Origin of the sequence: Nocardia sp. NPDC050697, assembly GCF_040654395.1 — a bacterium.
Classification (GTDB): Bacteria; Actinomycetota; Actinomycetes; order Mycobacteriales; family Mycobacteriaceae; genus Nocardia.
The window spans coordinates 169,700-223,916 of the sequence record NZ_JBFAHY010000001.1 but is presented as its reverse complement, the minus strand read 5'-3'; the positions used below and the strand labels follow the sequence as shown (position 1 = coordinate 223,916).

The following is a 54,217-nucleotide window of genomic DNA, read 5'->3' as shown; positions in this document are numbered from 1 at the left end:
CACCCAGACCGCGCTCGAGCAGGCGTACCGCACCGCGGGGATCACCGACTACCCGGTGAACGACCAGGAGATCCTGGTGCGGCACTTCCACAAGGCCGTCGCGGACTGGGTCGGCGCGTTCCACGGCGCGGGGGCCACGCGATGACCATGCTGCCCCCGGCCTTCGCCGAGTTCGAGCGCTTCGCCCCGACCTGGTGCCTGGCCACCGAGTCCGAGCGCTGGAACCGGCGCCTGGCCAGCTCGATGGCCGAGCTCACCGACTTCTACGACGCGTTCTTCCCGCGGCTGGACGACGCCATCGTCTACTGCGACAAGTTCCCGCTCGACGACCTCCCCGACGACGCGCTGAACCTGCTGCACCTGATCTATTCGCTGGTCCAGGCCGCGATGGCAGTCGAAATCTTCCAGCAACCCGCCCCGGTGGACAGCGCCGACGCCTATCTCGACCGGGTCGGCGAGCCGACCCCCTGAACGGAGACGACCATGACGACACTCACCGTCGAGAAACTGGGCCGCGAGGTCGGCGCCGAGATCATCGGGCTCACCCCGGAGCGGCTGATCGGCGACCCCGGCGTGCCCGCCGCCATCCGGCAGGCGCTGGAGGACAACGGCGTGCTGGTCTTCCGCGGCCTGCACCTGGACCCGGAGACCCAGGTGGCCTTCTGCCGCACGCTCGGCCCGATCGACACCTCCCCCGGCCACCACCCGGTGGACGGGATCTACCGGGTCAGCCTGGACACCGCGAAGAACTCCTCGGCGAGCTACCTGCGCGCGACCTTCGACTGGCACATCGACGGCTGCACCCCCGAGGACGACGCCTACCCGCAGATGGCGACCATGCTCTCGGCGAAGGCGGTGGCCGAGTCCGGCGGCGAGACCGAATTCGCCAGCACCTACTCGGCCTACGACGATCTCGACCCCGCCGAGCAGCAGCAGCTGGCCGGGTTGCGGGTGGTGCACTCGCTGGAGGCCTCGCAGCGCCGCATCACCCCGGATCCGACCCCGGAGCAGCTGGCGGCCTGGCGGCGGCGCCCGGTGCGCGAGCACCCGATCGTCTGGACGCACCGCTCCGGGCGCCGCTCGCTGGTGCTCGGCGCCTCGGCCGGCGAGGTGGTAGGGCTGGACGCCGAGCAGAGCCGCACCCTGCTCGACAGCCTGCTGGCCCGGAGCACCGCGCCCGAGCGGGTGTACCGGCACGAGTGGACCGTGGGCGACACGGTGATCTGGGACAACCGCGGCGTCATCCACCGGGCCGCCCCCTACGACCCCGGGTCGCCGCGCGAGATGTTGCGCACCACCGTGCTCGGCGACGAACCCATCCAGTAGAGGAGAACGACCATGCCGCGTTGGCCCAAGCCCCCCGAGGGCAGCTGGACCGAGCACTACCCCGACCTCGGCACCGACCCCATGTCCTACGAGGACTCCATCTCGCCCGAGTTCTACGAACTCGAGCGCAAGGCCATCTTCGAGCGCGCCTGGCTCAATGTCGGCCGGGTGGAGCAGCTGCCGAAGGTGGGCAGTTATTACACCAAGGAGATCGACGCCGCCCGCTCCTCGGTGATCATCGTGCGCGACCGCGACAAGCAGGTCCGCGCCTTCCACAATGTGTGCCGCCATCGCGGGAACAAGCTGGTGTGGAACGAGTTCCCGCGCGCGGAGACCGCGGGCACCTGCCGCCAATTCACCTGCAAGTACCACGGCTGGCGCTACGGCCTGGACGGCGGGCTGAACTTCGTGCAGCAGGAGGGCGAGTTCTTCGACCTGGACAAGAGCGCCTACGGGCTGGCCCCGGTGCACTGCGAGGTGTGGTCCGGGTTCATCTTCGTCAATCTCGCCGCCGAACCGAGCCAGACGCTGCGCGAATTCCTCGGCCCCATGGTGACCGACCTGGAGGGCTACCCCTTCGACCGGATGACCGACCGCTTCAGCTACCGGGCCGAGGTGGGCGCCAACTGGAAGCTCTACATGGACGCCTTCCAGGAGTTCTACCACGCGCCGGTACTGCACGCGAGCCAGTCGCCGGACAACTACGCCACCGCCGCCCAGTCGGCCGGTTTCGAGGCGCCGCACTATCAGCTCGAGGGCCCGCACCGGCTGGTCAGCACCTCCGGGGTGGTGACCTGGGAGCTCGACCCGAGCATGCGCAAACCCATGGAGGACATCACCCGCAGCGGGCTCTTCGGTCCGTGGGACCAGCCGGAGCTCGGCGAGATGCCCAGCGGGCTGAACCCGGCGAAATGTGATCCGTGGGGGCTGGATTCGTTCCAGCTCTTCCCGAACTTCACCATCCTGATCTGGTCGGCCGGCTGGTACCTGACCTACCACTACTGGCCGACCGCCTACAACCGGCACATCTTCGAGGGCAACCTGTACTTCGTCCCGGCGAAGACCCCGCGCGAGCGGGTGGCGCTGGAGATGGCGGCGGTGACCTTCAAGGAGTACGCGCTGCAGGACTCCAACACCCTCGAGGCCACCCAGATCTCGCTGGAATCCCGTGCCGTGCGGCGCTTCCCGCTGAACGACCAGGAGATCCTGCTGCGGCACCTGCACAAGGTCGCGGGCGAGTGGGTCGGCGAGTACCGGAGCGAGGCGGTCCGATGAGCGCGCTGCTGCCCGCCGACTTCGCCGACCTGGAGCAGTGGGCCGAGACCTGGTCGCTGCCGACCGAGCCCGAGCGCTACGACCGCCGGATGGCCAGCTCGATGCCGGAGATGCAGGCGTTCTACGACGCGATCACCCCGCGCGCCGAGGCCGCCCTGACCTACCTGGACCGGTACACCCTGGACGACCTGCCCGACGACGGCCGCAGGCTGATGTGGCTGCTGCACTCGATGATCATGGTCTCCTTCCCGGTGGAGGTGTGGAGCCAGCCCCGGGTGCCGGATTCCGGCGCGGCCGCGCTGCACTGCGTGATCGAGCCGCGGCCGTGACCGTCGTCCTGCGCGCCGCCCGGTGGGTGGATGTCGCCACCGGCGAGGTGCACTCCCCCGCCGTGCTCGTGGTGCGCGGCGAGCACATCGCGGCGGTGGATCCGGAGGTCGTCCCGGACGACGCGGTGCTGCACGACCTGGGCGACGTCACCCTGCTGCCGGGGTTGATGGACATGGAGATCAACCTGCTCATCGGCGGCCCGGAGACCCCGACCGGGCTGCCGCTGCCGATGCACGGCGTGCAGGACGACCCGGTCTACCGCACGCTGCGCGCCACCGTGAACGCGCGCATCACCCTGGAGGCCGGGTTCACCACCGTCCGCAATCTGGGGCTGATGGTGAAGACCGGCGGCTACCTGCTCGATGTCGACCTGCACCGGGCCATCGAGCAGGGCTGGTTCCCCGGGCCGCGCATCCACTCCGCCGGCCACGCCATCACCCCGACCGGCGGGCACCTGGATCCCACCATGTTCCAGCGCCTCGCCCCGCACATCATGCCGCTGGCGGTCGAGGAGGGCATCGCCAACGGGGTGGACCAGGTGCGGCATGCCGTGCGCTACCAGATCAAGTACGGCGCCCAGCTCATCAAGGTCAGCGCCTCCGGCGGGGTGATGTCGCACAGCACCGCCCCCGGTATCCAGCAGTACTCCGACGACGAACTCGCCGCCATCGTGGACGAGGCGCACCGGGCCGGGCTGCACGTGGCCGCGCACGCGCACGGCGACGCCGGAATCCGGGCCTGCATCCGCGCCGGGGTGGACTGCATCGAACACGGCTCGCTGGCCAGCGACGACACCATCGCCATGATGGTCGAGCACGGCACCTTCCTGGTGCCGACCAGCTACCTCTCCGAGGGGCTGGACGTGTCGAAGGCGCCGCCCGCGCTGCGGGCCAAGGCCGCCGAGGTCTTCCCGCAGGCGCGGCGCATGCTCGGCAAGGCCATCGAGGCCGGGGTGAAGATCGCCTGCGGCACCGACGCCCCGGCCGTCCCGCACGGCGACAACGCCAAGGAGCTGTGGGCGCTGGTCGACCGCGGCATGACCCCGGCGCAGGCGCTGCGCGCGGCCACCGTGGTGAGCGCCGAACTGCTCGGCGTCACCGACCGCGGCCGGCTCGAACCCGGGCTGCTCGCCGACATCATCGCCGTGCCCGGCGATCCCACCCTCGACATCACCCGCACCCAGCACGTCAGCTTCGTCATGAAGGGCGGTGTGGTGCACAAGGACACCACCGCCGACCTGCTCGTGCACTGACCAAGGAGTCACCATGCCGACCGGAATCCTCCTCGTCGAATCCAGCCCGGCCTCGGCGGACGACGCCGCCGCCTACCACGACTGGTACGAGAACACGCACCTGGCCGAGATGTGCGAACTGGAGGGCGTGGTCGCGGCCCGCCGCCTCGCCGTGGTCGGCGCGGACAGCTACATCGCGCTCTACGAGATCGAGGCCGACGATCTGGACGCCGTGCGCGCCGGGCTCGGCGCGGCGTCGCGCTCCGGGCGGATGTCGCCGCCGGTGGGGCTGCGGACCGACCCGCCGCCGACCGTCCGGCTGCTCCGCGACATCGCCGCGTTCCGGCCCTGACGTGGCCACGCGGTCGCCGCACACCGATCAGCGGCAGTACCACGACCGGCTGTACCTCGGCGGGCGCTGGCAGCCGCCCACCGGTGACGGCGTCATCGAGGTGGTGTCGCCGCACACCGAGGCGGTGATCGCCCGGCTCGCCGCGCCCGCCACCGCCGATGTCGACGCCGCGGTGCTGGCCGCCCGCGAAGCCTTCGACCACGGCCCGTGGCAGCGCACCCCGGTCACCGAGCGGGTCGCCGCGATCCGCGACCTGGCGGAGCGCTACACCGCCCGCGAGCCCGAGATCGCCGCCCTGGTGACCGCGGAAATGGGGGCGCCCGTGCGCTTCTCCCGCTCCGCGCACGCCCGGCTTCCCGGGGTGATGATGCGCGCGCTCGCCGATGTCGCGGCCGGTTTCCCCTGGGAGGAGACCCGGCCCGGCTACCTCGGCGCCGACGTGCTGGTCACCCACGAACCGGTCGGCGTGGTCGCGGCGATCGTGCCGTGGAACATGCCGGTCTTCCTCACCGTGGCCAAGCTGATTCCGGCGCTGCTCGCGGGGTGCAGCGTCGTGCTCAAGCCCTCCCCGGAGACCCCGCTGGACGCCTACGTCATGGCGGAGCTGCTGTCCGAGAGCGGGATTCCGCCCGGCGTTGTCTCCATCCTGCCCGGTGACGGCGCGCTCGGCGCGCACCTGGTCGCGCATCCCGGCGTGGACAAGGTCTCCTTCACCGGCTCGACCGCGGCGGGCAGGCAGGTCGCCGCGGCCTGCGCGCCCGCGCTGCGCAGGGTGAGCCTGGAGCTGGGCGGCAAGTCGGCGGCGGTCGTGCTCGACGACGCCGACCCGGAGAAGGTCGCGGCAGGCGCCCAGGTGTCCGCGCTGATGAACGGCGGCCAGGCGTGCGTGGCGCAGACCCGGATCCTGGTGCCGCGCAGCCGCTACCGCGAGCACGTCGAGGCGCTGAGCGAGATGGTCTGGACGTTGCGGGTCGGCGACCCGGCCGACGAGGCCACCGATATCGGCCCGCTGGTCTCCGCCCGCCAGCGCGACCGGGTGCACGGGTACCTCGAGATCGGGCTCCGCGAGGGGGCGAAGGCGGTGGTCGGCGGCCCCGGTGCCCCGCCCGGCTGCGAGCGCGGCTGGTACGTCCGGCCCACCCTGTTCACCGAGGTCACGCCGGATATGCGGATCGCGCGCGAAGAGATCTTCGGCCCGGTCATCACCGTGCTGGGGTACGACGGTGACGACGAAGCGGTCGCCCTGGCCGATTCCACCGAGTACGGCCTCTCCGGCTCGGTCTGGTCCGCCGATCCCGGCCGCGCCCTCGCGGTGGCCCGCCGGCTGCACAGCGGCACGATCGGGATCAACGCCGCGTACAGCATGGACCCGGTCGCCCCCTTCGGCGGCGTGAAAGCCAGCGGCATCGGCCGCGAGTTCGGCCGCGAGGGGCTGGCCGGCTACCTCACCACCAAATCCGTGTCCGGAATGTAGAGGAGACGCCGTGCAGCTGTCGTTCGGCCCCGAGGTCGAGTCGTTTCGCGCCGAGTTCGCCGCGTTTCTGGACGAGCACCTGCCCGAGCCGGGTGCGCCGTCCCGTTCCAGCGCGGACGTGCCGGCGTGGGCGCGGCGCTGGCAGCGGCTGCTCTTCGACAGCGGCTGGCTGCTGCCCGCCAACCCGCCCGAGTTCGGCGGGCGCAACGCCAGCGTGTTGCAGCAGTACGTGCACCTGGAGGAGCTCTCCAAGCGGCGGATCTACCACTCGTTCAATCCGCAGGGCGTCGGCATCATCGCGGCCTCGCTGCTCTCCTTCGGCACCGAGGAGCAGAAGCGGGAGTGGGCGGTGCCGATCCTGCGCGCTCAGATGACCGCGTCACTGGGCATGAGCGAGCCTGGTGCGGGCTCGGACCTGGCGGGGTTGCGGACCCGCGCGGTCCGGGACGGCGATGTGTACGTGGTGGACGGGCAGAAGGTGTGGACCTCCGGCGCGCACGACGCCGATGTCCTGCTCACCTTCGTCCGCACCGACCCGGCCGCGCCGAAGCACAAGGGCATCAGCGTGCTGCTGATCCCCACCGACACCCCCGGCGTCACCCGCCGCCCCTTCCCCTCGATCTGCGCCCGCGACGACCTCGACTTCAACGAGGTGTACTTCGAGGGCGTCCGGGTGCCGGTCGCCAACCGGGTCGGCCCGGAGAACGGCGGCTGGACCGTCGCCAACGGCTCGCTCGGCCACGAGCGCACCCTGCTGTGGCTCAGCCACGCCGACCGGCTCTCCGACCTGCTCCGCGACTTCACGCCGATCTCGGCACACGACCACGACGCCTACGCCACCAGCGTCATGGACCTGTTCGCCCTGAAGCTGCTCGGCTCCGCGGCCCTGTCCCGCGCCGCCCGCGGCGAACCGGACGTCGCCGCGCTCTCGGTGCTCAAGGTGCTCGGCTCCGAAGCGGTGCAGGCCGGCACCGAACAGGCCCTGACCAGCCAGGCCGCCGGCGGCCTCCGGCACCCCGCCCTCAGCGCCCCGCCCGGCCCGCACACCATCGGCCACTTCGCCAGCGGCTGGTTCGAGCGCTACACCAGGACCTTCGCGCACACCATCGCCGGTGGGACCTCGGAGATCCAGCGCAGCATCATCGCCCAGCGCGTCCTCGGCCTACCGCGGGCCTAGCTTCTCCCTGAGCGCCCGCAGCGCGGGCAGGTAGTCCTTGTTCAATGCCTGGATCGCCACGTGATCCGCGCCCGCGTCCAGGTGCGCCAGCACCCCGTCCGCGACCTCGGCGGGCGAGCCGTGCACCGCCAGCGTGTCGATCAGCTTGTCGCTCCCCGGCTCGGCCAGATCCTCCTCGGTGAACCCCAGCCGGCGCAGGTTGTTCACGTAGTTCACCAGCCCCAGGTACATCGGCACCATCCCCCTGGCGATCTCCCGCGCCCGCTCCGCGTCCTCCTCGAGCACCACCTTCTGCTCCGCCACCAGCAGGGAGCCCGCGCCGAGCGTCGCCCTGGCATTCCGGGTGTGCTCCGGCGGGGTCAGGTAGGGCAGGGCGCCCGCCGTCCGGTCGCGGGCCAGCTCCAGCACCCGCGGCCCCAGCGCCGCCAGCGCCCGCCGCTCCTTCGGCACCCCGGCGTCGTCGAGTTCGTCCAGGTACTGCACCAGCGCGTCGTACGGCTTGATCGCCTCCGTCCCGTTCGCCTCCCGATGCCCGGCGCCGACACCGAGCAGGAAGCGGCCCGGGAACCGCTGATCGATCCGGTGGAAGGACTCCGCCGTCCGCTTCGCGGCCGCCGTCCAGATATTGACGATGCTCGTCCCCACGACCAGCGAATCCGTCGCCTCCAGCAGCGACTCCACCACCGGGAGCTCCGCCGGGGGCGATCCGCCCAGCCACAGCGCTCCGAACCCGAGTTTCTCCAGTTCGCGGGCATCCTCGGGGGTGAACCCCTGGTACCCGCGCCACACACCGAACTTGCCGAGATCGTATGAGGACATATCCGGGCCAACCCGGCCGGGCGCCGCATCTATTCCGCTCACGGCTCCAGGAAGAGAGTCTCGTTCGGCAGTCGTGGCGTCCGGACATCGCCGTGCACCGCGATTCGCACGGTTTCTGCCAGACGGTGCCGTTCGAGGTCACAAACAAAGATCAGTGCTGCCGTGAGGCAGGCGACGAATTCGAACTCGATGCCGTCGAGGGTGAGCGTGAGCCAGATGTCCGGCTCCCCGGGGTGAGGAGACCGCCCAGCCCACTGAGCCAGTGCCCGGGCGGTACGGGCGATCAATTCGGGCGCAGGCCGAGGGTGAGTCGCAAACGGAGGTGGAATCGACTTGGCCTGCCGCTGTGGGAGCGCCCTCGCCGCGGAGCCTCGAGGACCGGGATCTGTCACCGAACTCCCCCCGACTCGTGAAGCCGATGTTCCCGGCACCAGCGCACCGCACGCACGATCTGGTCCCTGGAGGGCAGATAGCTATCGGTAGGTGCCACGATCCACCTGCGAAGCCCTTCAGGACTGGGAAGGGGGATGGTTGCCGCGTCGACGATCCCGGCATTCGCCTGATCGAGATCGCAACGGGGACGAATATCAGGCAGATCAGGCTGCGCAAGGAACATCCACCGCCCACCGCTCGGGTATGCCGAGACCGGCCCGCACCTCCCCGGCACTTCATGCATTCGGACTCGTACAGTGGCACCGAGCCGTGGCGGCATGGTCACCGCGCAGAGTTCGTGGTTGCGAACTCGGATCGGTCCGTCTCCGTCGATGCCGACGCATGCCTGCATCCCGCAGACCTCGCGGTAGTGCCGCAGCAGCTCTTCCACCGTCGTCCCCCTTGAGAGTCTCTGGACTCGCACTCGTTCCCCCTTCGGTTGCCAGCGGCACCCGGATGCCCCGCTCAGTCGTATGTCACGAACAGCAGACGACGCCGCCCCTTGGCACCGGCACGATTTTGGGTTATTCATTCGAGGTAGCTCGAATCCTCAGCGCAGCAACCGGACTCACCCTCGAATCGACCCGAAGCAAGCCGTCTGCCAACCAGGAAGAAGACCCGCATTGCCCAAGAACCAGGGACCGGATACCCAAGATCGTGGAACCGCGAGCGGGGTACCTGCTCGCACCATCCAGGCAGGTTCGACGCTCCCGCGACGCCAGCTCGCGCGCCATCTACGGGAGTTGCGGCAGGGCACCGGTATGACGATCGCCGAGGTCGCCAAGCGCATCGAGCGGGGCTACAGCACTCTGCAACGACTCGAGTCCGGCACCGCGGACCGAATCCGGCTATGGGACATCGAGGCCCTGTGCCAGGTATTGGGCGCGGACAGCACCACCACCGAAGCGTTGAAGGGGTTGGCACAACAGGGGAATCAGTCGAACTGGTGGCACGAGTACGGCGACCTCATCCCACCCGAATTCGACGTCTTCATCGGACTGGAGGCGGCTGCCGCCCGGCTCACCTCCCACCACGAACTCGTCCCCGGCCTGCTCCAAACGCCGTCCTATGCCGAAGCTCTCTTCCGCGCGGCGTACCCCCACGACGCATCGTCCGAGATCGCCCGCCGCGTCGAGATGCGACTGCACCGTCAGAGGCTGGTGACTCGCGACCGCTCACCGGCCGCCGTCGACACCGTTCTCGGCGAATCAGCCCTCTACCGCCTCGTCGGCAGCCACGCCGTGATGTCGCAGCAGCTCAGACACCTCGCCGACATCAGCACCCGCCCGAATGTCACGCTCCGAGTTCTCCCCTTCAGCGCAGGCATCCCCCTCGGTGAGGTGCCGGGCCCCTTCACCATTCTCGACTTCGAGGCCCACCCGAAGAGCCCGGCGGAGCCCTCGGTGGTGTACGCCGAGAACCTGTCCGGCGATATGTACCTCGAGCGGCCGGAGAGCGTCACCCGATATCGGTTGGCCTTCGAGACGGTCGTCCGCGTAGCGTTGAACCCGCAGGACAGCCGTGACCTGCTCCGGCAGGTGGCAAGGAGATAGGTGCAGTGACCGCAGACTTCTCGAATGCCCGCTGGTTCACCTCGAGCAAGAGCGGTAGCAGGGAGTGCGTCGAGGTCGCGTTCGTCGGCCAGCTTGTCGGGATTCGTGACTCGAAAAACCGAGCGGCAGGGTACATCACTCTACCCACCGATGCCTGGCACGCGTTCGTCTCCGCGCTGTGCTGCGGAGAATACCGATAACGAGTTCCGCTGCACCCTCGAACGTTTCGTGGAGATTCCCGCAGACGTCGAAGTTCCCCTTCCGCGCCACCACAGAGTTGAAGCCCATCGGGCTCAGGTGCTGTTCCGCGCTCGCAGTCGGCGCCCCGTAGGTTCCGAGTTCGAACTCGCAGACTCTGTATCGGGAGTCGAATGAAGAGGTCACACACAGTACCGCGCCCTTGCGCTACGCACAGTCCTCCGAACTGCCGACATTGCCAAGTCTCAGTCCGCCGAATTTGTGGTACAAGATGCATGCATGATTCTGACGTCCAGCATCTTCTAGAAAGACAGCCCGAGAGCGAACTAACCAGAGGGGAAATATATTGCAGTAGCGGCACTGGCGACCTTTGACGATCCGCCATAACACGGCCCGACGCGCGCACCGACGGCGCTCGCGAAATACTGATACCGAAAGAGGGACCGATGAAATCTGTAGCGATAGCAGTGACCATTGGGGCCTGCGTCGCGCTCAGCGCATGCGGTAATGTCGAAACATCCACTACAGCGACGACTACCGCAAAGGCACCGGCGGCCACCCGCAGCGCTGCGGCCAGTTCGACGTCTAATGCGAACGCCCCATTTTCCTTCGGCGAGGAAGCCGTGATGGGTGGTGGCAGTGGCGCGGTGTCGATTCGGGTCACCGTCATCGGGGTGGCGCAAGACGCCGCCCCCTCCGCCCCCGAGCCATCGGGGGGTGGGCATTGGGCGGGTGCCGAAGTGCAAACGTGCGTCGATAAATCCGACAGCCCTCTCTCTGTCGGGTGGAGCGAATGGTCCGTATCGGATTCAGAATTCGGTAACTACCCCGCCTCGAATCTGAGCTACAGCCAGTTCCCTAGACCTATATACCCGTTCGGCTCGCAAATGGTATCCGTCGGCGACTGCGTGCGCGGTTCGATCATGTTCCCGGTGCCAGACGGAGTTGAAGTGACAAAGGTGAAGTACTCGCCGAATCCCCGAGTTCAAGCAACTTGGACATCCTGATCACGTCGCTGGCCCTCTCACCGACTCCCAGCTGGGATGGCCTGCGAACATCCGATATATTGCTCGGTGCAGGATCTGGCCTCTCTCGAGTGCGCCGGTACCGAGCGTCGCTGATTCAGGCAACGCCGATGAGCGCGGGTCTTGTCTTCACAGTGCAAGGGAGGCGTCATGGCGGAGACTTTTACTACGCAGGTCGAGCTCGACGGTAAGACGGCTACCGGTCTTCCGGTGCCGGACGAGGTGGTCGAGGCGCTGGGCGGCGGGAAGCGGCCGAAGGTCGCGGTGACCATCGGGGCTCACACCTATGCGAGCAGCATCGCCGTGCGGGGCGGCGGGCACAAGATTCCGCTGAGCTCGGCCAATCGGGCGGCGGCGGGGGTAGCGGCCGGGGATAGCGTCGAGGTGACGGTCGAGCTGGATGCCGCCGAGCGGACGGTGGAGATTCCGGCGGAGCTGGCGGCGGCATTCGCGGAGAACCCCGCCGCGCGCGCCGCTTTCGACGCGCTGTCGTTCAGCAAACAGCGGCAGCGGGCGGAACCGGTGGCGGCGGCGAAGCAGCGGGAGACGCGGGACCGGCGGGTGGCGGCGATCATCGCGGAGCTGACCGGCGGCTGATCAGTTCTGGCGCGGCGCGAGTTCGGTGACGAAGCGGTCGAGGAAGGCGTCGACCGGCTTGCCGCTCGCGGGCACGATGACGAACTTGGTGAGCCCGGCCTCCAGGTACCCGTCGACCAGGCGGTGCAGGTCGGGCCAGCTGCCCGCGATGACGTCGGCGGGGTCGGTGCCGGGGCGCCGGCTGCGGATGCGGGAGGCCAGCGGGCCGGGGATGCCGTCTTCAGCGAGGAGCAGGGTGATGCCGAAGTGGTCGGCTTCGATCTCCCGGGAGGCTTCGGTGGCCTCGCGGTTGATGGCGACGACGCCCGCGGCGGCTTCGGCGGGGGTGAGGAAGCTGCCGAGCCAGCCGTCGCCGTAGCGGCCGATGCGGCGGAGAGCGGCGGGGGCGCGGCCGCCGAGCCAGATGTCGAGGGGGCGGGCGGGGCGATTGCCGACGCCCGCGCCCCGGACGGTGAAGTACTCGCCGTCGAAATCGACGTCGTCCGAACGTAATACAGCACGCAGCAGGGCCAGGGACTCGTCGAAGACGTCGCCGCGGCGACCACTCACCGGGAACAGGTCACGCTCCCCGGGACCCGCCGGTTGCAGACCGAACACCGGCAGCACCCGCTTGGGCGCCAGAGCGGCCAGCGAGGCCAGCTGTTTCGCCACCAGAACCGGGTGACGCCCGGGCAGAATCGCCACCGAGGTGCCGACCTTCAGATTCCGGGTCCGGGACAGCGCGAAGGCCATGCCGACCACCGGGTCCACCGCCGGTGAGTAGACGAGCTCGGAGAACCACAGCGAGTCGACGCCGGCCTGCTCGAGCCCGTCCACCAGCCCGGCCAGCTCGCCGGGGTCGGTGTTCGCGCCGATCCCGACGCCGAATCGAATCTTCACCCCTGCGACAACGCTCGGTCAGCGCCCGGCATTTCCGGGGCGGGTGGCGCGGTAGTAGGTGACGCGGCCGAGGGTGCGGTGCGGGTGGGAGAGCACCTGCTCGGTGTCGAAGCCCGCCGCGCGGAGGAGCGTCGGCAGCGCGTCGCCGAGGTTGCCCCGCAGGTATTCGCTGCGCAGGTAGCGGCGGGCGGCGGGCCCGTCGGCGGGGGTCATGGGGCCGCCGATGTCGGCGATGTGCAGGCGGCCGCCGGGGCGCAGGACGCGGAAGGTCTCGGCGGCGACCGCGGCTTTGGTCTCGGCGTCGAGGTGGTGCAGCATGAGCGCGGAGAGCACGCGGTCGGCGCTGCCGTCCGGGTGCGGCAGGTCCTGGGCGTAGGCGCGTTCGAAGCGGATGCCGGGGGCCTTGCGCTCGGCGCGGGCGAGGGCGCGCGGGTCGGGATCGGTGCCGATCACGTCGGCGCCGGGCACGGCGCGCTGCGCGAGTACGGTGAGATTGCCGGTTCCGCAGCCGATTTCGAGAACGGTGTGGCCGGTCTCGATCCCGGCCTGGGCGAGCAGGGTGTGGTGCACGGCGGTGCTGCCGAGCGCTCGGCTGAGCAGGTCGTAGAACGGCAGGAACAGGTCGTTGCCCGCGGCGGGGAGGTAGTCGTGCCGGTTCGCGAGGGAGGTCATGGATTCATGGTCGAGCGAATACGGCGCGGGAAGTCGGGGGATATTCGGTGGAAGTAGGACTATCTTCGGTTCGGTGTCCGATCCGCGACCGCTCAGTACCCGGCTGGTCCGGCAGCATCGGGGGGTGCCGGTCTACGGGTACCGCTCGGATCCGGCCACTCCCCCGGTGTCGGTGCTGCGGCTCGGCCCGCTGCACCCGCCCGACCTGACCCCGCACATCCACGACTTCCCGGTGCTGGTGCACCTGCCCGCCGAGCACGAGGTCTGGGTGGTCACGCCGGGCCGGGTTGTCGATATCGGCCACCTGCCGCTGCCGGAGGCGAGCACGGCGGTGTTCTTCGACCCGGGCGCGCTCGGCGCGGGCAGTGGCTCGCCGTGGCCGACCTGGCACCGGCATCCGCTGCTCTCCGCCTTCCTGCCCGGCCATGCGAGCGGGCTGCTGCGGGTGCCGCTGCCGCCCGGCCACCCGCTGTGGACGGAGGCCATGGCGGCGATCGACGGGGAGCTCGAGGCCCGGCGCGAGGGATTCCAGCAGGCGGCGCTGGCGCACCTGACGCTGCTGTTGATCGACCTCGCCCGGCTCACCACCGATATCCCCGGCGAGTTCCGGCTGCTCGGCGAACCGCTGCTCGCCGAGGTCTTCGAGGTGATCGACCGCGGTTTCGGCGAGCCGCTCTCGCTGCGTGATGTGGCCGCGGCGGTCGGCGTCACCCCGGGCCACCTGACCACGCTGGTGCGCCGCCGCACCGGGCGCACGGTGCAGGACTGGATCACCGAGCGGCGCATGGCGCACGCGCGGGAACTGCTCGGCGGCAGCGATCTGCCGATCGCGATGATCGCGAGCCGGGTCGGGCTGCCGGACCCCTCGTACTTCAGCCGGGTGTTCCGGCAGGCGCACGAGCTCTCGCCGCGCGCCTGGCGCAATCAGTTGCACGGCGATAGCCACCGCTGAGCCGCGCCCGTACCCTTGGACTCGGTGCACCGCCCGCACCCCCGACCGGGCGGTGCGCCGCCTACCGCCGCGCGCGGGCCTCGCGCTCCAGGAAGATCTCGGCCATGGGGGTGGGGGTGAGCCGCCGCTTGCGGCGCAACCGCAGGATGCCGCCGGTCGCGCGGACGCCGCCGCCGAGCGCGGCGGGGAGCGAGCCGTGCCGGTTGTTCAGCACGATCACGCGGTGCAGCGGGGAGAGCCGGCCCCACCAGCCGCGCACCCGGTCGCGGGCGCTCACCAGCTCCACGGCGGCGCGCGGCGCCAGGTAGTAGCGGGTGCTGCGCTCGTGCGCGGTGTAGACGCGGCCGACCACGTTCTCCGCGTCCGGGCCGAGCGCGGTGACGAGCGGTTCGGTGAGTTCGCGGTAGGGGTCGTCCAGCAGCGCCAGTTGCGCGTCCGGGCCGAGGCGGGTGAACCACTGCGGTGCCTTGCCGCGCCGCGCCGGCCGCTTCTTCGTTCCCATCACGCCCTCACACCCTGTCGCCGTCGTGCACCCCGCCTACCCGCATCGCGGAATTCGACACGACTTCTCCCGGGACGTGGAAACCGCGGAAGGTGACCGGGGTGCGGGTGCGGAAACCGAGGCGTTCGTAGAGCCCGATGGCGGCGGTATTGGCCGCGGCGACATGCAGGAAGGGGCGGTCGCCGAGCGCGGTGATCCGGTCGACCAGCCCACCGATCAGCTGCGCGGCGTACCCGCGGCCGCGCGCCTCCGGCGCGGTGCAGACGGCGCTGATCTCCGACCAGCCGGGCGGGCGCAGCCGCACACCCGCCATCGCGACCAGCAGCCCCTCGGCGTCGCGGATGCCGAGGTAGGGGCCGAGTTCGTGGGTGCGCGGCCAGAACGGGCCGGGGCGGGTTCGTTCGACGAGGTCGAGCATCTCGGCCACATCGGCGGCGCCGAGCTCCACCACGTCGGCGGCGGTCGGTGTCGCGGCGAGCGCGCCGGGGAGGATCAGCTGCCTGCCCTCCAGCCGGAAGAACTCCGGCCAGTGCGGGGGCGGCGGGGCCGGGCAGCTGAACAGGTCGGCGGATGCGCCGGGGCCGAGCAGCCGCGCCAGATCGTCCCATTCGCGGCCGTCGCCGGGGTCGACCGCGGCGAAGGTGGTGACGTCCGGGAGGTAGGTGGCTGCCCGGTCGATGCGGCGGGCCAGGTGGGCGTGGTTGCCGTGCAGCGACCCGCCCACCGGGTCGTCGAGTGCGGTGGTGTCCACGGTGTCGTGCCTTCCGGTCGCGCGGGTGCGACCGTCAGTTCAGCATGCCGAGGCCGAGTCACCGCACCCGCCCTCAGTCGTCCACGACCTGCGTCCCACCGCCGAACTTGTCATCCGCAAGGGCGGAGCTCAGCCCGCGTCGGTCTCCCGGAACCGGTCGGGCTGACCGAGCCGCAGGTGCTCGCTGTGGTAGACGGCCTCGTCCAGCAACTGCGCCACGTGCGCGTCGTAGAGGCTGTAGACGATGGAGCGGCCGCTGCGGTTGCCGACCACCAGGCCGAGGTTGCGGAGCAGCCGCAGCTGGTGCGAGACCGCGGACTGCTCCATGCCGACCGCATCGGCGAGCTCGGACACCGGGCGGGGGCCGTGGCGCAGCTCGGTGAGGATGAGCAGGCGGCTCGGGGTGGCCAGAGCCTGCAGGGTGGTGGCGACGTGGGCGGCCGCGGCGGCGTCGAGGCGCGCGGCCGGACGGCTGCGGCCCTCGACTCCGTGTCCCATGAGCGCGGATTCTACTCCGGGCAGCATGTATGAATAAGTCTTCATCTCTTCTGTTAGTCTCGGATCGGTCCGCACTACTTTCGCTCCGGAGGTTCGCTCGTGGTCGTCCTGACCCGCCCATCCCCCGCCCCGGCCGTGCCCGTGCGGCGCACGCGGCTCTTCGCGCTGGCCGAGGTGCGCTGGGCCGCAACGGCTCTGGTGCTGTTCCTGATCGGGCTGGCGGCCCAGCTCACCGGGGCGCCGGAGTGGCTGTGGTGGGGGCTCTACCTGGCCTGTTACGCCGCGGGCGGGTGGGAGCCGGGGCTCGCCGGATTGCGGGCGCTGCGGGCGAAGACGCTGGATGTGGATCTGCTCATGGTGGTGGCCGCGCTCGGGGCGGCGGCGATCGGGCAGATCACCGAGGGGGCGCTGCTCATCGTCATCTTCGCGACCTCGGGGGCGATGGAGGCGCTGGCCACCGCGCGGACCGAGGATTCGGTGCGCGGGCTGGTCGACCTGGCGCCGGAGACCGCCACCCGGCTCACCGACGGCGGCGAGGAGACGGTGCGCGCCACCGAGCTGGCCGTCGGGGACGTGCTGCTGGTGCGGCCCGGTGAGCGCATCGCCGCCGACGCGACGGTGCTCGCCGGGGGCAGCGAGGTCGATCAGGCGACCATTACCGGCGAGCCGCTGCCGGTGGACAAGACCGCCGGAGACGAGGTGTTCGCCGGGACCTCGAACGGGACCGGTGCGCTGCGCATCCGGGTGGATCGGCGGGCGGCCGATTCGGTGGTGGCGCGGATCGCGGTGCTGGTCGAGGAGGCGAGCCGGACCAAGGCGACGACGCAGCTCTTCATCGAGAAGATCGAGCAGCGGTACTCGGTGGGGATGGTCGCGGTGACGGTGGCGGTCTTCGCGGTCCCGCTGCTGCTCGGGGAGACGGTGCAGCGGGCGCTGCTGCGGGCCATGACCTTCATGATCGTGGCCTCGCCGTGCGCGGTGGTGCTGGCGACCATGCCGCCGCTGCTCGCCGCCATCGCCACCGCGGGGCGGCACGGGGTGCTGGTGAAGTCGGCGGTGGTGATGGAGCGGCTCGGGACCACCACCCGGGTGGCGTTCGACAAGACCGGGACCCTGACCCGCGGGACGCCGGAGCTGGTCGAGATCCGCTGCCTCTCCGTCTATTTCGGCGCCGACGAGGTCTTGCGGCTGGCGGCTTCGGTGGAGGTGCCGAGCGAGCATCCGCTCGCCGCGGCCGTGGTGCGGGCGGCCCGGGCGCGCGGGGTGGCGCCGGGTGCGGTGCGGGACTTCGTGGCGCGGCCGGGGCGCGGGGTCGAGGGGGTGGTCGGGGGTCACTCGGTCACCGTCGTCTCCCCCGCCGCCTTTCCCGGGCTGGCCGAGGTGACGGCACTGCAGGAGCTGGGGCACACCGCGGTCGTGGTGACCGTGGACGCGGAGCCGGTCGGGGTGCTCGGCATCGCCGATCGGACGCGGGCCGAGGCGGCGGCGGCCGTCGCCGCGGTGACCGCCGTGACCGGGCAGCCGCCGGTGCTGCTGACCGGGGACAATCGGGTGACGGCGGAGCGGCTCGCCGCCGAGGTCGGGATCGGCGACGTCAGGGCCGAGCTGCTGCCGGACGACAAGGTCGCGGCGGTGCGGGAGCTGGAGGCGGCCGGGGAGCGCGTCACCGTGGTCGGGGACGGAATCAACGACGCGCCCGCGCTCGCCGCCGCGCACACCGGGATCGCGCTCGGGGGCGCGGGGTCGGATCTCACGCTGCGGACCGCCGATGCCGTCGTGGTCCGGGACGATCTCGGCACGGTCGCCGCCGTCATCGCCCTGTCCCGGCGGGCCCGGCGGGTGGTGATCGCCAACCTCGCCATCGCCGCGACCTTCATCGTGGTGCTGGTGACCTGGGATCTGGCGGGGACGCTGCCGCTGCCGCTCGGGGTGGCGGGGCACGAGGGGTCGACGATCCTCGTCGGGTTGAACGGGTTGCGGCTGCTGCGCTCGTCGGCGTTCCTGTCGGAGCCCCGTGCGAGAGTGCGGGGGTGACCGAAGCCGTTGCGACGCTCCTCTCTTCGATCTCCCCCGCCGACGAACTCGAACGCGCGCAGCTCCGCGAAGCCGCGAGCTGGGTCGCGCGCACGCCGGACCTCTACCGGCGGGTGAAACCGGCGACGCCGCCGCGCCACCTGGTGTCGTACGTCGTGGTGACCACCCCGGCCCGGGACGCGGTGTTCCTCGTCGACCACCGGAAGGCCGGGAAGTGGCTGCCGCCGGGCGGGCACGTGGAGCCGGGTGAGGATCCGGGGATCACCGCCCGCCGGGAGGCGGAGGAGGAACTCGGGCTGCGCTCCGGGCTCGGGGCGGGGAGCGTGCCGCTGTTCCTCACCATCACCACGACGGTGAACGTGGACAGCGGGCACGAGGATGTCAGCCTCTGGTACGTCACCACCGCCGAGCCCGGGACCGAGTTCACGCTGGACGAGGGCGAGTTCCGCGGCGGGCGGTGGTGGAGCCGGGACGAGATCGCCGCCACCGACCCGGCCCGCTTCGACCCGCACCTCGCGCGGTTCCTCGCCAAGCTCGACCGCTGATTTCTGGAAGACCCTCCAGAAATGGAATGGGTTATAGTCCACCCATGACCGCCACCCCCTCGCGGATGACCCGCAAGACCGCGGCGACGCGGGAGGCGATCATCGGTGCGGCCAGGGAACTCCTGGACGAGGGTGGCCCGGAGGCCCTCACCCTCCTCGCGGTCTCCGAGCGGGCCGATGTGGCGGTACAGACCATCTACAACCGGGTCGGCGGCCGCGAGGCCCTGCTCATGACAGTGGCCGAGCGGGCCATGGAGGCCAACCGGGTCTACATGGACGCCGCCTACGCGCAGCCGGGGAGCGCGGTGCAGCGGGTGCTCGGCGCCGCCGAGGCGTATGTGCGGTTCGCGAAGGAGCGGCCGCACGAGTTCCGGCTGCTGACCCAGACCTCCTCCGGCAGCCCGGCCTTCGAGCGGATCGCCGACCTGCTGGACGAGCAGACCGGCAGGCTCGCCGGCGCCATCGCCGATGGCATCGCCGACGGCGATGTCCGCCCCGATATCGACCCGCGCGCGACCGCGACGGTCCTGTGGGCCGCCATGAGCGGCGTCATCGCGCTCTCCTGGCGCGCCGACCGGCACCGCGCCGACCCGGACGCCCTGCTCCCGCTGCTGGCGAAAGCGGTCGGCGAGGGGCTGCTGAACCCGAACCCCGACGAACAGAAATGCAGGTGACGGCAGATGCCGAAGATCGTGTTGTTCGGCGCCACCGGTTACACCGGGCGGCTGACCGCGCAGGCCCTGGTGGCGCGGGGCGCGACCCCGGTGCTGGCCGCGCGCAACCCGGACGCGCTGGCGAAGCTCGCGGCCGATATCGGTGGCGCGGAGACCGCGGTCGCCGACGTGACGAACCCGGACTCGGTGCGGGCCCTGCTCGGCCGGGGCGATGTGCTGATCACCACCGTCGGCCCGTTCCTGCGGTTCGGCGAGCCCGCGCTGGCCGCGGCGCTGGCGGCGGGGGCGCACTACTTCGACTCCACCGGTGAGGGGCCGTTCATCCGCACCGTCTTCGACCGCGACGCGCAGGCCAGAAAGGCCGGGGTCGGGTTGCTCAGCGCCTTCGGGTTCGACTACGTGCCGGGCAATCTCGTCGCCGCGCTGGCGCTGAACGAAGCGCCCGAGGCGACGAAGGTCGATGTCGGCTACTTCGTGGAGGCGCCCGGTACCAGCGGCGGCACCAGGGCCTCCATCGCCGGAATGCTCTTCGAGCACGGCTTCGCGCTGCGCGGCGGCCGGGTGGTGCCGGAGCGCTCCGGGGCCAAGATCCGGAGCTTCGACGTGGTGGGCAAGCAGCGCACCGGCGTCTCCATCCCGGGCTCCGAACATCTCGCGCTGAGCCGGATCCACCCGGGGCTGCGCGAGGCCGACGTCTTCCTCGGCCTGCCGCCGCTGGCGGCGCGCGGGCTGCAGGGCGGCTCGCTGGTCGCGGGGCTGCTCGGCCGGGTGGCCCCGGCGCGGGCGCTGGCCGAGGGCGCGCTGGCGAAGGTCGTCAAGGGCTCGACCGGCGGGCCGGGGCCGGAGTCGCGGGCGCGCACCCGCTCCTGGGCGGTGGGGGAGGCCGCCGACGCGAACGGGAAGGTCCTGGCCACGGTCACGCTGAACGGCAACGACCCCTACGACTACACCTCGGCCATCCTGGCCTGGGGCGCCACCACGGTCCTCGACGGCGGACTGCAGGCCACCGGTGCGCTCGGCCCGGTGGACGCCTTCGGGCTGGAGGCGCTCACCGCGGGGTCGGCGGCGGCGGGGTTCCGGCGCTGACCGGCACCGCCATTCGAGTAGCCACGGGTTTGCCTTCGCCGGTTCCGGTCACTACGTCCCCGCAGGGGTCGGGTGGATGGAGCTGGTGGTGGTCGAGGAGCGGTTGTCGGCGTGGCTGACCGAGCGCGTCGGCTCCCGGGTGCGGGTCGAGTGCGGCGCCGGTGAGCTGCGGCTGAGCTGGGTGGACGGGCCGACGGTCGCCCGGATGCGGGAGATGGCCGAGGATTTCGAGAAGCACGCCGGGACCGCGCTGCCCGGCACCGCCTGCGAGCGCAGGCTGAGCGGGCTCGGGCAGACGGTCGCGGTCCTGCTGTGGCTGGACCGCGACCCGGAGCGCACCGGGTTACCCGAGCCGGTAATCCTCGATCGGGCGGACACCGATATCGGCTACCCGGAGCGGGCGCACCCGCGCTGGCAGCGCCGGGCACGGAACCTGCGCTCGCTCACCGAGGCCGAGGGGGACGACCTCCGCGCCGGGCTCCGGCTGCTGCTGCACCGCAGCGCCGCCACCGGCTGGGAGGACACTCTCGTCTGGCTGGACGATCTCGGGCACCGCCCGCCCCGGCACCTGCAGGCGGTGCCCTGACTCACCAGCTGTCGACGTGCACGATCGCGTCGAGGTCGGTGCGGGCGGCGGGCTTGAAATCGGTGCCCTTCGTGTAGGCGACGGGCAGCAGCGCGCCCTGCGACACCTTCTCGTAGGGAATGCCGAGCACCTCGGCGGCCTCCCGCTCGTAGCCGAGATGCAGCGTGGTCCAGGTGGTTCCGAGCCCGCGCGAGCGCGCCGCGAGGCAGAAGTTCCAGACGGCGGGGAAGAGGGAGCCCCAGTAGGAGGCGCTGGCCGCGCTCGGCGCATTGTCCACCCGGCCGGAGAGGCAGGGCACCAGCAGCACCGGCACCTCGCCCATCTTCTCGGCCAGGTACTCCGCCGAGCTCGCCACCCGGCGGCGGGAAGCGTCCACCTCGGGGTCGCCGCTGACCTTCTTGCCCAGGTACCCCGGGTCCGCCTGGTACGCCTCGAAGCCGCGCCGGTACAGCTCCCCCAGCGCCTTCCGCTTCGCCGGGTCGGTGACCACGACCCAGTGCCAGCCCTGCCGGTTCGACCCGCTCGGCGCCTGCACCGCCAGCTCCAGACACTCCCGCACGACCGCCAGCGGGACCTCGCGCTCCAGGTCGAGCCGCTTGCGCACGGCCCTGGTGGTGGTGAGCAGTTCGTCCGGGGAGAGGTCCAGTTCGATCGGCATGGTTCCGACCGTACCGGTCCGGCTCAGCGGCGGAAGTGGCCCGGCCAGCGGTCGTACGGGATGCGGCCGATATCGAGCACCCGCCCGATGGTGGACCACTCGTTCCGGCCGAGCCGGGCCAGCGGGCGCAGCCGCTCGACGGCGGGCAGGCTGACGCCGTGCTCGTCGGTCACGAAGACCTCGGGGTCGATGGCGGCGTGCAGCACCCGGCCGATCACCACGGTGGAATCGCCCAGCTCCACGGTCTGCTCCAGGCGGCACTCCAGCGCGACCGGCGACTCCGCGACGCGCGGCGGGGCGACGGTGGCGCTCGGCTCCGGGGTGAGCCCGACCTCGGTGAACTCCGAGAGCTCGGCCGGGAAGTCGGTGCCGGTGGCGTTCACCCGCTCGAAGGCGGGCTCGGTGGCGAGGCAGACCACGAACTCGCACGTATCGAGGACATTGCGCAGCGAATCCTTGGCCCCGACCGAGGTGAACTGCACCATGGGCGGGCGCACGCAGGAGACGGTGAAGAACGAGTGCGGCGCCAGATTGTCGATGCCGTCCGCCGAGCGGGTCGAGACCCAGGCGATCGGCCGCGGGACGACGACGCTGGTCAGGATGCGGTAGAAGCCGCCGAAGCCGAGTTCGCCGGGGTCGATGTCGGTGCGCACGGCTCCACCGTAGCCGGGTTGCGCTGTACCTATCGGTATGTACACTTCGAGCGATGAGCACCAGGGACCGTCTCGTCGAGACCACCAGGGAGCTGCTCTGGGAGCGCGGCTACGTGGGCACCAGCCCCAGGGCCATCCAGCAGCGCTCCGGCGCGGGGCAGGGCAGCATGTACCACCACTTCGCGGGGAAGGGGGAGCTGGCGCGCGCGGCCATCGAGCGCGGCGCGGCCGAGCTGCGGGCCGCGGCGGAGGCGCAGTTGTCCGGTGCCGGAACGGCTTCCGAGCGGATCACCGGCTACCTGCGCCGGGAACGCGATGTGCTGCGCGGCTGCCCGATGGGGCGGCTCACCCAGGACCCCGAGGTGGTGGCCTCGGCCGAGCTCGGCGCGCCGGTGCGGGAGACCTTCGCCTGGCTGCGGGAGCGGCTCGCGGCGCTGATCGCCGAAGGGGTGGCGGGCGGTGAGTTCGCGGCCGGGCTCGATCCGGACGCCACCGCCGCCGCCGTGGTCGCCACGGTGCAGGGCGGGTACGTACTGGCCCGCGCCGCGGGCGATCCCGCACCGTTCGGGCAGGCGATCGACGGCATCCTCGGGCTGCTCGAGCGGAAGGACGCGCGATGATCGTCCGAGACGTGCTGCTGGAGCAGCCGATTCCGGGGCGGGCGGTGCACCGGGTGGAGATCAGGCGGATCACCCTCGACCCCGGCGACACCGCGCCGCACCGGCACAACACCCCGGTCTTCGGCAGCGTCGAGCGCGGGACGATCCTGTTCCAGGTGAGCGGCGGGCCCGAAGTGCTGCTCGGCCCCGGCGACACCTTCTACGAACCGGCCGACGTGCTGATCGACCACTTCGACGCCACCGGCGGGCCCGCCACCTTCCTCGGCTACTTCCTGCTCGACGCCGATCAGGAGGTCGAGCTGGCCTTCCCGTAGCGCCGGGCGATGAGCGCGGAGACCGCGCGCGGGTGCTGCAGGGTCGGCAGGTGCCCGGCGTCGTCGAGCACCACGAACTCGGCGCCCGGAATGCCCGCCGCCACCTCGGCGACCACCGCGGGCGGGGTGCCCGGGTCCCGCGCGCCCGCGACGACCAGGGTGGGGGCGGTGATGCGGGCCAGGTCGGCGCGGCCGTCCCACTCCCCCAGCGCCGCGCAGCAGCCGGCGTAGGCCTCGTCGTCGGTGCCCGCGATCATGGCGGTGCAGCGGGCGGCGATCGCCGGGTGCGCGGCGGTGAAGCCGGGGGTGAACCAGCGGGTGAGGGCGGATTCGGCGAGGCTCGCGGTGCCGTCGCGGCGGACCAGCTCGGCGCGCTCGGCCCACATCTCCGGGGTGCCGAAGCGGGCGGCGGTGCAGAAGAGGGTCAGGGCGGTGACCCGGCCCGGATGGTGCGCCGCGATCCACTGCGCGACCGCGCCGCCCAGCGAGAGCCCGATCAGGTGGGCGGCGCCGATCCCCCGGCGGTCGAGCAGCGCGAGCACGTCCCCGGCCAGCTCGGCGACGGTGTACGGCCCGGCGGGGCTGGGCGAGCCGCCGTGCCCGCGCAGGTCGACGGCGAGCGCGGGGCCGCCGAGCTCGTCCAGCTGGGGCTGCCACATGGTGCGGTCCGAGGCGATCGAGCCGAGGAACACCAGCGGGGTGCCGGTGCCGGGCAGGGCGGTGTACGCGAGCACCGGGCCATGGTAATCGCGAACTTCTGGGTATACAGCGACCGGAAGCGGAGGAGGCGGTCGGTGGACCCTGCGGTATTGCTGGTGGCGGGCTGGGCGGCAGCGGTGTTCGGCGCGGTGCGGCTACGCCGGGAGCCGCGCCGCCTCTCCACCGGATTCCTGCTGCTGGTCGCGCTCTCGCTGGTGCTCGTCGGCGCGGCGACCGCGGCGGCGCGGCTGGCGGCGCCCGCCGTGCTGGACACCGCCTCGCTGGTGGTGCGCGGGCTGTTCCTGCTCGCGGTGCTCGCCACCGGATTCGGGCTGCTCGGCAATGGCATCGCGGTCATGCTGCGCGAGGGGGTGCGGCCGATCACGCTGACCCCGGTGCTCGCCGGGCTCGGGCTGCTCGTCCTTCCGGTGGCCGCCGCGCTGGCGCTGCGGCGCGGCCCCGAGTTGCCGCCCTGGCTGCTCGTCCTCGCCACCGCGACCACGCTCGCCGGGGTGTACCTGCTGGCGCACCTGCTCGCCTTCGCCGGGCACGCGGTGGTCTACGACCGGCTCCCGGACGAGACCGGCGCCGACGCCATCGTGGTGCTCGGCTGCGGGCTCAACCGCAACCGGGTGACTCCCCTGCTGGCCTCGCGGCTGCGGCGGGCACTGCGGGTCTACCGCGCCGAGACGGCGGCCGGGCGCGGCCCGCTGCTCGTCACCTCCGGCGGCAAGGGCAGCGACGAGGCGCTGAGCGAGGCCGACGCCATGGCGACCTACCTCATCCGGGCCGGAGTCGCGGACGAGTCCATCGTGCGCGAGCGCGAATCCCGCAATACCGAGGAGAACCTGCGCAACAGCCTCGCGCTGCTGCGGGACGGCGGCATGGACCTCGAGAGCGCGCGAATCACGGTGGTCACCAGCAACTTCCACGTCCTGCGGGCGGCCGCGCTGACCCGGCGGCTCGGGGTGGAGGCACACGTGGCGGGGGCGCGCACCGCGCTGTACTTCATCCCGGCGGCGTTCCTGCGCGAGTTCGCGGCGGTGCTCACCACGCACTACCGCCGCGCCCACGTCGCGGTGGCGGCGATCGCCGTCACCGCGGTCTCGGCATCGGCGACGCACGCCTACCTGATCACCTGAGGCCGAGGGTTGCGCGCAGTCCGCGCCGAACGATTGCCGGTGCGGCGGCGGTGCGGAACAGTTCACCGCGACACAGCGCAACCGGACCCGAGGACGGTGCCATGGCCCCCACTGACCAGACGCGCACCGGCTCCCAGGCGGTCGAGCGCGCCATCCACCTGCTGAACTGCTTCGAAGGAGACGACCCCGAGCTGTCCGTGAGCGAGCTGGCCAGGCTGGCCGGGGTGCCGGTGAGCACCGCGCACCGGCTGGCCCGGGCGCTGGTGCGCGGGCGGCTGCTGGAGCAGGACCCGCTCACCGACCGCTACCGGGTCGGGCACGGGCTGGCCACGCTGGCCCGGCCCGCGCTGACCCGGCTCGGGCTGGACTCGGCGGCGCCGCACCTCTACGCGCTCTCCGCCGGGATCAAGATCACGACCAGTTTGAGCGTGCTCGACGACGACGCGGCGCTCACCGTGCTCGAGGCCCGCCCGCCGGTGCTGTTCTGCGCGCACCAGGTGCCGCGGCAGCGCAGGCACCTGCGGCACAGCGCGCCGGGGCAGGCGCTGCTCGCCTGGTCCGGCGCGGGCGACGGGCTGCGCACCGATCTCGACGCGGTCCGGCGCAAGGGCTTCGCCTCGGAGGAGTTCGAGTTCTCCGAGCTCGACGACGCCGACCCCATCCGCTCGGTCGCGGTCCCGGTGTTCGACCGGGACCGCAGGGTGTGGGGCGCGCTCGGGGTGCAGGCGCGCTCCGCCCGGCTGGACGATGCCCTGGTCAGGGAGATTCTCCCGGCCATGCGGCAGGTCGCGGCGCGCATCGGGACGGTCGTCCGGCAGAGCGGCTGTCCCGCAACGTAATTCGGCTCACCGTGATTTCCACATTGTGGAAAGGCTGTTGTCGGCGGGATCGCTCCGCGCCCACGATGAGAGCCAAGCCACCCCGCTCACCTCGACGAAAGTTGCCGACGTGCCGTCTCGCAGCACGCTGATCCGCCGCCGCGCGATCGACCTGATGCGCACCCCGCACGGGATCTGTCGCCGCTGATCCAGCGCCCCCCTTTTTCCATCCCCGGGAATTCTCCCGTTCTCCCCGCATGCCCGGCCGGGCCTGCCCCCGAAGGAACAGCCATGTTCTCCACCGCAAGACAACGAATCGCGGCCGCCGCGCTCGCCGCCCTGGCCGGGCTCTCGGTGCTGACCGCCTGCGGCGACTCCGGCACCACGACCACCGCCGACGGCAAGACGGTGCTGCGCTACCAGGGCCAGACCGGCCAGGTCACCCCGGTCGAGCTGGCCCAGGATCTCGGCTACTTCAGCAAGATCCAGCTGCAGTGGGAGGGCGACACCACCAGCGGCCCCGCCAATATCCAGGCGGCGGTGACCAACCAGGTCGAGTTCGGCAGCGCCTTCAACGGCGCGGTGGTCAAGCTGATCTCCGGCGGCGCCAAGGTGACCTCGGTGCTCAGCTCCTACGGGGCCGACGAGAAGTCGTTCAGCGGCTACTACGTGCTGGACAACTCCCCCATCACCAGCGCGCGGGACCTGATCGGCAAGAAGGTCGCGGTCAATACGCTCGGCGCGCACCACGAGTTCATCACCAGGGAGTGGCTGCACCAGCAGGGGCTCTCCGAGGCGGAGATCAAGCAGGTGCAGCTGGTGGTGGTGCCGCCGGCCAATACCGAGGACGCGCTGCGCAAGGGCCAGGTCGACGTCGGCACGCTCGGCTCGGTCTTCCGGGACACCGCGCTGGAGCGCGGCGGGCTGCGGCCGCTCTACACCGACAAGGCCATCTTCGGCGAGTTCGACTACGGCACCTACGTGTTCCGCGACGACTTCATCGACAAGAACCGCGATGCCGTCGCCGACTTCGTGCAGGGCACCGCCCGCGCCACCCGCTGGCTGCAGGTGACCCCGCGCGACGAGGTGGTGGCCAGGTTCGCCGCGATTATCGAGAAACGCGGGCGTCAGGAGAACACCGAGCTGCTGAAGTACTGGAAGAGCTCCGGGCTGCCGGTGCCGGGCGCGGTGGTCGCGGAGAAGGAGCTGCAGATCTGGATCGACTGGCTGGTGCGCAACGGCGAGCTGAAGGACGGCCAGCTGAAGGCGACCGACCTGTTCACCAATGAGTTCAACCCCTACGCCAACGGCACCTACCAGCCCGCGAGCGGCCCGGCCGGGGAGGTGCTGGCCAAGTGAGCACCGCGGCCAAACTCGCGCTGAGCGGGGTGAGCAGGCAGTTCTCGGTGCGCGGGTCGGCGGAGAAGTTCACCGCGCTCGACGACATCACGCTCGACGTCCGGGCGGGCGAGTTCCTGGTGCTGGTCGGGCCGAGCGGGTCGGGTAAGTCGACGCTGCTCGACCTGCTCGGCGGGTTGAGCAAACCGACCTCGGGGCAGATCCTGCTCGACGGCGCCCCGGTGACCGGGCCGGGGTTGGACCGCGGCATCGTCTTCCAGCAGTACGCGCTGCTGCCGTGGCGCACCGCGCGCGCCAATATCGAGTTCGGGCTGGAGGCCAAGGGGCTCCGGAGGAGAGAGCGGCGCGAGATCGCCGACCGCTACCTGGAGCTGGTCGGGCTCACCGGGTTCGCCGAGCGCTACCCGCACGAGCTCTCCGGCGGGATGAAACAGCGCGTCGCGATCGCCCGCAGCCTGGCCTTCGACCCGGAGGTGCTGCTGATGGACGAGCCCTTCGCCGCGCTCGACGCCCAGACCAGGGAGGCACTGCAGGACGAGCTGCTGCGCATCTGGCGCGCCACCGGCAAGACCATTCTCTTCATCACGCACGGCATCGACGAGGCCGTCTACCTGGGCCAGCGGGTGGCGGTGCTGACCTCGCGGCCCGGCCGGATCAAGGCCGTCGTCGAGGTCGAGATCGATCGGGACAGCGGCGAGGACATCCGCTCCACCGAGAACTTCCGCGCCTACCGGCACGAGATCTGGTCGCTGCTGCGCAGCGAGGTGGAGCGCGCCCAGGGCCAGGAACTCCAGCAGACCGAGAGGCCGAAGCCATGACCACCGCAGCCGAACTCGTCCGCGCGGCGGTGTCCGCACCCGATACCGCACCGGCGCCCGGCACCACGGCCACGACGGCGCCCGATACCGCGGCCGCAACAGCGCCCGGCACCACGGCTACGGTTACGGCCGGCACCGCGACGGCGGGCGCGCCGCGCGCCGCCCGCGCTCGGATCGCTGGGCCGGTGCTCCGCGCGCTGTGGCGGGTGCTGAAGCCGCTCATCGCCATCGTCGCCTTCCTGGCGCTCTGGGAGGTCGCGCCGCGCGCCGGGCTGGTGGACGAGGTGTTCCTGCCGCCGTTCAGCACGGTCGCACAGGCCTTCGCCGATCTCCTCACCAGCGGCGAGCTGTGGATCCACGTCGAGGCCAGCCTCGGCCGCTCGCTGAGCGGCTTCGCGCTGGCGCTCGCCATCGCGGTGCCGCTCGGGATCGCCATCGCCTGGTACAAGCCGGTGGCCGAGCTGCTCAACCCGATCCTGGAGCTCTTCCGCAATACCGCGGCGCTGGCGCTGCTCCCGGTCTTCGTGCTGATCCTCGGCATCGGCGAGACCTCGAAGGTGGCGCTGGTGGTGTATGCCAGCGTCTTCCCGATCCTGCTGAACACCATCACCGGCGTGCGCACCGTCGACCCGCTGCTGATCAAGTCGGCGGCCTCGCTCGGGCTGAGCCCGCTGCGGTTGTTCCAGAAGGTGATCCTGCCCGCGGCGATCCCCTCCATCTTCACCGGGCTGCGGATGGCCGCGGCCAGCTCGATCCTGGTGCTGCTCGCCGCCGAGATGGTCGGCGCGCGGGCCGGGCTCGGCTACCTGATCACCGCCGCGCAGCAGAACTTCCAGATCCCGAACATGTACGCGGGCATCCTGGCCATCTCGCTGCTCGGGCTGACCTTCAACGGCCTGCTGGTCGCGCTGGAGCGCCGCTTCTCGCGGTGGCGCGTGCAGAGCGACCGCTGACCCAACGGGAGCTGAAACCCCATGTCCACGAGACAGTTCCATCTGAACGCCTTCCTGATGGGCGTCGGCCACCACGAGGCGGCCTGGCGGCACCCGCGCACCGAGGAGCACCGGGTGCTCGACGTCGCGCACTTCCAGGAGCTCGGCCGGATCGCCGAGCGCGGTAGGCTCGACTCGGTGTTCTTCGCCGACGGGCTGACCGTCGGGCCGCGCATCGAGCGCAATATCCAGGCGGTGTTCGAGCCGATCACGCTGCTCTCGGCGATCGCCGCGGTCACCGAGCGGATCGGGCTCATCGCCACCGCCTCCACCGGCTACAACGAGCCGTACAACCTGGCGCGCAAGTTCACCTCGCTGGACCACATCAGCCACGGCCGCGCGGGCTGGAACATCGTCACCTCCGCGGGCGCGGACGAGGCCGCCAACTTCGGGCTGGACGGCACCCCGCAGCACGCGGGGCGCTACGAGCGCGCGGCCGAGTTCGTCGATGTGGCGCTGCGGCTCTGGGACAGCTGGGAGTCCTCGGCGCTGGTGCTGGACGCCGAGAGCGGGGTCTTCGCCGACCCGGCGAAGGTGCACACCATCGACTACGAGGGCCCCCGCTTCCGGGTGCGCGGCCCGCTGAACTCGCCGCGCAGCCCGCAGGGCAGGCCGCTGCTGGTGCAGGCGGGGTCGTCGGAGAGCGGGAAGGAGTTCGCCGCCCGCTACGCGGAGGCGGTCTTCACCGCGCAGCGCACGCTCCCCGAGGGGCAGGCGTTCTACCGGGACCTGAAGTCCCGGCTGGTGAAGTACGGCCGCTCCGCCGACGAGCTCAAGGTGCTGCCCGGGCTCGTCCCCTACATCGCGGGCACCGAGGCGGAGGCGCGGGCGCTGGAGCGGGAGTTCACCGAGCTGATCTCGCCGGACTACGCGCTCGGCCAGCTCTCCCGGCTGCTCGGGGTCGACCTCACCGCGCACGCGCTGGATGCCCCGCTGCCCCCGCTGCCCGAGGTCACCGAGTTCGAGGGGAACAAGAGCCGCTACGTGCTGGTCAAGGAGCTGGCCGAGAACGAGCGGCTGACCGTGCGCGAGCTCATCGGCAAGCTCGGCGGCGGGCGCGGGCACCGCTCCTTCGCCGGGACACCCGAGCAGATCGCCGACGAGCTGCAGAGCTGGTTCGAGAACGGCGCCGCCGACGGCTTCAACATCATGCCGCCCTACCTGCCCGGCGGGCTCGAGGACTTCGTCGAGCAGGTGGTGCCGATCCTGCAGCGGCGCGGGCTCTTCCGCACCGAGTACACCGCAGGTACCCTGCGCGGCCACTACGGGCTCGAGCCGGTGGAGAGCCGCTTCGCCGAAGACCGCGCCGAAGCGAGCGCATGAGCCCGTACGCCGTTCCGCTCGATTCCCGCCCGTTGCGGCCGAGACCTTCGAGGAAAGGGTGATCCGATGACCGACCCGATCGATGTGCCCCGGCGCGGCTGTCGCCCGGCCCGCCCCGCGACCCGAATTCCTACTCCCCGAGTGAGCCTCCCATGACCGCAGTACACGAGAACCCCACCACCACCGCCGTCCGGGTCGACCCGGTCGCCGGGCACATCGGCGCCGACATCTCCGGCGTCGACCTGCGCGAGCCGCTGACCGACGAGCAGGTGCGGGCCGTCACCGACGCCCTGCACTCCTATAAGGTGCTGTTCTTCCGCGACCAGCACATCGGCCACGCCGAGCAGATCGCCTTCTCCCGCCGGTTCGGCGCGGTGACCCCGTCGCACCCCTACGACACCGACGCCCCCACCGAGCACCCGGAGATCCTGGCGGTCGACAGCAGGCTCTACGAGAAGCGCTTCGGGGTGCGGAAGTTCAGCTACACCAACCACTGGCACACCGACGTCTCGGCGCTGATCAACCCGCCCGCCGCCTCCATCCTGCGCGCCGAGATCGCCCCCGAGCGCGGCGGCGACACCCGCTGGACCAACCTGGTCGCCGCCTACGAGCACCTGCCGGAGGCGCTGCGTACCTTCGCCGACGGGCTGCGCGCCGAGCACCGCTTCGGCGGCAGCAAACCCGCCTGGTCCGACGACAGCGACTACGCGCGCAAGGTGGCGGCGGCGCCGCTCGTCACCGAGCACCCCGTGGTCCGGGTGCACCCGGTGACCGGGGAGCGGGCGCTCTTCGTGAACCCCGGCTTCACCACGCGCATCTTCGGGCTGAGCCCCGCCCAGTCCGACGCCGTGCTGAAGCTGCTCTTCGACCAGATCGCCGAGCCCGCCTTCACCGTCGCGCTGCGCTGGAAGCCGGGCACCATCGCGTTCTGGGACAACCGGGCGACCGCGCACCTCGCACCCAGCGACCTCGACCACCTCGACGTCACCCGGGTGCTCTACCGGACGACGCTGGAGGGCGACATCCCGGTGGGGGTCGACGGGGAGCCGTCGATCTCCCTCTCGGGCGAGCGCTTCACCGGCGCTTGACCCCCGACAGCGCGGACGGCCGGCGATCGGGTGATCGCCGGCCGTGCGCGCGGGGATGGTTCAGCGGGAGAGCGCGTTCCGCAGCTCGGCCACGGTGCCGCGGCGCTCGTAGGCGATCCAGGCGAAGACCGCGGCCAGCACCAGCGGGAAGATCGCCATGCCCGGCTTGTCGGCGAGAAAGGCCTGGGTGCCCGCGGCGAGCACGGTGAGCACCGAGAGCCCGGCGGCGGCCAGCGCGCTGAGCTTGCGCACCATGAGCCCGATACCGCCCGCGACCTCGGCGATCCCGATGAAGATGAGCAGCCCGACGGGGATGGCGACGCTGTCGACGGAGTTCTCCGCGATCGTGCCGGGCATGATCAGCTTGGGGGCGCCGGAGGCGATGACGAAGAAGAGCCCGAGCAGGATCTGCAGGGTCCAGAGCACGCGGTTGCGGACGGTGCCGGGACGGGCGGTGGTGGCGGTGGAAGCGGTGGCGGTGGTCATCTCGGGTCCTTCGGGTCGGGGTGGGAGTCACTGGATAGGACGGGGCACCGCCGGAGAACTCATCGCCGCCACGGAAGATTTTTTCCCGGGCCGAAACCCGTTTGCCGCGGCGGGGATTGGCTATCCACCAGGCGAACCAGGGAGGTAGCCATGCCCATCAAGTACCGTCAGCGGAAGTCCTTCGGGCCGCTGAAGTTCAATTTCACCCAGAACGGGATGTCCTCGTGGGGGATCAAGATCGGCCGCTGGTCGTGGAATTCCCGCACGAAGAAGAACAGCGTCGACCTGCCCGGTCCGCTGAGCTGGCGCCAGCGCTGACCCGCATCCTCGCGCACCGGCCCGGAGGCAGCTGCCTCCGGGCCGGTGCCGCATCCGCTCACGCCGTCGACCGCAGCGCCGCGCCGAACCAGGCGAAGACCGGGGCGAAGTCCGGCGTAGGCGGCTCGCCGTTGACGATCGCCACCAGCTGCCAGTACCGCGTGACGCGCGGCTCGTCGGCGACCGCCAGCCGCTCCAGGATCCAGCGGCGCAGCGCCGCGTCGTCGGCCCGGCCGAAGGTGGCGGCGTAGCGGGCGACCAGATCGCCGACAACGGCGGCCGCCTCCGGCGAGTCCGGCGCCACCCCGGCGGCCAGGGCCGATTCGACCCGCTCGACCACCGCGGCGCTGAGTTCGCCGTGCAGCCCGGTGTCGTCCCCAGCCGCGCGCTCGGCGGCCTGGTACTCGGCCATCCGGCGCACCGCGGCCCGGAAATCGGCATCGCGCACCAGCTCCACCAGCTCGACCCAGCCGCGGAGCTGCTCCGGCGCGGCGTCGTCGGGCAGCTCGGGCATGGTGGCGCGGAGCAGCTCGACCAGCGCCGGGTTGGCGTCGACACCGCCGAAGACGGTGTCGAGGAAGTCGTCCAGGTGGCGGCGGCGTTCGGCCTGCGAGCCGCGGGCGAGTTCGTGCATGATCTCCATCTCCTCGGTAGTCGATCCGTGCTCGGCCACCGCGCGCAGCACCGCGCGGTCCAGCCGCAGCGCCCGGATCCGGATGTCCAGCGCGGCGGCGTGCGCGGCGGCGACCTCGGCCACCGACAGCTCCCTGGCCAGCACCGCGCGCACCGTCGCCAGATCGATGCCGAGGGCGCGCAGGGTGCGCACCAGGCGGAGGCGGGCGGCGGCCTCGGCGTCGTAGAGCCGGTGCCCGGCGGGGCTGTGCGCGCTCGCCGGGACGATGCCGCGGTCGGCGTAGAACCGAATGGCCTTGACCGTGAGCCCGGTTCGGCGGGCGAGCTCGCCGATCGGGAGCAGTGCTGCGTCCTCCATGGGCTCCAGCCTGCGGCCTCCCCTCGGGGGAGGTGCAAGGCCATTCCCTCCGACCAGGGATAATCGAGGTGATGACTCGGCGTGTGCCGAACCCCAACCCGATCAGGGAGGTGCCGTGAGCACACGCCAGGAGCCACCGGCGATCACCGGCGCCGCGCCCGCGCCCCCGGAGCGCAGGGCCGGGTACCGGGAGGATCTGGACGGGCTGCGCGGCGTCGCGATCGCGCTGGTCGTGGTGTTCCACGTCTGGTTCGGCCGGGTCTCCGGCGGCGTGGACGTGTTCCTCGTGCTCTCCGGGTTCTTCTTCACCGGGCTGCTGCTGCGCCGCGCCGAGCGCCCGGAGCCGCTCGCGCCGGGTGCGATCCTGCGCCGCACCGCGTGGCGGCTGCTGCCCGCGCTGGTGACGGTGCTGGCGGCGGTGGTGGTGGCCACCGCGGCGCTGCGGCCGTATACGCAGTGGTCGACGCTGGCGCGGCAGACGCTGGCCTCGCTCTTCTACTACCAGAACTGGCAGCTGGCCTGGTCCTGGTCGGACTACCTGGCCGCGGACCCCTCGGTGAGCCCGCTGCAGCACCTGTGGTCGATGGCGGTGCAGGGCCAGTTCTACCTGGCCGCGCTGCTCGTGGTGCTCGCGGTGACCTGGGTGGCGCGCCGCCGCGGCGGGGCCACCCCCGTGCGCGGCGCGCTGCTGGCGATCGTCACGGTGCTGCTGCTCGCCTCGCTGCTGCACGCCACCCGCGGCGCGGCGACCGCGCAGGGCTGGAACTACTACGACAGCCTGGCCCGCGGCTGGGAGCTGTGCGCGGGCGCCGCGCTCATCCTGCTCGCCCCGGTGCTGGCGCCGCCGCGGCTGCTGCGCGCGGCGCTCTCGGTGGCCGGGGTGCTCGGCGTGGTCGGCTGCGGCTGGCTCATCCTGGACGGCGCGAACCGCTTCCCCGGCCCGGCCGCGCTGCTCCCGGTGGGCGCGGCGGCGGCGGTGATCGTCGCGGGCAACGGGCTCGCCGCGCCGGACCGGCCGTGGCCGAACCGGCTGCTGGCCTCGCGCACCGCGCGGTGGCTCGGCGACATCGCCTACCCGCTGTACCTGTGGCACTGGCCGATCCTCATCTTCTACCTGGCCGATCGCGGGCAGCCGCGGGCCGGGTTCGCCGACGGGCTGGTGATCATCGGCGTCTCGCTGGTGCTGGCCTGGATCACGCACCGCTGGATCGAGGAGCCGCTGCGCGAGCGCGCGGCCCCGGCCCCGGCGGCGCCCGCGCGCGGGCGCGGCGGCGTGCTGGTGCTGGCGGGGGCGGTGCTGGTGGCCAGCGGCAGCTGGCTGGTGATCACCGACCGGCTGCACCCGGGGTCGGCGGTCGAGGCGCTGGACGCGCGGCTCTACCCGGGCGCCGAGGCGCTGGTGGCGGGGGCGGCGGTGCCGGAGATGCGGATGCGCCCGACCCTGCTGGAGGCGCCGGCCGACGGCCCGCCGTCCACGCACGACGGCTGCATCGCGGACTGGGACACCCGCGAGGTGGTCAGCTGCACCTACGGCGACCCGGAGGCCGGACGCACCCTGGCGGTGGTCGGCAGCTCGCACGCCGAGCACTGGCTGCCCGCGCTTCAGGTGCTGGCCGCGGAGCACTCCTTCCGGATCCAGGTGTACCTGAAGATGGGGTGCCCGCTCACCCTCGACGACAATGTCACCTACAAGGGCGAGCCCATCCCGGACTGCCGCGACTGGTCCCGCGAGGTCATCGACCGGCTCGGCGCCGACGCCCCGGACTGGGTCTTCACCACCGGCACCCGCCCGCGCCCCGACCTCGGCGACGAGACCCCGGCCGAGTACCTGGACGTCTGGTCGGCGCTCTCCGACCGCGGGCTGCGCACCATCACCATCCGCGACACCCCGTGGCTGCGCCGCGACGCCGTCCGCTACAAGGCGGTGGACTGCCTCGCCGCCGGCGGCACCCGGCTGAGCTGCGGCATTCCGCGCGGCGCCGCCCTGGACGAGGTGAACCCGCTGCTGGAGCCGGCCTCGCACTACCCGGCGGTCTTCCCCATCGACCTCACCGATGCCGTCTGCGAGCCCGAGGTGTGCGCGGTGGTGGAGGGCAATGTGCTCGTCTACCACGACGAGCACCACCTCACCGCGAGCTACTCCCGCTCGCTGGCCGGGCCGCTCGGCCGCGAGCTGCAGCCCGTGCTCAACTGGTGGTGAGCGTGCGCCACCGGAGGCTGCGGCGGGTGCTGGTCGCCGGGCTGCTCACGCTCGCCGCGCTGGTCGTCGGGTACGGGCCGAGCGAGCCGGAGGCGCCGGCGGCGACCGGGCCGGGGCTGCCGACCGGGGGCGCGCCGATGCGCATCGACTACGGCCCCGCGCCCGACACCTTCGGGCAGCTCTACCTGCCCGCGGCGGGGCGCGGGCCGTTCCCTGTGGTGGTGCTGGTGCACGGCGGCGGCTGGTCGCAGTACCGCAACCTCAGCGAGGCGGCGCCGCAGGCGGTGGCGCTGGCCGCGCACGGCGTCGCGGTGTGGAACGTGGAGTACCGGCGGGTGCACGGCGGCGGCGGCTGGCCCGCCACGCTGCACGATGTGCGGGACGCGGTGAACGCGCTGGCCGGCCCGGTCCGCGACCGGGTCGGCGCCGCGCTCGACCTGGGCCGGGTGCACCTGGCCGGGCACTCGGCCGGCGGGCACCTGGCGGCGTGGGTGGCGGCGCAGCCGCTCGACCCCGCGCTCCGGGTGCGCAGCGCGACCCTGATGGCCGCCGTGCTCGACCTCGACTTCGCGGTGCGCAACGGCCGCGACCGCTTCGTGCGCGGGCTGCTCGGCGGCGCGCCGGAGGAGGTGCCCGGCCGCTACCACTTCGCCTCCCCCATCGAGCACCTGCCCGAGGGCGTCGCGGTCACCGCGGTGCACGGCGACGCCGACCGGGTGGTCTCGCCGGACCAGAGCCGCCGCTACATCGCCGCGGCGGAGCGCGCGGGCGAGCGCGCCGAGCTGCGCATCCTGCGCGGCTCCGGGCACGCCGACTTCATCGACACCACCTCGCTCGCCTGGCAGACCGCGCAGGCGGTCATCCTCGGCTACGCCGCTACCCTGCGCTGACGGTCCCGCACACCGGGTTGTGGTCGGAGAGTCCACCGCCGTCGAGCACCCGCGCCCCGCGCGCGACCGCGCCGCGCGTGACGATGTGATCGATGAACTGCGATTTCTCCGCACCGTCGCGGCGCGGGCGGGTCGGGAGCCCCGGCGGCAGCTCGGCGACGTCGAACTCGGGGCCGAGCTCGACGGCGACCGTGGTGCGGTCGGCATTGAAGTCGCCGAGCAGCACGGCCGGGCCCGTCCCGGCGAGCCGGGCGAGGTCGCGGAGCTGGCCTGGACCGCGCACGTCACCGCTGACATGGGTCGCGACCGCGGTGAACTCCCCCACCCCGACCACCAGCGCGCCCTTCCCCGGGTCGTCGGTGAACGCCTCCCCCGCCACCCGGACACTGCCCGGATCGGCCAGGATCACCAGGTACTCGTCGCGGTCCCGCAGCACCGTCGGAATGCGCTTGGGCCGCGGCACCCGCGGATAGCGCAGCACGTGCACCACCCGGGCACCGGCGACGTCGCGCAGCGCGGCCAGCTGGTCACCGCTCACCTCCTGCAGCGCGATCACCGCGGCATCCAGCCCCGCCACCCGCTCGGCGACGGCGGCGATCCGCGCGGACTCGTCCGGCCAGCGCGCCGCGACCTCCTCGTACCAGTTCTCGGCGTGCACGCGGTGCAGGACGTTCCAGGAGGCCACGGAGATCACAGGCCACCCTAGCCCGCGAGGTGCCTGCTGATCACCAGCCGCTGGATCTGGTTGGTGCCCTCGAAGATCTGCGTGATCTTGGCCTCGCGCATGTACCGCTCGACCCGGAAGTCGCGGGTGTAGCCGTAGCCGCCGAGCACCTGCACCGCGTCGGTGGTGACCTTCATGGCGGCGTCGGTGGCGACCAGCTTGGCCACCGAGGCGTGCCGGGAGTAGGCGAGCCCGGCGTCGCGGCGGCGGGCGGCGTCGAGGTAGGTGGCGCGGGCGGAGTCCACCGCGGCGGCCATGTCGGCGAGCAGGAAGCCGAGCCCCTGGTGGTCGATGATCCTGCGGCCGAACGCCGTTCGCTCCCGCGCGTAGGCCACCGCCTCGTCCAGCGCGGCCTGGGCCAGCCCGACCGCCACCGCGGCGATCCCGAGCCGCCCGGAATCCAGTGCGCTGAAGGCGATCTGCAGCCCCTGCCCCTCGGCGCCGATCCGCCGCTCGGCCGGGAGGAAGGCGCCGTCGTAGTGCGCGGAGGTGGTGGGGACGGCGTGCAGCCCCATCTTCTCCTCCGGCTTGCCGAAGCTCAGCCCGTCGAGCTCGCGCGGCACCAGGAAGCAGGAGATGCCCTTGGAGCCCTCGCCGGTGCGGGCGAAGAGGTTGTAGAAGTCGGCGATGCCGCCGTGCGTGATCCACGCCTTGGCGCCGGTGACCCGGTAGCCGCCGTCCTCCGGAACCGCCCTGCAGGTGAGCGCCGCCGCGTCCGATCCGGCCTGCGGCTCGGAGAGGCTGTAGGCGCCGATGGTGGCGCCGCCGAGCATCTCCGGCAGCCAGCGCTGCTTCTGCTCCTCGGTGCCGAAGGCGAGCAGCGGGTGGCAGGCGAGGCTGTGCACGCTCACCGCGACCGCCACCGCGGCCCAGCGCGCCGCCAGCTCCTCCAGCACCTGCAGGTAGACCTCGTACGGCTGGCCGCCGCCGCCCCACTCCTCCGGGTACGGCAGGCTCAGCAGCCCGGCCTCGCCGAGCGTGCCGAAGACGCCGTCGGGGTAGGTCTCGGCCTTCTCGTGCGCGTCGGCGATCGGGGCGAGCACCTTGTCCGCGAGATCGCGGGTGAGCCCGATCAGGGCGCGCGCCTCGTCGGTGGGCAGGAGTCGGTCGACGGCCACGGGCTCTCCTCGAACTCGATACGGGTAGCAGTACTCGATGCCACCTCAGAGTACTGTCGGCGCGGACAGTACTACAAGACGCCACGCAGTACCATTTCCGGTATGGAGCACGCATCGGCCTTCGCGACGGCCCGCCGCACCGAACTCTTCGACGAGCTGCTCGGGCTGTTCCTCGCCGAGGGCTTCGCGCACCTGACCCTCGACGCCATCGCGGCCAGGCTGCGCTGCTCCAAGTCGACGCTCTACACCCTGGCGGGCAGCAAGGAGCAGCTGGTCACCGCCGCGACGGTGCACTTCTTCAAGCGCGCCACCGACGCCGTCGAGGCGAGCGTAGCCGGGAGCGAGGGGCCGCGCGAGCGGATCGCCGCCTACCTGACCGCAGTCGGCGCGGCGCTGGCGGTGGCCTCGGAGCGCTTCATGGCCGATCTGGACGCCTTCGCCCCGGCCCGCGCGGTGTACGAGCGCAATACCGGGATCGCCGCCCGCCGGGTGCAGGAGCTGATCGACGACGGCGTCGCCACCGGCGAATTCCGCGGCGTGCACGCCGCGTTCGCCGCCGAGCTGGCCACCACCATGATGGTGCATATCCAGCAGGGCGGCGTCCGCGCGGGCACCGGCCTGGACGACGCCGCCGCCTACCGCGAGCTCGCCTCGATCCTCACCCACGGCATCAGCGCGCGCTGATCAGGGCTTGTTCGGGTCCAGGGTGTCCTTGATCTTGCCGACCAGCCCGCCCTCGGTGCCGAAGGCGGTCTTGCGCGGCTCCCCCATCGCGCCGTCGTAGGTGTTGTAGAGCAACGGATCCGGCGCGGGCGCGGAGCCCTTCTCGCCCAGCGGCTGCGGGTCCGCGAGGAAGCGATTCGTGTGCTTGCCGTCCGGCGCGGCGCCGAAGGCCCAGCGGCCCTGGTCGGAGGCGGTGCCGTCGGAGAGGTGCCAGAGCGTCTCGGCATGCTCGGTGTACTCCTCGTCCTGCAGCGCGGCCGGGGTGACGACCTCCTCGACGCCGTCGGCCTTCAGCTCCTCGATGGCGGCCAGCCACATGTTCTGGTGGTAGGTGTCGCGGGCCAGGTTGAACCGGAGCATGTCCTTCACGCCCGGGTCGTCGGTCATGTTGTACAGCCGCGCGGTCTGCAACCGGCCGTGCGACTCCGCCGAGACGTTCGCCCGGAAGTCGGCGAGCAGGTTGCCGCTGGCCACGATGAACCGGCCGTTCCACGGCACCCCGTTGGAGTCGGCCAGCGTGGGCCCGCCGCCGGAGACGATGGCCTGCTGCGGATCCATCCCGGCCAGCACCGCCGCCACCACCGGGTCCGCCGCCGCGGCCTCGGTGGAGTGCGTGGCCGGGGCGCCCTCCAGCAGCCGGGCGACCATGGTCGCGATCATCTCGACGTGCCCGATCTCCTCGGTGGCGATGTCCATGATCAGATCCTTGTACTTGCCGGGCATTCGGCAGTTCCAGCCCTGGAACAGGTACTGCATCGTCACCGTCATCTCGCCGTAGGCACCCCCGATCAGCTCCTGGAGCTTGCGGGCGTAAACCGGGTCCGGCTTCTCGGGCTTGGCATCGAACTGCAGATGGTCGGTATGACGGAACACGGGGACCTTCCCTTCGATGATCTGGTCGTTTCGAAGGCGCGGCTACCTCCGGGGCGGGCCGGGAAACAGCGAAAATCCTTGGTGTAGCGCTGCCGATGCGGGGCACTCGCACGGCGCGACCCGAACCGGAGGAGAAGCGATGTGCGGTAGGAAACTGAGTGCCAGCGCGGGAGCGCGGATCCGCTCCACCGAGCCGGAGGTGCCGGCGCCGGCGCGCGCCGAGCCGCCCGCGGGCACACCGCCCGCCGAATCCCGCCCGGCCGCCGAACGCGTCGAGTAGCGGCGGGCACGCACCGTCCGCGAATCGGCGCGCCGGTACGGGATTCCCCGTGTTCGAGCGGGGTACCGTCAGCACGTCCGCGCTCGCAATCGGGGGTAGGAGAACGGCCGTGGCCACACCCGCAGCGCTGCCGATCCGGCGCGAGGAGTTCCGCTCCGCGGACGCCGACGCGGCGACCGCGGTCTTCGCGCACCTGTACGTGGGCAACCGGACCCGCTTCCACGACGTCGGCGCGGATGCCGCGCTCGCGGTGTCCGCGGCGAGCACCTCCCTGCTCGCCACCGACCGGATCAGCTCCACCATGGGATATCAGGTGGATGCCGAGCCGTTCGACTACCTGTTCGTCACCAGCCTCATCACCGGCCGCGTCACCATCACCGGCGCCGGCCGGGAGATCCGGCAGGTCGCGGGCGGCCCCGCCACGCTGTTCCCGCTCGGCCGCGCGCTGCACTTCGACGCCGACCGGATCGACATGCCGGGGCTGCGGCTACCGCTGGCCCCGGTGCTGAACGCGGCCGCCGAACTCGGCACCGCCGCCGGCGACCTCCGCTTCCTCGGTTTCCAGCCGGTCTCGGAGGCCGCGTCGCGCTGGTGGAACGGGCTCTTCCACTCCGCGCGCCGGGAACTCACCGCCGAGGACTCCATCCTGGGCCACCCGCTGGTGGCGGGCGAGTTCACCGCGGCGCTCGCCGCCTCCGCGCTGGCCGTCTTCCCGAACACCACCATGACCGCGGCCGCGACCGACACCCGCCCCGCCTCCGGCACCGCGCTCGGCCGGGCCACGGCGTTCCTCTACGACCACGCAGGGGAGCCGGTCACCGTCGCCGATATCGCGGTGGCGGCCGGCGTCACGCCGCGCGCGCTGCAGTACGCCTTCCGCACCCACCACGACACCACCCCGCTCGGCTACCTGCGCGAGATCCGGCTGGAGCGCGCGCATTCCGATCTGCTCGCCGCGATCGCCGGCGACGGCCAGACCGTCGCCGGGATCGCGCTGCGCTGGGGTTTCTCCAGCCCCGGCCGGTTCGCCGCCGCCTACCGGCGGCGCTACGGCCGGCGTCCGGCGCGCACGCTGCGCGGCTGACGGGGCAATAGCCGGACGGTTGCGGACCATACCGATAGCGAACAGATCGGCACCCGGCGACGACGCGGAACGAAGGCGTCGGCGTGCCTGGCGCGCGCGGGCCCACGGTGGCGGTAGGCAGAGCACACCGCTCTCACCTCCGCGCACGGCAGCGCACGGCACCGAAAGCGAGTTCGCCCATGACGCTCCCGACCGACCCCGCCCCGGCCACCGGAGCCCGCAGGGCGAACCGCGGGCAGGACAGCTACGACGGCATCGAACCGCTGCTGGCCGAGCTGGCCGGGCTCGCCGCGCAGGACCCGCGCCGCCCGGCCCTGCGCGAGCAGATCCTGCGCCGCTGCCTGCCGCTGGCCGACCACATCGCCCGCCGCTTCACCGGCCGCGGCGAAACCTACGACGACCTGCACCAGAGCGCCTCACTCGGGCTGGTCCTCGCGGTCGACCGCTACGACCCCGCCCGCGGCACCAGCTTCCTGGCCTTCGCCGTGCCGACCATCATGGGTGAGGTGCGCAGGCACTTCCGCGACCGCACCTGGGCGCTGCGGGTGCCCCGGCGGATCAAGGAGATCCAGCTGGCGATCGGGCCGACGGTGGAGAAGCTGAGCCAGCGCTCGGGCCGGATGCCGACCGCGGTGGAGATCGCGGTGGAGCTGGAGCTGGACCTGATCGAGGTCACCCAGGCGCTGCTGGCGAGCAACGCCTACCGCACCAACCCGATCGACGCCGCGGTCGACGAGGCGGACGGCGCCGTCTCCGCGCAGGTCACCGCGGCGCTCGGCGCGACCGACCCGGCCTTCCAGTTCTGCGACGACGCGCTCGCCGTTGCCCCGCTGCTGCGCCGGCTCTGCGAGCGCGACCGGCGCGTGCTCTACCTGCGGTTCTTCGAGAACCGGACGCAGGCGCAGATCGCCGCGGAGTTCGGCGTCTCGCAGATGCACATCTCCCGGATCCTGTCCCGCACCCTGGCCACGCTGCGCGCCCGCGCCCTGCGCGACTGAGGCCACCGGGACCGCACCTCCCCTCAGCGCTGCCTGCGGAAGAGCCGCAGCCCGGTGGCGTTCCAGTCGTCGAAGACGTCGACCCGGCCCACCCAGTCCAGCCCGGCGCGCCCGGCGGCGTCGACCACCACGAGCGGGTCGAGGTGGCCGGGGCGGTCCACCTTCGGGGTGAGCACCCAGAGCCGGGAGCGCGGGGTCATCGCCTCGGCGCAGCCGAGCAGCAGCTCGACCGGGTCGGTGCCGTCCGCGCGCAGCCAGACCAGCAGCCCGTCCGGGCAGCGGGTGCCGCCGGGGCCGATCAGGCAGCGGCCGGTGATCACCTCCACCCGCCTGCGCAGGTCGCGGTCGGCGTCGGCCGCGTACCCGATCTCGCGCACCAGCTGTCCGTGGCCGAACTCGAATCGCTCCACCGCCGACACCACCCAGTCCACCGGCACCGCTCCTCCATTCGTCGCCCGATCAGCGATCTCGCAGCTACCCTCGGCCGGAGCGGTTCAAACCGGTGGAATCGAGGCCGCCGGTTCAGTCGCGCAGGGCGCGCTGGCGGAGCCTGGCGAGCGTGCGGGAGAGGATGCGGGAGATGTGCATCTGCGAGACACCGAGCTCGGCGGCGATCTGCGACTGGGTGTAGTTCTCGAAGAAGCGCAGCCGCAGCACCAGCCGGTCCCGCTCGCTCAGCTCGCGCAGCAGCGGGGCGACGGCGAGCGCGTCGTCGCAGATGTCGTAGTGCGGGTCGGTCTCGCCGAGCCGCTCGCCGAGCTGGGCCGCAATCCCGCCGCCCTCGTCGTCCTCGGCGGCGGCGTCCAGCGAGTTGGTGCGGTAGGCATTGCCCGCCAGCAGCGCCTGGGTGACCTCGACCAGGTCCAGGTTCAGCGCCACCGCGATCTCGATGGCGGTCGGCATCCGGCCGTTCTCCTGGCTGAGCCGCTCCACCGTCGGCCCGATGGCCAGCTGGGTCTCCTTCACCCGGCGCGGTACCCGCACGGCCCAGGTGCGGTCGCGGAAGTGCCTGCGCACCTCGCCCATGACGGTCGGCACGGCGAAGGCGACGAAGCTGGTACCGCGGGCGGGGTCGTAGCGGTCGACCGCCAGGACCAGCCCGAGCGAGGCGCTCTGGTGCAGGTCGTCGTAGGTTTCGCCGCGGCCGGTGAAGCGGCGGGCGATGTGGTCGGCCAGCGGCAGGCAGCGGCGCATGACCTCCTCGCGCAGCCGGACGCGAGCGGGGTCGCCGGCATCCATGGCGGCGAGCCGTTCCAGCAGCGGCTCGATGCCGTCGTAGCTGTCGCTGCCGCGGTTGGTGCGGCGCGCGGTGGTGCTGTCGTGCGGAACTGTCGAAATCATCGCGACCTCGCTTTCCGGAACCCCACCGGACCAGCGCACAGCGGGGGGAGGCGATGATCAGCGGCTACCGCCCGGCCGGAGCGGCAAGCGGATCCGGCACGGGTACTTCGCTACCGGAGCGCGCGGCGGCGCGGCCGCTTCGTATTCGGTACTACCGCTCCCCGGCCGGGCGGTCCATGATCTCCGGCTGCCGCCTGCGCAGCGCGGCGAGCAGCCCGGGGGTGTACTCCGGCGGGGCCGCGTGCACGGAGAGCTGGTTGGCCACGGCGAGGTAGGCGTCCACGTCGGCGCGCTTGTCCAGGTAGAGCGCGCTGGTGAGCTGTTGCAGGTAGACGATGTCGGGCAGGTCGGGCTCGGCGAAGCGGAGCACGGTGAAGCCGCCGTCGGCCACCGCGGGGCCGCCCACGTGGTCGGCGATCACCTGCACGGTGACGTTCGGCCGCGCCGCCGCCTGCTCCAGGTGGTCGAGCTGTGCCTGCCAGATCATGGAGCCGCCGATCGGGCGGCGCAGCGCGGCCTCCTCGACCACCAGCCAGAGCTGCGGCGGGTCGGGGCGGTCCAGGATCTCCTGGCGGCGCATGCGCAGCGCGACCCGGCGCTCGATCACATCCTCGGTCTCCCCCGGATGCGCGAGCGCGATGAGCGCGCGGGCGTACTCGGGGGTCTGCAGCAGATCGGGCACGACGCGCGGCTCGAAGCCGCGGATCAACCGGGCCGCGTTCTCCAGCCCGAGGTAGGTGTCGAACCATTTGGGCAGCCAGTCGTTGTCCCGGTGCCACCAGCCGGAGGCATTCGCCTGCCTGGCGAGCTCCAGGTACTCGGCGCACTCCTCGGGGTCGATGACGCCGTACAGCGCGAGCAGGTCGTTCAGGTCGCGCTCGCGGAAACCGGTGCGGCCCAGCTCCAACCGGCTGATCTTGGAGTGCGAGCCGCGGATCGCCTCGCCCGCGCCCTCCCTGGTGATGCCGCGGGCCTCCCGGAGCCTGCGGAGCCGGGCGCCGAGCACCATCCGCAGCGCGGTCGGCCCGCCCTCGCCACCGCGGGCGGGAACCGGATCGGGCGATTCGTCCGAAGATTGCACTTCTGAGTACCGCATTTCGCTGTTCCGCACGGGGGAGAGTCGTCCTTGCGAGGCTCGCATGGACTGATACTGCCATGTGGGTCCGACATGATTCCACGATCACCGACGCCGGTTTACCGCGAAGCGCACATCTGTGCTTACATCTGTACGCACAGCGAAATCCGAACCGCCGCAAGGCAATCGCCCATCCTAGCGGAAATCGCCCCGGCCTGGCCTTTGTGACCGATCGGCACCGCGGCCGGGCCCGCACTGGGTTTCGTCCAGACCCCGCCGAACCCCGGCCGGCACCGTTCCGCCCGGCACTACTCTCGGCCCGGTTCCCCTCCCCCGGCAGTCAGGTTGCCCGTGCGCCGTCCCACCCGCCCCCTCGCCGCCGCGGCGCTCGCCGCCGCCGCCCTCGCGCTGACCGCCTGCGGCGGCGACGATTCCGCCACCACCCCGGCCGCCGCGACCACCTCGGCGCGCGCGGTGGTGGCCTGGGATCCGTGCCTGCGGCTCCCCGCCGAGCTGATCCGCGCGGCCGGATTCGACCCGGCCAGCAGGCGGGCCGACACCGCGCAGTCACCGGAGGGCGGCTGGGCGGGCTGCGGCTGGAGCGACGGCACCACCGCGCTCCGGGTGCACGCCTCCGACGAGCCGGCCCCGGCCGCGCGGGACATCCCCGGCGCCCACGACGGCGGCACCGACACCGTGGCGGGCCGCTCCGCCCTGCGCTTCATCGAGGGCGACTTCGACTGCACCCTGCAGCTGCCCGCGGCGAGCGGCGGCGCGGTCCGGCTGCGCGTCGACACCCGCCCCTCCGGCCCCGAGCTCGCCGCGCCCTGCGACCTCGCGCACCGCGCCGCCGAGGCACTGGCCCCCGCGCTGCCCTGAGGCTCAGCGCAGCAGCACCTCGGCGCTCGCCTTGCCGAAGAGCTTGTTGCCGCCGCAGGTGGCGCCGATGCTCAGGGTGGCCGAGCGGCGCACCGGATCGAGCGCCCTGACCCGGCCGGTGAAGTGCACCGACGCGGCGCGCGCGGCGGCCACCGGCGCGAAACCGCTGAACCGGACGCCGTACTCGACGACCGCGGCCGGATCACCGAGCCAGCCGGTGACATACCCCGCGCCGAGCCCCATGGTGAGCAGCCCGTGCGCGACCACGTCCGGCAGCCCGATGGCCGCGGCGATCTCGTCGCTGAAGTGGATCGGGTTGGTGTCCCCGGAGACCCCGGCGTAGTTCACCAGGTCGCCGCGGGAGAGCGGGAAGGAGCGGGCGGGCAGCTCGTCGCCGACCCGCAGCTCCTCGAAGGCGGGGCGGGTGCGCGGGATGCGCACCGCCGACTCGTGCACCCCGGGCGCTTCGTCCGGCTCGCCGGTGACCGGCACGATCCCCGGCTCGGCCACGCTCGCCGCCGCGCCGGTGCGGGCGCTCAGCGAGGTGCCGGTCATGATCACGCCGTCCACCGCGTCGGCGAAGCCGGTGACCCGGGCCGGGCCGGTCTGCGCGACCACCGTGGTGTGCGCGGTCTGCAGCACCTGCCCCTCGGCATCGGTCAGCACGTTCCGGCTGACCAGGAAGTCCTTGTCGCCGAACTGCCGGAACGACTCGAACCAGGCGTCGCAGCCGAGCACATCGCCCGCGACCAGCGGCCGGTGCATGCGGATGCGCTGCTCGGTCTGCAGCATCTGGCTGATGTCGTAGCCGGTGAGCACCGAGTCGAAGAGCGCGCGCTGCATGAGCATCCACACGATGGAGGGGAAGGTCAGCGGGGCGATGACGCCTTTGTACCCCAGCTCGGCGGCGGCGTCCTCGTGCCAGTGCGCCGGGTGGTGGTCCTGCACCGCCCTGGCGAACTCGCGGATCTTCTCGCGCCCGACCTCGAAGTGGTCGGCGAGCCGGAAGCGCGATCCGACCAGGGCCTTCGCCTGGTCGGAGGCGACGATGGTGCTGTCGTTCATGTGCTGCTCTCCACAGACCTCCGCCCGCCGGGTGCGACCGGAGCGGCCCACGGTACCGCCGGCCGTGCCCCGGCTCGCGCCGCCGCCGCCGATTTTGTGCCGGGCAACAAATCGGCGGGCGGCGCTCACCGAAGGCTCACATCAGCACTCCGAGATCGCCGGAGCCCCCCGCAGCCGCTGATCCAGCCAGCGCACCGCCTCCGGGTAGCCGGTCGCCGCGCCGATGATGTGCTCGCCGAGCACCCCGCGGTAGACGGCGTTCGCGCCGAGCGCGCACTGCTCCCGGTAGAGGTTGCGCGCCCCCTCGGCCGGGATCCAGAACTCCTGGTCGCCGTTGTAGATGTAGAGCGGCACCGGCGTGCGGATGCCGGGCATCCTGGTCACCTCGTAGATCTCGGTGGCCAGCTCGGAGCCGAGCGGGTTCGCCATGTCGGCGGCCACGTCGATCGGCAGCTGCAGCAGCCCGGGCAGCGCGAAGACCCCGATGCACTCGTCCTTTATCGGCGAGAGCGCCACCCAGCGGCCCAGGTGGTTGATCCGGTCCAGGATCTCCGGGCGCTCCCGGCCGATGGCGAGGATGGCGGCCATGAACACTCCGGACGCCAGGTTGGCGTTCATGCTGCGGGCCAGGATCTCGAAGTCGGCCGGCACCCCGCCGAGCGCGGCGCCGACCACCGAATCGGCGAGCTCGGGGGCGTAGCCGGGCAGCATCTTCACCGCGCCGTGGGTGGCGATGGCGCCGCCGGAGTAGCCGGTCATGGCGAAGCGGCTGCCGGCGAACTCCTCGTGGTTCCAGCCGCGCGCGGCCCGGACGGCGTCGAGCACGGCGTGCCCGGCCACCACCGGCTCGGCGTAGGCCATCCAGGGCCCCTCGTGGTCCGGGATGAGCACCGCGTAGCCGCGGGCGGCGGCCAGCGCGGTGGTCGGCGGGACGAAGTCGGTGACATTGGTGTCGAAGGAGAGCCCGTGCGCCATGGTGTAACCGGGCGTGCAGCGCTTGCCGAGCGCGTCGATCGGCAGGTTGTTCACCAGCACCGGGCGCGGCCCCGCACCGGTCCACGGCGCGGCGGGCACCACCAGCGTGGCGGTGGCGAAGGAGGGCGCGCCGTGCGCGTCGGTGGTGCGGAACTTGAGCAGCGTGGCCTGCCGGATCGGCACCAGCAGCAGCGGCGCCGCCGACGCGGTGATGTCGCGTATCTCCAGCACCTCGCCGGGCAGCCGGTCGGCGAGGTCGAGCGGCCAGCGGTCGAAGAGCGGGTCACCGGTGGCGGCGGGCAGCACCGCCTGCCGGAACGCCGCGAGATCCGGTGCCAGCTCGGGCACCTCGACCCCGGCGGCGGGCACCGGGAGCACCGGCACCGGCGGGGCGGGCACCAGCGCGTCCACCAGTTCGTGCAGCGGCGGCACCGGGATGCCCGCGGCCGGGGCGGGCGCCGGGAGCACCGGCAGCGGGATCGGCGGCAGCCCGGGCAGATTCAGCGTCGGCGGAGCCGGCGGCGGCGCCGCCGGATCCGCGAGCGCGGCCGGAGCCGCGGCGAGCGGAAGGCAGAGCAGCAACGTGACGACAGTGGCACGAATTCGCATGGCACACATCCCCGGGTGCGGTGGCGTTGCCAAGGCACCGGAGACGTCCGGACTTCGGCCCCCGAAATCCCCCCTCCGGCACCGAGGCCAGGGAGATCAGTGTGGAGGACGGCAGTTGCTCGCAGGTGCGGGTATTCGTTCCGTTGGGGGCGTGTCGCCGATTCGCAATCGGAAAAGGGGTGCCGAGACCTTCGCGCGACCCGTTTGTCACGCCTCAGCAGTTACTCGGCGCCGGTTCGCCGCGGAAGCGCCCCTCCAGCCAGGCGAAGGCGCCGGGCACGCCGAGCACCGCGGCGGTGAGGTGGTCCGGCACCGGGGTGAGCTCGGCCTGCAGCGGGGTGCCCGCCGCGCACCAGCGCCGGTCGGTCCGCACGATGGCGTCGATCGGGATGAGCCCGTCGATGGGCGAATGCCACTCGTAGATCGGCGTGGCGGGCACGCCGTCGTAGAGCTCGAGGCTGTTCTCCTCCACCACCGCGCGGGCGGTGGGGCTGCTGATCATGGAGGTGGTGCGGGCGAAGTCCATGACGCCGCGGCCCGCACCCGCGACGAGGATGCCGTTGGTGCAGCTGTTGGCCATGGCCGCGCGCGCCGCGAGGCCGCGGTCGTTGAGCTGCTCGCTGAGCGGGAACCGGTCCGGGTACTCGCGCTCCAGCCCGAGCCCGGCGGCCAGCGCCAGCCCGAAGACCGGGTGCGCGGCGAAGCCGAGCTGCTCCATCATCGCCACCAGGTTCATCGGCACCCCGCCGATCGCGGCGCCCGCGATCGCCAGCTCCGGCGCGTAGCGCGGGGCCAGCGCGGCCGCCCACGCGGTGGCCATGCCGCCGCCGGAGTAGCCGGCCATGGTCACCGGCGAGCCGCCGACGCCGAGCTCGCCGACCTGCCGGACCGCGCGGATGCCGTCCAGGGTGATCATGCCGCCGAGTTTGGCGGCGCCGTAGGCGAAGTTGGGGCCCAGGTGGTCCGGCAGCGCGACGCTCCAGCCCCTGGCCAGCGCGATGTTCAGCGCGGGCGCCTCCTTCACGGTGAGATCCGGGTCCGCGGTGTAGAGCACCCGGGAGACCGAGCACTCGGAGCCGAGGCCGTTGATGATGTGCTGGTAGGAGAGGAGCGGGCCGTCCGGCCGGTGCCCGCGCGGGGTGAGCACGGTGGTGGTCGCCGCGATGGGCTCGCCCTCGGAGCTGGTGGAGCGGAAGCGCACCACCGTCACCGCGGTCTCCGGGAAGGCGGGCAGCGCGGGCATGGGCCGCGCCGCGATCACGTCGCCCGGGGCCAGCTCGGCGATATCGGCCGGGGTGGCGTAGAAGGGGTCGGGGTCGGGCTCGGGGTAGAGCGGGGCGGCGGCGCCCGGCGGTGCGGCCAGCGCGAGCCCGATGGCGGCGGCGACGAGCACCACCACCCGTCTGCGCGATCCCCGCCGAATGACCCGCGTACGACCCATGTCCTCTGCCTTCCCCTGGCTCCGAGCTACCGACCATCATTGTTCGCAAAGACCCCGGCCCGATCAGCGCGATGACAACATACCGACACGTCACAACGCCCGGGCGATTTCGCTGTGAACCGAGCGCGGGTCGCCGCTGGTCCTCCTCGTGACAACGCCACACCGGCCTCGGAGGGGGCTGTGAGTTGTCCAAGCCGGGCCGCGGAACATGTTCCCGGCCATGGTGCTGGATTTACCGTCGAGGGGCGGCGTCGCATTCCGGCGCCGGGAAGGAGACGGCGTCATGGACAGCACGGTCACCAGCACGGCCCGCTACCCACTCGTCGGCACCGAGGAGGTTCCCACCCGCCGGATCACCGTCTACTTCGACGGCCCGAACCCGGACGATCTGCTGGTCCTGGAGTACGCCGCCACGCACACCGAGGCATGGGAGTTCACCTCCGCCGCGGTGCAGGCCGGGCTCACCGTGACGGTGGACGGCAAGGTGCGCCCGGAGCTGCGCAGGCTGCCCTGCCGCTCGCTCTGGCACTGACCCGCACCCGCTAGGCTCGCCGGGTGCCGAACGGGGAGGACCGGAGCGTGTCGAGGCGGGTACGCGGATTATTCGCGGCGGTACTGGCCGCCGCCGCGCTCACGGCGGGGTGCGGCGCGGACGAACCGGCCGCCGCGGTCTCGAGCACAACGACGGCCCCGGCCAGCACGGCCGCGCCGACCCCCAGCACCACCCAGCCCCAGCTCGGGCTCACCGCGGCCGGGCTGCCCACCGTCGACCCCTACGCCGGCCAGCCGCTCATCGACCGCACCGAGTGGACCGCGAACGAGGACGGTGCCCGGCTGCTCGTCTTCCCCACCGAGGCCGGGCGCCGCACCCCCTTCCCCGGCGCCGAGAACCGCGCCTGGCTGGAGGTGCTCACCGCCGCCCCGGACGCCGACACGCCCGGCATGTACGACCAGTTCCGCTGCCACTGGGTGTGGGCCCGGCTGGCCGCTCCCACCAAGCCGAGCTGGAATCTGGAACCCTGGCGTCCGGCCGTCGGCTACGACGCGGTGGTGCAGGCGGCCTGTAATCCCGGCGGCCCGGAGCGCTGATCTCCGGCGCCGGGCGAGGCGAACCGGAAGGAGATCACCATGCGTGTCGTCCTGGTGGGTGGACACGGCAAGATCGCCCTGCTGCTGGCGGGGCTGCTCAGCGAGCGCGGCGACGAGCCGGTGGCGCTGATCCGCAATCCGGCGCACGCGGCCGAGGTGGCCGCCACCGGCGCGCGGCCGGTGCTGCTCGACGTGGAGAACACCGACCCCGGGCAGCTCGCCGCCGCGCTCGACGGCGCCGACGCCGTGGTCTTCGCGGCGGGCGCCGGGGCGGGCAGCGGCGCCGCGCGCAAGTACACGGTGGACCGCGACGGCTCGGTGCTCGCCGCCACCGCCGCCGAGGCCGCCGGCGTGCGCCGCTTCCTGCAGATCTCGTCCATGGGCGCGGGCGAGCCCGCCCCCGCCGGCACCGACGAGGTCTGGCGCGCCTACCTGGAGGCCAAGACCCAGGCCGAGCAGGATCTGCGCGGCCGCGACCTGGACTGGACCGTGCTGCGGCCGGGCCGGCTGACCGACGACCCGGCCACCGGCTCGGTCACGATCGGGCAACGGGTCGGCCGCTCCGATATCCCGCGCGCCGACGTCGCGGCGGTGCTGCTGGCGCTGCTCGACGCCCCGGAGACGGCCGGAGCAACCCTGGAAGTGGTCGCCGGGGAAACTCCCATCGCGGCGGCGCTCACCGCACTTCGGTAACTCCGGAATAGCCGTCGGTGCGCGCCCGGCTTTCTCCGGGCAAATAAAGCGGAAAGGTCTGCCGCCTTTCCCGGCAATTCGCCTGGGCGCGCACCGAGCCAATACCGGATACCGAGCGCTCCGGGTAACTGGTCAACCGTCCGAATAACTCTATTCCCGAATTAGCTTCGTGACCGATCCGGTTTCGACCGGCGCAAATCAGCGAGCGCGCGGTTCTCGACCGGAATATTTCCGGCCGTAGGACCCCGCAGCAGGGGAATCGAAGATCTGAAAGACTCGTGGTGCAGCCCCCGGATGCCCACCGAAAACTGACCCTCCGACCGCCCTTTACCACGCGTAATTACTGGTCCGTAACGTTTTGGCCGGTTTTTCCGACAGTCAGGCGGATGTACAGATGTGCTTGCATTTGAAAGGCGCGCAGCCCTAAACTCGGTCGCGCAACGCTCGACAGGGGACACAGGGAGGCCACGGCAGGGAGTGGCCGGCGATTGTTGCCGGGTGTTCACTGCCGTCGGAGGTAAGGGGTTATCGAATGAATCCACCACTACACGGCGATCGCGACGGCGCCGCCGGGATCGCACTGGCCGACGGGCCGGCGAACGGTTTGATCATGAGTACTTTCTCGGCCCGGCACGGGCAACAGGCAGCGATGATCGGCACGCGGGAGTCCGCGACGGCCTTCGTCATCCACGCGGTCGAATCGACGGGGGCGGCCACCCGCGCCGACTTCGACATCGACCGCATCGTCAGCACGGCGCACGCGCTCTCCGACGACTGGGATGTCGAGGCGCTGCAGCCGGACACCTTCTGGCGGATCGCCGCCACCTGCCTGACACCGTGATCCGCTCCGCCCGCGCGGCTCGCTGAGCCCGGCGCGGGCGGGTGCCGCATCCGCGCGGCGGCGCCGATCCGCCGCCGCGCCGGCTGCCCGGGCCCGGCACCTGCTCCGGCCACCGTCACGAACGGTCCGGTGGGTGCCCGGCCACAACCGAACAGGACTTCGGCGTACCGCGCGCGTCCCCACCGACGCGCGACCCAGGCGGCCGAGAACACCAGCGCCGCACCGGTCTCCACCGGTGCGGCGCTGGTCTGGGAGAAAGCTGCTAGCGCGGGTCGACCTTCTCGGCGTACTCCGCGAAGATCTTCAGCGAATCCTCCGGCGTCGCGGCCTGCACGCTCAACCGGTCCATGACCGAGAGGTACAGCGCCAGATCCTGCCTGCGGTCCAGGTACAGCGCGCTGGTCAGGTGCTCGAGGTAGACGACGTCGGGCAGCTCCTGCTCGGCGAAGCGCAGGATGCTGAACGAGCTGCCCGCCGCGGCGTGCTCGCCCGCGGTGTAGGGCAGCACCTGCAGCGTGACGTTGGGCAGCGCGGCGAGCTCGATCAGGTGCTCCATCTGCGCGCGGTGCACGGCGGGGCCGCCGACCGGGCGGTGCAGCGCCGCCTCGTCCACGACCGCCCAGACCACCGGCGGGTCGGTGCGGGTCAGGATGTCCTGCCTGCGCATCCGCATGTCGACGCGGCGGTCGGTATTGGCGTCCTCGTAGCCGAGCGAGACCACGGCGCGGGTGTAGTCCGAGGTCTGCAGCAGCCCGGGAATGAGGTGCGCCTCGTAGGTGCGGATCTTGCTCGCCGCCTGCTCCAGCCCCAGGTAGGTGCCGAACCAGGAGGGCAGCAGGTCGTTGTAGTGGTGCCACCAGCCCGGCTCGTTGGCCTGCCGGGCGAGCTCGAGGAATTCGTCGCGCCTGGCGCGATCGGTGACGCCGTAGAGCGTCAGCAGATCGCGGATGTCGCGTTCCTTGAAACCGGTGCGCCCCAGCTCGAGCCGGCTGATCTTCGCGTGCGAACCGCGGATGTGGTCCCCCGCCTGCTCACGCGTGATGTTCTTGTGCTCCCGGAGCTTGCGGAGCTGGCCACCGAGCGCGATGCGCAGCACGGTGGGCCCGCGATCGGGCGCGGGGTTGCCGCGGCCGCTCGATCCGGGGGCCGCGGCGCCGTCGAGGCCGCCGGGGCCGGGTGTGCCGTCGGATTCGTCGAAGCCGTCGGGTTCAGCGATCATGGAGGTTCTTCTCCGATACTCGGGGATAGCCCACAGTGTGCCACCACCGCTCCGAGTTACCGCTGTTTTCTCGTTTGCACGAACAGCCTTACTCGCCGAACACCCTTCGAGCCGTGGGGCACACCGCACCGATCGCCAATACTACCGCTCAGGCGGTCAGATAGTCGAACTCTCCCGCTTTCGCGCCCCGTACGAAGGCGTCGATCTCCGGGCGGGTGTAGTAGATCACCGCGCCGTCCGGCTCCCGCGAATTGCGCACCGCCACCAGGCCGTTGCTGGTCTCCGCTACTTCCACGCAGTTCCCGCTCGGATTACTGAAGGTGCTCTTCTTCCACGCGTCGTCGGCCGGCCGCTCCGTTGCACGCACCGATGTTGCAGACATTCTCCGTCTCCTGTTTTCCTACGACAGATCGCCAGAATTTGCAGATGCACACGCAAACGTTCTTGCATCTGCACCCACAATCCGGACTGTAGCACGGGCGCCGGGGTCGGGGGCGGTCTCGGGGAACGTCGTTGACCTGGCGTTTACCCCCACGTCGCCACTGCCAGGCCGGATCTGGCGATCAAGTGCCCTTACCGACCCGATCCCGCACTCCCACACCCGGGGAGTGCCCCGCCCGCCGCGGGGCAACCCAAAGGCACGGCGCCGCAAACGATCCGCGATCGTGGCGGATCCGGTCACTCTCGCACGGCGGCGCCCCGCGCGGCGCCGGTACGCTCGAGCCCCTCCGGTCCGGCGCGCGCCGGCGCCGCCGCCGGTGTGCGGCGGGGCCGGAAGGGTATGACGCACAACGGCGATCGGCGTCATCGGGAGCGGCACGCGGGCCGGTTGCCGACCCTGGTCGTTCGTACA

General features: G+C 72.1%; 61 protein-coding genes (1 of these 61 only partly in view). 38 read left to right on the top strand and 23 right to left on the bottom strand.

Annotated features, from left to right (window positions below):
- The 9 genes in view from AB0H71_RS01130 to AB0H71_RS01090 are tightly spaced (at most 49 nt apart) and all read left to right on the top strand, a layout consistent with a single transcriptional unit that may run on beyond the window.
- Window positions 1–145 carry the final stretch of an aromatic ring-hydroxylating dioxygenase subunit alpha gene (locus tag AB0H71_RS01130; RefSeq protein ID WP_357013513.1) on the top strand. The gene continues 1,124 nt to the left of window position 1, outside the view, so only the last 145 of its 1,269 coding nucleotides appear in the window; its start codon lies beyond the left edge, outside the window; the stop codon is at window positions 143–145.
- The gene (locus tag AB0H71_RS01125) at window positions 142–471 is read left to right on the top strand and encodes a hypothetical protein (protein WP_357013511.1); all 330 of its coding nucleotides are present in this window, start codon (window positions 142–144) and stop codon (window positions 469–471) included. The genes AB0H71_RS01130 and AB0H71_RS01125 overlap by 4 nt, the downstream gene beginning before the upstream one ends.
- A gap of 12 nt (window positions 472–483) precedes the next feature.
- The gene (locus AB0H71_RS01120) at window positions 484–1,326 is read left to right on the top strand and encodes a TauD/TfdA family dioxygenase (RefSeq protein WP_357013508.1); all 843 of its coding nucleotides are present in this window, start codon (window positions 484–486) and stop codon (window positions 1,324–1,326) included.
- A 12-nt stretch (window positions 1,327–1,338) separates the two neighbouring features.
- On the top strand, window positions 1,339–2,601 hold the full coding sequence (locus AB0H71_RS01115) for an aromatic ring-hydroxylating dioxygenase subunit alpha (protein WP_357013507.1): 1,263 nt from the start codon (window positions 1,339–1,341) through the stop codon (window positions 2,599–2,601).
- Complete coding sequence (locus AB0H71_RS01110; RefSeq protein WP_357013505.1) at window positions 2,598–2,930, top strand: hypothetical protein; 333 nt, start codon at window positions 2,598–2,600, stop codon at window positions 2,928–2,930. The genes AB0H71_RS01115 and AB0H71_RS01110 overlap by 4 nt, the downstream gene beginning before the upstream one ends.
- On the top strand, window positions 2,927–4,183 hold the full coding sequence (locus AB0H71_RS01105) for an amidohydrolase family protein (RefSeq protein WP_357013503.1): 1,257 nt from the start codon (window positions 2,927–2,929) through the stop codon (window positions 4,181–4,183). The genes AB0H71_RS01110 and AB0H71_RS01105 overlap by 4 nt, the downstream gene beginning before the upstream one ends.
- A gap of 13 nt (window positions 4,184–4,196) precedes the next feature.
- Window positions 4,197–4,514: a hypothetical protein gene (locus tag AB0H71_RS01100; RefSeq protein WP_357013501.1), complete on the top strand. Its 318-nt coding sequence runs from the start codon at window positions 4,197–4,199 to the stop codon at window positions 4,512–4,514.
- A 49-nt stretch (window positions 4,515–4,563) separates the two neighbouring features.
- Complete coding sequence (locus tag AB0H71_RS01095; protein ID WP_357016081.1) at window positions 4,564–5,988, top strand: aldehyde dehydrogenase; 1,425 nt, start codon at window positions 4,564–4,566, stop codon at window positions 5,986–5,988.
- Between the two features lie 10 nt (window positions 5,989–5,998).
- Window positions 5,999–7,165, top strand: coding sequence for an acyl-CoA dehydrogenase family protein (locus AB0H71_RS01090; RefSeq protein ID WP_357013498.1), 1,167 nt, complete (start codon window positions 5,999–6,001; stop codon window positions 7,163–7,165).
- Here the strand turns inward: AB0H71_RS01090 and AB0H71_RS01085 are convergent.
- Both AB0H71_RS01085 and AB0H71_RS01080 read right to left on the bottom strand, forming a co-directional pair.
- Complete coding sequence (locus AB0H71_RS01085) at window positions 7,151–7,984, bottom strand: LLM class F420-dependent oxidoreductase (RefSeq protein ID WP_357013496.1); 834 nt, start codon at window positions 7,982–7,984, stop codon at window positions 7,151–7,153. The genes AB0H71_RS01090 and AB0H71_RS01085 overlap by 15 nt on opposite strands.
- Window positions 7,985–8,372: 388 nt before the next feature.
- On the bottom strand, window positions 8,373–8,807 hold the full coding sequence (locus AB0H71_RS01080) for a DNA-directed RNA polymerase subunit beta (RefSeq protein ID WP_357013493.1): 435 nt from the start codon (window positions 8,805–8,807) through the stop codon (window positions 8,373–8,375).
- Window positions 8,808–9,039: 232 nt separating this feature from the next.
- On the opposite strand from AB0H71_RS01080, the gene AB0H71_RS01075 reads away from it, so the two are divergent.
- From AB0H71_RS01075 to AB0H71_RS01065, 3 genes are all read left to right on the top strand, one after another.
- The gene (locus AB0H71_RS01075; RefSeq protein WP_357013491.1) at window positions 9,040–9,969 is read left to right on the top strand and encodes a helix-turn-helix transcriptional regulator; all 930 of its coding nucleotides are present in this window, start codon (window positions 9,040–9,042) and stop codon (window positions 9,967–9,969) included.
- A 5-nt stretch (window positions 9,970–9,974) separates the two neighbouring features.
- Complete coding sequence (locus AB0H71_RS01070; RefSeq protein ID WP_357013488.1) at window positions 9,975–10,169, top strand: DUF397 domain-containing protein; 195 nt, start codon at window positions 9,975–9,977, stop codon at window positions 10,167–10,169.
- Between the two features lie 1,173 nt (window positions 10,170–11,342).
- On the top strand, window positions 11,343–11,789 hold the full coding sequence (locus AB0H71_RS01065; RefSeq protein WP_357013486.1) for a YdeI/OmpD-associated family protein: 447 nt from the start codon (window positions 11,343–11,345) through the stop codon (window positions 11,787–11,789).
- Here AB0H71_RS01065 and AB0H71_RS01060 read toward each other — a convergent pair whose 3' ends face one another.
- Window positions 11,790–12,668 carry a TIGR03854 family LLM class F420-dependent oxidoreductase gene (locus tag AB0H71_RS01060; RefSeq protein ID WP_357013483.1) on the bottom strand — a complete coding sequence of 293 codons (879 nt, stop codon included), beginning with the start codon at window positions 12,666–12,668 and terminating at the stop codon, window positions 11,790–11,792.
- A gap of 18 nt (window positions 12,669–12,686) precedes the next feature.
- Window positions 12,687–13,340 (bottom strand): class I SAM-dependent methyltransferase, encoded by a 654-nt coding sequence (locus tag AB0H71_RS01055; RefSeq protein ID WP_357013480.1) that lies wholly within the window; start codon window positions 13,338–13,340, stop codon window positions 12,687–12,689.
- Between the two features lie 73 nt (window positions 13,341–13,413).
- Here AB0H71_RS01055 and AB0H71_RS01050 point away from each other — a divergent pair, with 73 nt between their 5' ends.
- Window positions 13,414–14,292, top strand: a complete 879-nt coding sequence (locus tag AB0H71_RS01050) for an AraC family transcriptional regulator (RefSeq protein ID WP_357013478.1) — start codon at window positions 13,414–13,416, stop codon at window positions 14,290–14,292.
- Window positions 14,293–14,353: 61 nt separating this feature from the next.
- On the opposite strand, the gene AB0H71_RS01045 is transcribed toward AB0H71_RS01050, so the two are convergent.
- From AB0H71_RS01045 to AB0H71_RS01035, 3 genes are all read right to left on the bottom strand, one after another.
- The gene (locus tag AB0H71_RS01045; protein ID WP_357013476.1) at window positions 14,354–14,794 is read right to left on the bottom strand and encodes a hypothetical protein; all 441 of its coding nucleotides are present in this window, start codon (window positions 14,792–14,794) and stop codon (window positions 14,354–14,356) included.
- A gap of 7 nt (window positions 14,795–14,801) precedes the next feature.
- Window positions 14,802–15,545, bottom strand: a complete 744-nt coding sequence (locus tag AB0H71_RS01040) for a GNAT family N-acetyltransferase (RefSeq protein WP_357013474.1) — start codon at window positions 15,543–15,545, stop codon at window positions 14,802–14,804.
- A 129-nt stretch (window positions 15,546–15,674) separates the two neighbouring features.
- On the bottom strand, window positions 15,675–16,043 hold the full coding sequence (locus tag AB0H71_RS01035; RefSeq protein WP_357013471.1) for a metalloregulator ArsR/SmtB family transcription factor: 369 nt from the start codon (window positions 16,041–16,043) through the stop codon (window positions 15,675–15,677).
- A gap of 99 nt (window positions 16,044–16,142) precedes the next feature.
- Between AB0H71_RS01035 and AB0H71_RS01030 the strand changes: the two genes are divergently transcribed.
- From AB0H71_RS01030 to AB0H71_RS01010, 5 genes are all read left to right on the top strand, one after another.
- Entirely contained in the window at window positions 16,143–18,077 is a 1,935-nt protein-coding gene (locus AB0H71_RS01030; RefSeq protein ID WP_357013469.1) for a heavy metal translocating P-type ATPase, read from the top strand.
- Window positions 18,074–18,622, top strand: coding sequence for an NUDIX domain-containing protein (locus tag AB0H71_RS01025; RefSeq protein ID WP_357013466.1), 549 nt, complete (start codon window positions 18,074–18,076; stop codon window positions 18,620–18,622). The genes AB0H71_RS01030 and AB0H71_RS01025 overlap by 4 nt, the downstream gene beginning before the upstream one ends.
- 44 nt (window positions 18,623–18,666) lie before the next feature.
- On the top strand, window positions 18,667–19,296 hold the full coding sequence (locus tag AB0H71_RS01020) for a TetR/AcrR family transcriptional regulator (RefSeq protein ID WP_357013464.1): 630 nt from the start codon (window positions 18,667–18,669) through the stop codon (window positions 19,294–19,296).
- 6 nt (window positions 19,297–19,302) lie between these two features.
- Window positions 19,303–20,382 carry a saccharopine dehydrogenase NADP-binding domain-containing protein gene (locus AB0H71_RS01015; protein ID WP_357013463.1) on the top strand — a complete coding sequence of 360 codons (1,080 nt, stop codon included), beginning with the start codon at window positions 19,303–19,305 and terminating at the stop codon, window positions 20,380–20,382.
- A gap of 76 nt (window positions 20,383–20,458) precedes the next feature.
- Complete coding sequence (locus AB0H71_RS01010; protein ID WP_357013460.1) at window positions 20,459–20,968, top strand: hypothetical protein; 510 nt, start codon at window positions 20,459–20,461, stop codon at window positions 20,966–20,968.
- A 1-nt stretch (window position 20,969) separates the two neighbouring features.
- On the opposite strand, the gene AB0H71_RS01005 is transcribed toward AB0H71_RS01010, so the two are convergent.
- Window positions 20,970–21,620, bottom strand: a complete 651-nt coding sequence (locus tag AB0H71_RS01005) for a nitroreductase family protein (RefSeq protein ID WP_357016078.1) — start codon at window positions 21,618–21,620, stop codon at window positions 20,970–20,972.
- Between the two features lie 29 nt (window positions 21,621–21,649).
- Window positions 21,650–22,279 (bottom strand): flavin reductase family protein, encoded by a 630-nt coding sequence (locus AB0H71_RS01000; protein WP_357013457.1) that lies wholly within the window; start codon window positions 22,277–22,279, stop codon window positions 21,650–21,652.
- Between the two features lie 53 nt (window positions 22,280–22,332).
- Here AB0H71_RS01000 and AB0H71_RS00995 point away from each other — a divergent pair, with 53 nt between their 5' ends.
- Complete coding sequence (locus AB0H71_RS00995; RefSeq protein ID WP_357013455.1) at window positions 22,333–22,899, top strand: TetR/AcrR family transcriptional regulator; 567 nt, start codon at window positions 22,333–22,335, stop codon at window positions 22,897–22,899.
- Window positions 22,896–23,213 (top strand): cupin domain-containing protein, encoded by a 318-nt coding sequence (locus AB0H71_RS00990; RefSeq protein WP_357013453.1) that lies wholly within the window; start codon window positions 22,896–22,898, stop codon window positions 23,211–23,213. The genes AB0H71_RS00995 and AB0H71_RS00990 overlap by 4 nt, the downstream gene beginning before the upstream one ends.
- Here the strand turns inward: AB0H71_RS00990 and pcaD are convergent.
- Window positions 23,186–23,947 carry a 3-oxoadipate enol-lactonase gene (gene pcaD, locus AB0H71_RS00985; protein WP_357013451.1) on the bottom strand — a complete coding sequence of 254 codons (762 nt, stop codon included), beginning with the start codon at window positions 23,945–23,947 and terminating at the stop codon, window positions 23,186–23,188. The two genes, AB0H71_RS00990 and pcaD, sit on opposite strands and share 28 nt — an antisense overlap.
- Window positions 23,948–24,007: 60 nt before the next feature.
- Between pcaD and AB0H71_RS00980 the strand changes: the two genes are divergently transcribed.
- The 7 genes from AB0H71_RS00980 to AB0H71_RS00950 all read left to right on the top strand — a co-directional run bounded on the left by AB0H71_RS00980 (window position 24,008) and on the right by AB0H71_RS00950 (window position 31,452).
- The gene (locus AB0H71_RS00980) at window positions 24,008–25,054 is read left to right on the top strand and encodes a YdcF family protein (RefSeq protein ID WP_357013449.1); all 1,047 of its coding nucleotides are present in this window, start codon (window positions 24,008–24,010) and stop codon (window positions 25,052–25,054) included.
- Between the two features lie 101 nt (window positions 25,055–25,155).
- On the top strand, window positions 25,156–25,893 hold the full coding sequence (locus AB0H71_RS00975) for a helix-turn-helix domain-containing protein (protein WP_357013447.1): 738 nt from the start codon (window positions 25,156–25,158) through the stop codon (window positions 25,891–25,893).
- 270 nt (window positions 25,894–26,163) lie between these two features.
- A complete protein-coding gene (locus AB0H71_RS00970; RefSeq protein WP_357013446.1) occupies window positions 26,164–27,231 on the top strand; it encodes an ABC transporter substrate-binding protein in 1,068 nt (355 codons plus the stop codon).
- On the top strand, window positions 27,228–28,049 hold the full coding sequence (locus tag AB0H71_RS00965; protein WP_357013443.1) for an ABC transporter ATP-binding protein: 822 nt from the start codon (window positions 27,228–27,230) through the stop codon (window positions 28,047–28,049). Before AB0H71_RS00970 ends, AB0H71_RS00965 begins: the two co-directional genes overlap by 4 nt.
- Window positions 28,046–29,002: an ABC transporter permease gene (locus AB0H71_RS00960; RefSeq protein ID WP_357013440.1), complete on the top strand. Its 957-nt coding sequence runs from the start codon at window positions 28,046–28,048 to the stop codon at window positions 29,000–29,002. The genes AB0H71_RS00965 and AB0H71_RS00960 overlap by 4 nt, the downstream gene beginning before the upstream one ends.
- Before the next feature lie 21 nt (window positions 29,003–29,023).
- On the top strand, window positions 29,024–30,364 hold the full coding sequence (locus AB0H71_RS00955) for an LLM class flavin-dependent oxidoreductase (RefSeq protein WP_357013438.1): 1,341 nt from the start codon (window positions 29,024–29,026) through the stop codon (window positions 30,362–30,364).
- 152 nt (window positions 30,365–30,516) lie between these two features.
- Entirely contained in the window at window positions 30,517–31,452 is a 936-nt protein-coding gene (locus AB0H71_RS00950; protein WP_357013435.1) for a TauD/TfdA family dioxygenase, read from the top strand.
- 60 nt (window positions 31,453–31,512) lie between these two features.
- On the opposite strand, the gene AB0H71_RS00945 is transcribed toward AB0H71_RS00950, so the two are convergent.
- On the bottom strand, window positions 31,513–31,938 hold the full coding sequence (locus AB0H71_RS00945) for a DoxX family protein (RefSeq protein WP_357013432.1): 426 nt from the start codon (window positions 31,936–31,938) through the stop codon (window positions 31,513–31,515).
- 150 nt (window positions 31,939–32,088) lie between these two features.
- Between AB0H71_RS00945 and AB0H71_RS00940 the strand changes: the two genes are divergently transcribed.
- A complete protein-coding gene (locus AB0H71_RS00940) occupies window positions 32,089–32,256 on the top strand; it encodes a DUF4236 domain-containing protein (RefSeq protein ID WP_084505282.1) in 168 nt (55 codons plus the stop codon).
- A gap of 58 nt (window positions 32,257–32,314) precedes the next feature.
- Here AB0H71_RS00940 and AB0H71_RS00935 read toward each other — a convergent pair whose 3' ends face one another.
- On the bottom strand, window positions 32,315–33,247 hold the full coding sequence (locus AB0H71_RS00935) for a MerR family transcriptional regulator (RefSeq protein ID WP_357013430.1): 933 nt from the start codon (window positions 33,245–33,247) through the stop codon (window positions 32,315–32,317).
- Window positions 33,248–33,362: 115 nt separating this feature from the next.
- On the opposite strand from AB0H71_RS00935, the gene AB0H71_RS00930 reads away from it, so the two are divergent.
- Together AB0H71_RS00930 and AB0H71_RS00925 are read left to right on the top strand one after the other, a co-directional pair.
- Window positions 33,363–35,447, top strand: a complete 2,085-nt coding sequence (locus AB0H71_RS00930; protein WP_357013428.1) for an acyltransferase family protein — start codon at window positions 33,363–33,365, stop codon at window positions 35,445–35,447.
- A gap of 2 nt (window positions 35,448–35,449) precedes the next feature.
- Entirely contained in the window at window positions 35,450–36,337 is an 888-nt protein-coding gene (locus AB0H71_RS00925; protein WP_357013426.1) for an alpha/beta hydrolase, read from the top strand.
- Here the strand turns inward: AB0H71_RS00925 and AB0H71_RS00920 are convergent.
- Together AB0H71_RS00920 and AB0H71_RS00915 are read right to left on the bottom strand one after the other, a co-directional pair.
- Entirely contained in the window at window positions 36,324–37,031 is a 708-nt protein-coding gene (locus tag AB0H71_RS00920) for an endonuclease/exonuclease/phosphatase family protein (protein ID WP_357013425.1), read from the bottom strand. The two genes, AB0H71_RS00925 and AB0H71_RS00920, sit on opposite strands and share 14 nt — an antisense overlap.
- Window positions 37,032–37,039: 8 nt before the next feature.
- Window positions 37,040–38,179: an acyl-CoA dehydrogenase family protein gene (locus tag AB0H71_RS00915; protein ID WP_357013423.1), complete on the bottom strand. Its 1,140-nt coding sequence runs from the start codon at window positions 38,177–38,179 to the stop codon at window positions 37,040–37,042.
- Between the two features lie 102 nt (window positions 38,180–38,281).
- Here AB0H71_RS00915 and AB0H71_RS00910 point away from each other — a divergent pair, with 102 nt between their 5' ends.
- Entirely contained in the window at window positions 38,282–38,863 is a 582-nt protein-coding gene (locus AB0H71_RS00910; protein WP_357013420.1) for a TetR/AcrR family transcriptional regulator, read from the top strand.
- Here the strand turns inward: AB0H71_RS00910 and AB0H71_RS00905 are convergent, their stop codons facing one another.
- The gene (locus tag AB0H71_RS00905; protein ID WP_357013418.1) at window positions 38,864–39,775 is read right to left on the bottom strand and encodes a manganese catalase family protein; all 912 of its coding nucleotides are present in this window, start codon (window positions 39,773–39,775) and stop codon (window positions 38,864–38,866) included.
- Between the two features lie 389 nt (window positions 39,776–40,164).
- On the opposite strand from AB0H71_RS00905, the gene AB0H71_RS00900 reads away from it, so the two are divergent.
- Window positions 40,165–41,139 carry a helix-turn-helix transcriptional regulator gene (locus AB0H71_RS00900; RefSeq protein WP_357013416.1) on the top strand — a complete coding sequence of 325 codons (975 nt, stop codon included), beginning with the start codon at window positions 40,165–40,167 and terminating at the stop codon, window positions 41,137–41,139.
- A gap of 179 nt (window positions 41,140–41,318) precedes the next feature.
- The gene (locus AB0H71_RS00895; protein WP_357013414.1) at window positions 41,319–42,137 is read left to right on the top strand and encodes a SigB/SigF/SigG family RNA polymerase sigma factor; all 819 of its coding nucleotides are present in this window, start codon (window positions 41,319–41,321) and stop codon (window positions 42,135–42,137) included.
- Window positions 42,138–42,160: 23 nt separating this feature from the next.
- Here the strand turns inward: AB0H71_RS00895 and AB0H71_RS00890 are convergent, their stop codons facing one another.
- The 3 genes from AB0H71_RS00890 to AB0H71_RS00880 all read right to left on the bottom strand — a co-directional run bounded on the left by AB0H71_RS00890 (window position 42,161) and on the right by AB0H71_RS00880 (window position 44,487).
- Complete coding sequence (locus AB0H71_RS00890; protein ID WP_357013412.1) at window positions 42,161–42,568, bottom strand: DUF3052 family protein; 408 nt, start codon at window positions 42,566–42,568, stop codon at window positions 42,161–42,163.
- Window positions 42,569–42,659: 91 nt separating this feature from the next.
- Window positions 42,660–43,478: a SigB/SigF/SigG family RNA polymerase sigma factor gene (locus tag AB0H71_RS00885; protein ID WP_357013410.1), complete on the bottom strand. Its 819-nt coding sequence runs from the start codon at window positions 43,476–43,478 to the stop codon at window positions 42,660–42,662.
- Window positions 43,479–43,629: 151 nt separating this feature from the next.
- On the bottom strand, window positions 43,630–44,487 hold the full coding sequence (locus tag AB0H71_RS00880; RefSeq protein ID WP_357016075.1) for a DUF5753 domain-containing protein: 858 nt from the start codon (window positions 44,485–44,487) through the stop codon (window positions 43,630–43,632).
- 417 nt (window positions 44,488–44,904) lie between these two features.
- Between AB0H71_RS00880 and AB0H71_RS00875 the strand changes: the two genes are divergently transcribed.
- Window positions 44,905–45,432 carry a DUF3558 family protein gene (locus AB0H71_RS00875; RefSeq protein WP_357013408.1) on the top strand — a complete coding sequence of 176 codons (528 nt, stop codon included), beginning with the start codon at window positions 44,905–44,907 and terminating at the stop codon, window positions 45,430–45,432.
- A 3-nt stretch (window positions 45,433–45,435) separates the two neighbouring features.
- Here the strand turns inward: AB0H71_RS00875 and AB0H71_RS00870 are convergent, their stop codons facing one another.
- The 3 genes from AB0H71_RS00870 to AB0H71_RS00860 all read right to left on the bottom strand — a co-directional run bounded on the left by AB0H71_RS00870 (window position 45,436) and on the right by AB0H71_RS00860 (window position 49,522).
- Window positions 45,436–46,497, bottom strand: a complete 1,062-nt coding sequence (locus AB0H71_RS00870) for a fused (3R)-hydroxyacyl-ACP dehydratase subunits HadA/HadB (RefSeq protein ID WP_357013406.1) — start codon at window positions 46,495–46,497, stop codon at window positions 45,436–45,438.
- A gap of 141 nt (window positions 46,498–46,638) precedes the next feature.
- On the bottom strand, window positions 46,639–48,081 hold the full coding sequence (locus tag AB0H71_RS00865; RefSeq protein ID WP_357013404.1) for a lipase family protein: 1,443 nt from the start codon (window positions 48,079–48,081) through the stop codon (window positions 46,639–46,641).
- A gap of 214 nt (window positions 48,082–48,295) precedes the next feature.
- On the bottom strand, window positions 48,296–49,522 hold the full coding sequence (locus AB0H71_RS00860; protein WP_357013402.1) for a lipase family protein: 1,227 nt from the start codon (window positions 49,520–49,522) through the stop codon (window positions 48,296–48,298).
- Window positions 49,523–49,805: 283 nt separating this feature from the next.
- Here AB0H71_RS00860 and AB0H71_RS00855 point away from each other — a divergent pair, with 283 nt between their 5' ends.
- The 4 genes from AB0H71_RS00855 to AB0H71_RS00840 all read left to right on the top strand — a co-directional run bounded on the left by AB0H71_RS00855 (window position 49,806) and on the right by AB0H71_RS00840 (window position 52,145).
- Entirely contained in the window at window positions 49,806–50,054 is a 249-nt protein-coding gene (locus AB0H71_RS00855; protein WP_357013400.1) for a hypothetical protein, read from the top strand.
- 47 nt (window positions 50,055–50,101) lie between these two features.
- Complete coding sequence (locus AB0H71_RS00850; protein WP_357013397.1) at window positions 50,102–50,611, top strand: DUF2599 domain-containing protein; 510 nt, start codon at window positions 50,102–50,104, stop codon at window positions 50,609–50,611.
- 39 nt (window positions 50,612–50,650) lie between these two features.
- The gene (locus tag AB0H71_RS00845) at window positions 50,651–51,304 is read left to right on the top strand and encodes an NAD(P)H-binding protein (protein WP_357013395.1); all 654 of its coding nucleotides are present in this window, start codon (window positions 50,651–50,653) and stop codon (window positions 51,302–51,304) included.
- A gap of 610 nt (window positions 51,305–51,914) precedes the next feature.
- Window positions 51,915–52,145: a hypothetical protein gene (locus tag AB0H71_RS00840; RefSeq protein WP_357013392.1), complete on the top strand. Its 231-nt coding sequence runs from the start codon at window positions 51,915–51,917 to the stop codon at window positions 52,143–52,145.
- Between the two features lie 262 nt (window positions 52,146–52,407).
- Here AB0H71_RS00840 and AB0H71_RS00835 read toward each other — a convergent pair whose 3' ends face one another.
- Window positions 52,408–53,364: a helix-turn-helix transcriptional regulator gene (locus AB0H71_RS00835; protein WP_357013389.1), complete on the bottom strand. Its 957-nt coding sequence runs from the start codon at window positions 53,362–53,364 to the stop codon at window positions 52,408–52,410.
- A gap of 148 nt (window positions 53,365–53,512) precedes the next feature.
- Window positions 53,513–53,746, bottom strand: a complete 234-nt coding sequence (locus AB0H71_RS00830) for a DUF397 domain-containing protein (protein ID WP_067649835.1) — start codon at window positions 53,744–53,746, stop codon at window positions 53,513–53,515.
- Between the last annotated feature and the right edge of the window lie 471 nt (window positions 53,747–54,217).

What these genes read in the sequence shown, in the direction of transcription:
- AB0H71_RS01125 (WP_357013511.1), top strand. Translation starts at nt 142, where the DNA reads ATGACCATGCTGCCCCCGGCCTTCGCCGAGTTCGAGCGCTTCGCCCCG.
- AB0H71_RS01120 (WP_357013508.1), top strand. Translation starts at nt 484, where the DNA reads ATGACGACACTCACCGTCGAGAAACTGGGCCGCGAGGTCGGCGCCGAG.
- AB0H71_RS01115 (WP_357013507.1), top strand. Translation starts at nt 1,339, where the DNA reads ATGCCGCGTTGGCCCAAGCCCCCCGAGGGCAGCTGGACCGAGCACTAC.
- AB0H71_RS01110 (WP_357013505.1), top strand. Translation starts at nt 2,598, where the DNA reads ATGAGCGCGCTGCTGCCCGCCGACTTCGCCGACCTGGAGCAGTGGGCC.
- AB0H71_RS01100 (WP_357013501.1), top strand. Translation starts at nt 4,197, where the DNA reads ATGCCGACCGGAATCCTCCTCGTCGAATCCAGCCCGGCCTCGGCGGAC.
- AB0H71_RS01085 (WP_357013496.1), bottom strand. Translation starts at nt 7,984, where the DNA reads ATGTCCTCATACGATCTCGGCAAGTTCGGTGTGTGGCGCGGGTACCAG.
- AB0H71_RS01065 (WP_357013486.1), top strand. Translation starts at nt 11,343, where the DNA reads ATGGCGGAGACTTTTACTACGCAGGTCGAGCTCGACGGTAAGACGGCT.
- AB0H71_RS01055 (WP_357013480.1), bottom strand. Translation starts at nt 13,340, where the DNA reads ATGACCTCCCTCGCGAACCGGCACGACTACCTCCCCGCCGCGGGCAAC.
- AB0H71_RS01045 (WP_357013476.1), bottom strand. Translation starts at nt 14,794, where the DNA reads ATGGGAACGAAGAAGCGGCCGGCGCGGCGCGGCAAGGCACCGCAGTGG.
- AB0H71_RS01035 (WP_357013471.1), bottom strand. Translation starts at nt 16,043, where the DNA reads ATGGGACACGGAGTCGAGGGCCGCAGCCGTCCGGCCGCGCGCCTCGAC.
- AB0H71_RS01020 (WP_357013464.1), top strand. Translation starts at nt 18,667, where the DNA reads ATGACCGCCACCCCCTCGCGGATGACCCGCAAGACCGCGGCGACGCGG.
- AB0H71_RS01015 (WP_357013463.1), top strand. Translation starts at nt 19,303, where the DNA reads ATGCCGAAGATCGTGTTGTTCGGCGCCACCGGTTACACCGGGCGGCTG.
- AB0H71_RS01010 (WP_357013460.1), top strand. Translation starts at nt 20,459, where the DNA reads ATGGAGCTGGTGGTGGTCGAGGAGCGGTTGTCGGCGTGGCTGACCGAG.
- AB0H71_RS00995 (WP_357013455.1), top strand. Translation starts at nt 22,333, where the DNA reads ATGAGCACCAGGGACCGTCTCGTCGAGACCACCAGGGAGCTGCTCTGG.
- AB0H71_RS00990 (WP_357013453.1), top strand. Translation starts at nt 22,896, where the DNA reads ATGATCGTCCGAGACGTGCTGCTGGAGCAGCCGATTCCGGGGCGGGCG.
- AB0H71_RS00975 (WP_357013447.1), top strand. Translation starts at nt 25,156, where the DNA reads ATGGCCCCCACTGACCAGACGCGCACCGGCTCCCAGGCGGTCGAGCGC.
- AB0H71_RS00970 (WP_357013446.1), top strand. Translation starts at nt 26,164, where the DNA reads ATGTTCTCCACCGCAAGACAACGAATCGCGGCCGCCGCGCTCGCCGCC.
- AB0H71_RS00960 (WP_357013440.1), top strand. Translation starts at nt 28,046, where the DNA reads ATGACCACCGCAGCCGAACTCGTCCGCGCGGCGGTGTCCGCACCCGAT.
- AB0H71_RS00955 (WP_357013438.1), top strand. Translation starts at nt 29,024, where the DNA reads ATGTCCACGAGACAGTTCCATCTGAACGCCTTCCTGATGGGCGTCGGC.
- AB0H71_RS00950 (WP_357013435.1), top strand. Translation starts at nt 30,517, where the DNA reads ATGACCGCAGTACACGAGAACCCCACCACCACCGCCGTCCGGGTCGAC.
- AB0H71_RS00945 (WP_357013432.1), bottom strand. Translation starts at nt 31,938, where the DNA reads ATGACCACCGCCACCGCTTCCACCGCCACCACCGCCCGTCCCGGCACC.
- AB0H71_RS00940 (WP_084505282.1), top strand. Translation starts at nt 32,089, where the DNA reads ATGCCCATCAAGTACCGTCAGCGGAAGTCCTTCGGGCCGCTGAAGTTC.
- AB0H71_RS00935 (WP_357013430.1), bottom strand. Translation starts at nt 33,247, where the DNA reads ATGGAGGACGCAGCACTGCTCCCGATCGGCGAGCTCGCCCGCCGAACC.
- AB0H71_RS00910 (WP_357013420.1), top strand. Translation starts at nt 38,282, where the DNA reads ATGGAGCACGCATCGGCCTTCGCGACGGCCCGCCGCACCGAACTCTTC.
- AB0H71_RS00895 (WP_357013414.1), top strand. Translation starts at nt 41,319, where the DNA reads ATGACGCTCCCGACCGACCCCGCCCCGGCCACCGGAGCCCGCAGGGCG.
- AB0H71_RS00885 (WP_357013410.1), bottom strand. Translation starts at nt 43,478, where the DNA reads ATGATTTCGACAGTTCCGCACGACAGCACCACCGCGCGCCGCACCAAC.
- AB0H71_RS00880 (WP_357016075.1), bottom strand. Translation starts at nt 44,487, where the DNA reads ATGGTGCTCGGCGCCCGGCTCCGCAGGCTCCGGGAGGCCCGCGGCATC.
- AB0H71_RS00870 (WP_357013406.1), bottom strand. Translation starts at nt 46,497, where the DNA reads ATGAACGACAGCACCATCGTCGCCTCCGACCAGGCGAAGGCCCTGGTC.
- AB0H71_RS00865 (WP_357013404.1), bottom strand. Translation starts at nt 48,081, where the DNA reads ATGCGAATTCGTGCCACTGTCGTCACGTTGCTGCTCTGCCTTCCGCTC.
- AB0H71_RS00860 (WP_357013402.1), bottom strand. Translation starts at nt 49,522, where the DNA reads ATGGGTCGTACGCGGGTCATTCGGCGGGGATCGCGCAGACGGGTGGTG.
- AB0H71_RS00855 (WP_357013400.1), top strand. Translation starts at nt 49,806, where the DNA reads ATGGACAGCACGGTCACCAGCACGGCCCGCTACCCACTCGTCGGCACC.
- AB0H71_RS00845 (WP_357013395.1), top strand. Translation starts at nt 50,651, where the DNA reads ATGCGTGTCGTCCTGGTGGGTGGACACGGCAAGATCGCCCTGCTGCTG.
- AB0H71_RS00840 (WP_357013392.1), top strand. Translation starts at nt 51,915, where the DNA reads ATGAGTACTTTCTCGGCCCGGCACGGGCAACAGGCAGCGATGATCGGC.
- AB0H71_RS00835 (WP_357013389.1), bottom strand. Translation starts at nt 53,364, where the DNA reads ATGATCGCTGAACCCGACGGCTTCGACGAATCCGACGGCACACCCGGC.
- AB0H71_RS00830 (WP_067649835.1), bottom strand. Translation starts at nt 53,746, where the DNA reads ATGTCTGCAACATCGGTGCGTGCAACGGAGCGGCCGGCCGACGACGCG.